This window comes from bacterium, assembly GCA_019637795.1.
Lineage (GTDB): Bacteria > Desulfobacterota > Binatia > HRBIN30 > CADEER01 > JAHBUY01.
Window position 1 is genome coordinate 229,015 of sequence record JAHBUY010000002.1, and the last position, 57,671, is coordinate 286,685.

General features: G+C 71.6%; 43 protein-coding genes and 1 pseudogene (1 of these 44 running past the window's edge). 24 read left to right on the forward strand and 20 right to left on the reverse strand.

Annotated features, from left to right (window positions below; all coding sequences use genetic code 11):
* Positions 1 to 140 precede the first annotated feature (140 nt).
* On the forward strand, positions 141 to 509 hold the full coding sequence (locus KF840_06370; protein MBX3024518.1) for a hypothetical protein: 369 nt from the start codon (positions 141 to 143) through the stop codon (positions 507 to 509).
* A gap of 15 nt (positions 510 to 524) precedes the next feature.
* Here KF840_06370 and KF840_06375 read toward each other — a convergent pair whose 3' ends face one another.
* Complete coding sequence (locus tag KF840_06375) at positions 525 to 2,444, reverse strand: PQQ-dependent sugar dehydrogenase (protein MBX3024519.1); 1,920 nt, start codon at positions 2,442 to 2,444, stop codon at positions 525 to 527.
* 121 nt (positions 2,445 to 2,565) lie between these two features.
* On the opposite strand from KF840_06375, the gene KF840_06380 reads away from it, so the two are divergent.
* The 3 genes from KF840_06380 (at position 2,566) to KF840_06390 (ending at position 11,997) form a co-directional block, all read left to right on the forward strand.
* Positions 2,566 to 2,847 carry a hypothetical protein gene (locus tag KF840_06380; GenBank protein ID MBX3024520.1) on the forward strand — a complete coding sequence of 94 codons (282 nt, stop codon included), beginning with the start codon at positions 2,566 to 2,568 and terminating at the stop codon, positions 2,845 to 2,847.
* Positions 2,848 to 3,048: 201 nt separating this feature from the next.
* The gene (locus tag KF840_06385) at positions 3,049 to 11,784 is read left to right on the forward strand and encodes a PASTA domain-containing protein (GenBank protein ID MBX3024521.1); all 8,736 of its coding nucleotides are present in this window, start codon (positions 3,049 to 3,051) and stop codon (positions 11,782 to 11,784) included.
* A 51-nt stretch (positions 11,785 to 11,835) separates the two neighbouring features.
* Complete coding sequence (locus tag KF840_06390; GenBank protein ID MBX3024522.1) at positions 11,836 to 11,997, forward strand: hypothetical protein; 162 nt, start codon at positions 11,836 to 11,838, stop codon at positions 11,995 to 11,997.
* Positions 11,998 to 12,024: 27 nt separating this feature from the next.
* Here KF840_06390 and map read toward each other — a convergent pair whose 3' ends face one another.
* Positions 12,025 to 12,894: a type I methionyl aminopeptidase gene (map, locus tag KF840_06395; GenBank protein MBX3024523.1), complete on the reverse strand. Its 870-nt coding sequence runs from the start codon at positions 12,892 to 12,894 to the stop codon at positions 12,025 to 12,027.
* A 163-nt stretch (positions 12,895 to 13,057) separates the two neighbouring features.
* On the opposite strand from map, the gene KF840_06400 reads away from it, so the two are divergent.
* Entirely contained in the window at positions 13,058 to 13,465 is a 408-nt protein-coding gene (locus KF840_06400) for an EVE domain-containing protein (GenBank protein MBX3024524.1), read from the forward strand.
* A 40-nt stretch (positions 13,466 to 13,505) separates the two neighbouring features.
* Here the strand turns inward: KF840_06400 and KF840_06405 are convergent, their stop codons facing one another.
* The 3 genes from KF840_06405 to KF840_06415 form a co-directional block, all read right to left on the reverse strand.
* Positions 13,506 to 13,871: an EthD domain-containing protein gene (locus tag KF840_06405; protein MBX3024525.1), complete on the reverse strand. Its 366-nt coding sequence runs from the start codon at positions 13,869 to 13,871 to the stop codon at positions 13,506 to 13,508.
* A gap of 38 nt (positions 13,872 to 13,909) precedes the next feature.
* Positions 13,910 to 15,460, reverse strand: coding sequence for an acyl-CoA synthetase (locus KF840_06410; protein ID MBX3024526.1), 1,551 nt, complete (start codon positions 15,458 to 15,460; stop codon positions 13,910 to 13,912).
* A 63-nt stretch (positions 15,461 to 15,523) separates the two neighbouring features.
* Complete coding sequence (locus KF840_06415; protein MBX3024527.1) at positions 15,524 to 16,270, reverse strand: FKBP-type peptidyl-prolyl cis-trans isomerase; 747 nt, start codon at positions 16,268 to 16,270, stop codon at positions 15,524 to 15,526.
* A 181-nt stretch (positions 16,271 to 16,451) separates the two neighbouring features.
* Here KF840_06415 and KF840_06420 point away from each other — a divergent pair, with 181 nt between their 5' ends.
* A complete protein-coding gene (locus KF840_06420; GenBank protein MBX3024528.1) occupies positions 16,452 to 18,263 on the forward strand; it encodes a hypothetical protein in 1,812 nt (603 codons plus the stop codon).
* 40 nt (positions 18,264 to 18,303) lie between these two features.
* On the opposite strand, the gene KF840_06425 is transcribed toward KF840_06420, so the two are convergent.
* Together KF840_06425 and KF840_06430 are read right to left on the reverse strand one after the other, a co-directional pair.
* Positions 18,304 to 18,723: a hypothetical protein gene (locus KF840_06425; protein ID MBX3024529.1), complete on the reverse strand. Its 420-nt coding sequence runs from the start codon at positions 18,721 to 18,723 to the stop codon at positions 18,304 to 18,306.
* Positions 18,724 to 18,735: 12 nt separating this feature from the next.
* On the reverse strand, positions 18,736 to 19,227 hold the full coding sequence (locus KF840_06430) for a MaoC family dehydratase N-terminal domain-containing protein (GenBank protein MBX3024530.1): 492 nt from the start codon (positions 19,225 to 19,227) through the stop codon (positions 18,736 to 18,738).
* 129 nt (positions 19,228 to 19,356) lie between these two features.
* Here KF840_06430 and KF840_06435 point away from each other — a divergent pair, with 129 nt between their 5' ends.
* Positions 19,357 to 20,772 (forward strand): di-heme enzyme, encoded by a 1,416-nt coding sequence (locus tag KF840_06435; protein ID MBX3024531.1) that lies wholly within the window; start codon positions 19,357 to 19,359, stop codon positions 20,770 to 20,772.
* On the forward strand, positions 20,760 to 22,160 hold the full coding sequence (gene dacB, locus KF840_06440) for a D-alanyl-D-alanine carboxypeptidase/D-alanyl-D-alanine-endopeptidase (GenBank protein ID MBX3024532.1): 1,401 nt from the start codon (positions 20,760 to 20,762) through the stop codon (positions 22,158 to 22,160). Before KF840_06435 ends, dacB begins: the two co-directional genes overlap by 13 nt.
* 30 nt (positions 22,161 to 22,190) lie before the next feature.
* Here dacB and KF840_06445 read toward each other — a convergent pair whose 3' ends face one another.
* Positions 22,191 to 23,513 (reverse strand): TldE/PmbA family protein, encoded by a 1,323-nt coding sequence (locus KF840_06445; protein ID MBX3024533.1) that lies wholly within the window; start codon positions 23,511 to 23,513, stop codon positions 22,191 to 22,193.
* Between the two features lie 13 nt (positions 23,514 to 23,526).
* Complete coding sequence (locus tag KF840_06450; GenBank protein ID MBX3024534.1) at positions 23,527 to 24,978, reverse strand: TldD/PmbA family protein; 1,452 nt, start codon at positions 24,976 to 24,978, stop codon at positions 23,527 to 23,529.
* A gap of 122 nt (positions 24,979 to 25,100) precedes the next feature.
* Here KF840_06450 and tal point away from each other — a divergent pair, with 122 nt between their 5' ends.
* The 5 genes from tal (at position 25,101) to KF840_06475 (ending at position 31,511) form a co-directional block, all read left to right on the forward strand.
* A complete protein-coding gene (gene tal / locus KF840_06455; GenBank protein ID MBX3024535.1) occupies positions 25,101 to 26,186 on the forward strand; it encodes a transaldolase in 1,086 nt (361 codons plus the stop codon).
* A gap of 22 nt (positions 26,187 to 26,208) precedes the next feature.
* Positions 26,209 to 27,858, forward strand: coding sequence for a phosphoglucomutase (alpha-D-glucose-1,6-bisphosphate-dependent) (gene pgm / locus KF840_06460; protein ID MBX3024536.1), 1,650 nt, complete (start codon positions 26,209 to 26,211; stop codon positions 27,856 to 27,858).
* A 31-nt stretch (positions 27,859 to 27,889) separates the two neighbouring features.
* The gene (locus KF840_06465; protein ID MBX3024537.1) at positions 27,890 to 28,336 is read left to right on the forward strand and encodes a PKD domain-containing protein; all 447 of its coding nucleotides are present in this window, start codon (positions 27,890 to 27,892) and stop codon (positions 28,334 to 28,336) included.
* A gap of 214 nt (positions 28,337 to 28,550) precedes the next feature.
* Positions 28,551 to 30,359, forward strand: a complete 1,809-nt coding sequence (gene typA / locus KF840_06470; protein ID MBX3024538.1) for a translational GTPase TypA — start codon at positions 28,551 to 28,553, stop codon at positions 30,357 to 30,359.
* 135 nt (positions 30,360 to 30,494) lie between these two features.
* Positions 30,495 to 31,511 carry an aspartate-semialdehyde dehydrogenase gene (locus KF840_06475; GenBank protein MBX3024539.1) on the forward strand — a complete coding sequence of 339 codons (1,017 nt, stop codon included), beginning with the start codon at positions 30,495 to 30,497 and terminating at the stop codon, positions 31,509 to 31,511.
* Between the two features lie 10 nt (positions 31,512 to 31,521).
* Here KF840_06475 and KF840_06480 read toward each other — a convergent pair whose 3' ends face one another.
* Both KF840_06480 and KF840_06485 read right to left on the reverse strand, forming a co-directional pair.
* Complete coding sequence (locus KF840_06480) at positions 31,522 to 33,351, reverse strand: GAF domain-containing sensor histidine kinase (protein MBX3024540.1); 1,830 nt, start codon at positions 33,349 to 33,351, stop codon at positions 31,522 to 31,524.
* A 161-nt stretch (positions 33,352 to 33,512) separates the two neighbouring features.
* Positions 33,513 to 38,165, reverse strand: a complete 4,653-nt coding sequence (locus KF840_06485) for a response regulator (GenBank protein MBX3024541.1) — start codon at positions 38,163 to 38,165, stop codon at positions 33,513 to 33,515.
* Positions 38,166 to 38,626: 461 nt separating this feature from the next.
* Between KF840_06485 and KF840_06490 the strand changes: the two genes are divergently transcribed.
* Together KF840_06490 and KF840_06495 are read left to right on the forward strand one after the other, a co-directional pair.
* Positions 38,627 to 40,540 carry an acyl-CoA dehydrogenase family protein gene (locus KF840_06490; protein ID MBX3024542.1) on the forward strand — a complete coding sequence of 638 codons (1,914 nt, stop codon included), beginning with the start codon at positions 38,627 to 38,629 and terminating at the stop codon, positions 40,538 to 40,540.
* A gap of 69 nt (positions 40,541 to 40,609) precedes the next feature.
* Positions 40,610 to 41,875, forward strand: a complete 1,266-nt coding sequence (locus KF840_06495) for an aminotransferase class I/II-fold pyridoxal phosphate-dependent enzyme (protein MBX3024543.1) — start codon at positions 40,610 to 40,612, stop codon at positions 41,873 to 41,875.
* Between the two features lie 79 nt (positions 41,876 to 41,954).
* Here the strand turns inward: KF840_06495 and KF840_06500 are convergent, their stop codons facing one another.
* Together KF840_06500 and lpdA are read right to left on the reverse strand one after the other, a co-directional pair.
* On the reverse strand, positions 41,955 to 42,476 hold the full coding sequence (locus tag KF840_06500; GenBank protein ID MBX3024544.1) for a gamma-glutamylcyclotransferase: 522 nt from the start codon (positions 42,474 to 42,476) through the stop codon (positions 41,955 to 41,957).
* A 53-nt stretch (positions 42,477 to 42,529) separates the two neighbouring features.
* Positions 42,530 to 43,933 carry a dihydrolipoyl dehydrogenase gene (lpdA, locus tag KF840_06505; GenBank protein ID MBX3024545.1) on the reverse strand — a complete coding sequence of 468 codons (1,404 nt, stop codon included), beginning with the start codon at positions 43,931 to 43,933 and terminating at the stop codon, positions 42,530 to 42,532.
* Between the two features lie 71 nt (positions 43,934 to 44,004).
* Between lpdA and KF840_06510 the strand changes: the two genes are divergently transcribed.
* Positions 44,005 to 44,634 (forward strand): TetR/AcrR family transcriptional regulator, encoded by a 630-nt coding sequence (locus KF840_06510; protein ID MBX3024546.1) that lies wholly within the window; start codon positions 44,005 to 44,007, stop codon positions 44,632 to 44,634.
* A gap of 11 nt (positions 44,635 to 44,645) precedes the next feature.
* Here KF840_06510 and KF840_06515 read toward each other — a convergent pair whose 3' ends face one another.
* Positions 44,646 to 45,731 (reverse strand): c-type cytochrome, encoded by a 1,086-nt coding sequence (locus KF840_06515; GenBank protein MBX3024547.1) that lies wholly within the window; start codon positions 45,729 to 45,731, stop codon positions 44,646 to 44,648.
* A 321-nt stretch (positions 45,732 to 46,052) separates the two neighbouring features.
* On the opposite strand from KF840_06515, the gene KF840_06520 reads away from it, so the two are divergent.
* From KF840_06520 to KF840_06530, 3 genes are read left to right on the forward strand one after another with little or no spacing between them, the layout of a single operon-like run.
* Complete coding sequence (locus tag KF840_06520) at positions 46,053 to 46,889, forward strand: succinate dehydrogenase (GenBank protein MBX3024548.1); 837 nt, start codon at positions 46,053 to 46,055, stop codon at positions 46,887 to 46,889.
* A gap of 3 nt (positions 46,890 to 46,892) precedes the next feature.
* On the forward strand, positions 46,893 to 48,758 hold the full coding sequence (locus KF840_06525) for a fumarate reductase/succinate dehydrogenase flavoprotein subunit (GenBank protein ID MBX3024549.1): 1,866 nt from the start codon (positions 46,893 to 46,895) through the stop codon (positions 48,756 to 48,758).
* Positions 48,755 to 49,531 carry a succinate dehydrogenase/fumarate reductase iron-sulfur subunit gene (locus KF840_06530; GenBank protein ID MBX3024550.1) on the forward strand — a complete coding sequence of 259 codons (777 nt, stop codon included), beginning with the start codon at positions 48,755 to 48,757 and terminating at the stop codon, positions 49,529 to 49,531. Before KF840_06525 ends, KF840_06530 begins: the two co-directional genes overlap by 4 nt.
* 50 nt (positions 49,532 to 49,581) lie before the next feature.
* Here KF840_06530 and KF840_06535 read toward each other — a convergent pair whose 3' ends face one another.
* Entirely contained in the window at positions 49,582 to 50,922 is a 1,341-nt protein-coding gene (locus KF840_06535) for an NAD(P)/FAD-dependent oxidoreductase (protein ID MBX3024551.1), read from the reverse strand.
* Positions 50,923 to 50,939: 17 nt separating this feature from the next.
* Between KF840_06535 and KF840_06540 the strand changes: the two genes are divergently transcribed.
* Entirely contained in the window at positions 50,940 to 52,349 is a 1,410-nt protein-coding gene (locus KF840_06540) for a TIGR01777 family oxidoreductase (protein MBX3024552.1), read from the forward strand.
* Positions 52,350 to 52,524: 175 nt separating this feature from the next.
* Here the strand turns inward: KF840_06540 and KF840_06545 are convergent, their stop codons facing one another.
* The 3 genes from KF840_06545 to KF840_06555 all read right to left on the reverse strand — a co-directional run bounded on the left by KF840_06545 (position 52,525) and on the right by KF840_06555 (position 53,505).
* Positions 52,525 to 52,740 carry a type II toxin-antitoxin system HicB family antitoxin gene (locus KF840_06545; GenBank protein MBX3024553.1) on the reverse strand — a complete coding sequence of 72 codons (216 nt, stop codon included), beginning with the start codon at positions 52,738 to 52,740 and terminating at the stop codon, positions 52,525 to 52,527.
* A gap of 10 nt (positions 52,741 to 52,750) precedes the next feature.
* On the reverse strand, positions 52,751 to 52,939 hold the full coding sequence (locus tag KF840_06550; protein ID MBX3024554.1) for a type II toxin-antitoxin system HicA family toxin: 189 nt from the start codon (positions 52,937 to 52,939) through the stop codon (positions 52,751 to 52,753).
* A 365-nt stretch (positions 52,940 to 53,304) separates the two neighbouring features.
* The gene (locus tag KF840_06555; protein ID MBX3024555.1) at positions 53,305 to 53,505 is read right to left on the reverse strand and encodes a hypothetical protein; all 201 of its coding nucleotides are present in this window, start codon (positions 53,503 to 53,505) and stop codon (positions 53,305 to 53,307) included.
* Positions 53,506 to 53,701: 196 nt separating this feature from the next.
* On the opposite strand from KF840_06555, the gene KF840_06560 reads away from it, so the two are divergent.
* From KF840_06560 to KF840_06575, 4 genes are all read left to right on the forward strand, one after another.
* Complete coding sequence (locus KF840_06560) at positions 53,702 to 53,995, forward strand: hypothetical protein (protein ID MBX3024556.1); 294 nt, start codon at positions 53,702 to 53,704, stop codon at positions 53,993 to 53,995.
* 447 nt (positions 53,996 to 54,442) lie between these two features.
* On the forward strand, positions 54,443 to 54,760 hold the full coding sequence (locus tag KF840_06565) for a helix-turn-helix domain-containing protein (protein MBX3024557.1): 318 nt from the start codon (positions 54,443 to 54,445) through the stop codon (positions 54,758 to 54,760).
* Positions 54,761 to 54,787: 27 nt separating this feature from the next.
* A complete protein-coding gene (locus tag KF840_06570; protein MBX3024558.1) occupies positions 54,788 to 55,213 on the forward strand; it encodes a transposase in 426 nt (141 codons plus the stop codon).
* Complete coding sequence (locus tag KF840_06575; GenBank protein MBX3024559.1) at positions 55,210 to 55,446, forward strand: transposase; 237 nt, start codon at positions 55,210 to 55,212, stop codon at positions 55,444 to 55,446. Before KF840_06570 ends, KF840_06575 begins: the two co-directional genes overlap by 4 nt.
* An 881-nt stretch (positions 55,447 to 56,327) precedes the next feature.
* Here KF840_06575 and KF840_06580 read toward each other — a convergent pair.
* Both KF840_06580 and KF840_06585 read right to left on the reverse strand, forming a co-directional pair.
* Positions 56,328 to 56,744, reverse strand: coding sequence for a hypothetical protein (locus KF840_06580; GenBank protein ID MBX3024560.1), 417 nt, complete (start codon positions 56,742 to 56,744; stop codon positions 56,328 to 56,330).
* A 644-nt stretch (positions 56,745 to 57,388) separates the two neighbouring features.
* Positions 57,389 to 57,671 (reverse strand): annotated as a pseudogene (locus KF840_06585) (tyrosine-type recombinase/integrase); it runs 86 nt beyond the window's last position.

Consider the following 57,671-nt stretch of genomic DNA (forward strand, 5'->3'; position numbering starts at 1 on the left):
CGCACGGCGGCGGATCATGGCAGCGGCACCCGCCAGCGGCAAACTGGCCACCGACGGGAGACTTTTTGCTGCCGCCCCCGCGTGCGCGTTGACAACCCCGCTGCGGCCATGCTCTGTCCCGCAAGCGCTTCAGGGGGGCTATGCGAGACCACGCACTCGGCAACGACGTGGCGGACCTGTCGTCGGTTCTCGGCAGCAGTGCGCCGCAGGCGAGCAGTTTCAACGGCACCAAAGGGCTTCTCCTCGCCGTCCTCGAGGACGGCATCCGCAGCTATCTGAGCCCGGTCGACGAGATCCGCAGCGAGGCGGAGTACTGGGTGAACAGCGGTCGCGCCCGCTCGCCCTTCTGCTTCGTCGTCATCTGCGAGACGCTCGGCCTCGAGCCGGCGGCGGTGCGCCGCGCGCTCGAGCGGATGCGCGCCCAGGCGGTCGATCCCGCGCGCGCCATCGGCCGGACGCGGCCGAACGTGCGCCGCGTCCACCGCGTCTCGCAGCGCGGCCTCGGCTGAACCGCGGCGGCGCGGCTACGGCGCCGTCCAGTTGCCGGTGACGTCGCCGATCAGGACGCCGACGAAGGTCTGACTGCCGGCGCTGTCGACCAGCGGCTGGTAGGTGATCGCACCCATCCGGCACTGGCCGTTGCCGAGCTGCGGCTGCACCAGCGACTGGAATGGCGCCGGTCCGGGGAGCGGCTGGAACAGCCAGTCGGAGCCGCAGGTCTCGGCGGCCGGCAGCCGCGCTCGCGTGCCGACCTTGAGCTCGAGCACGCGCACCGCGTCGAGCGTGCTGCACGTGCCGTCCCCGGTGGTGTCGCAGGCGAGCATCTGGATCGGCCCGAAGGGACGCATGCCGGCGACGTGCTGGAGAATGTGGGCGGCATCGAGCGCCGAGAGCCCGTTGTTGATGTCGCCGGTCTTGCGCGGCGTCAGCGTCCAGTTGCCGCCGGGGAGCGGCGCGGCCGTGTAGTTGCCGGCGCTGTCCGTGGCGGCCATCACGGCGCCTGGTCCGGCGGCGGAGACGACGACGCCGGGAACGACCTTGCTGCCGAAGTAGTACGGCACCGAACCGCTGACGGTGAACGGGGTCGGCGTCGCGCCGGCAGTCGGCGTCGGGGTCGGTGGATTCAGCGCCCGCAGGCGATAGATGGCGCCGGCGCCGATCGAGGCGATGTAGATGGAGCCGTCGGGCGCGCGCTCGAGATCGCTGATGCCGCCGAACCCGGAGCCGAGGCGCACCAGGTCGCGCTCGCTGCTGCTGTCGGCCACCAGATCCGCGAGGCCGGCCACGCCGCCGAGATCGAAGGCGGTGCGCGCCTGGTTGAGCGGCAGGCGGTAGAGCTGACCGTTGTTGAAGTCGGCGACCAGCGCCACGTGATCGTACGCCGGGCCCAGCGCGCCGCCGCTCGGAAAGACGATGCCGGTCACCGCCACGGGAGCCACCCAGGAGAAGGCGGGATCCGCGTAGGCGCTGGCGCCCCCCGGCATGGCGAACAGGCTGGCGATGCTGTTCGCGCTGCGCGCGGCGGGCCCCATGATCGGCCGCCAGCCGCTGTTGAAGCCCGGCACGACGCGATTGATCTCGTCGTACGACGTCGGCCCGTTCTCCGTGTCCCACAGGTCGCCGGTGAACGGATCGATGGCGAGGCCGAAGCCGTTGCGCACCCCGTAGGCGTAGTAGCGGGCGACCGCCGTGCGGCAGGTCTCGCCGCCCGGGCAGCCACTGCCGCTTGGACAGGTCTGCGCGGTGGTGAGGCTGCAATACGGAACGAACGGATTGCCGGGCGCCGGGCTGCCGTCCTGCTGCACGCGCAGGATCACCGCCGTGTCGTCGGGCGGCGCGCCGCCGGGATTGTTCTCGAGCTGGCCGTTGCGGTTCAGGTCGCCGATGACGACGAACAGCGGCCGCCCGTCGCCGATCAGCGGCGTCGGCGGCGGGCTCGCCAGGGGGCCGAGCAGCAGCGCGCCGCCATTGTGGTTCGGCCCGCTCAGCACCGGCAGATCGAGAATGAGCTGGCGGTTCTCCAGCCGACCGGCGGCGGCGTTCCAGGTGTAGCGGTAGACGCGATTGCCGAGCGGGGTGCCGCTGTCCGGCGAGCCGTCGCCGTCCGGGTCGGCCACCTCGGTGTAGTAGAGGAAGACGCGGGGTGGGTCCTCGCCGTTGATGGCGATGCCGAGCAGGCCGCGCTCGCTGTCGCTGTTGACGGCGACGTCGAGCACTGGCGTGCTCTGCAGCACGCCGCCGACGACCCGGCGCACGCGACCGGTGCTCTTCTCGAGGAAGAGGAAATCGTCCGGCCCGAGGAAGGCGAGGTTGGTGGGCGTGTTGAGCTGGGTCAGCACCGTGTCGACGGTGAGCGAGAGATCGTTCACCGTCGGCGCCGCCGCGGCGGCCCCGGCCCACCACAGCGCGACCACCGCGCCCGCCACGCGCCCCCATGTGCCCATGACGCGGAGCATACCCACGCCTCGGAGCACCGGGAAGCGGGATTGCGCGCTCGCCGCGATTCTCCGGTCGACGCCCCGCGGCGAAGCTGCTACTTGCTGCGCCGTGGAGGAGGAGGCGCGGATGACTCGACGCATCGCCGTGGTCATGCTGGCGGCGCTGGTGTTCGTCGCGACGCTGGCGGCGCCGCGGCGCGCCGCCGCCACCGACAACCTGGTGTACATCATCCCGGCCGCGATCGGCGGCGCGGTGGCGCTGGTCGCCATCATCGCCATCCTGGTGGTCGATCGCAGCGAGCCGGAGTACGAGCTGGTGCCGAACGCGCCGCGCCGGGCGCAGCGCGGCCTGCAGTTCGCCCCGTCCTGCGCGTTGACCGACCACGGACTGCCCCTGGCCTGCTGGTAGGGGCGCCGGCCGGTCCGACCGGGGCCCGGGGCCCGCGGTCGCGCGCCGTATCACCGCCGGGCATCACGCCTTTGTCGGGCGCGGCGACGAGTCTCGGCGCGCAGACGAGCCGGTCGCGTGGCATGGGCGAGGCCGATGCCGCCGCGCCGTTTTGTCCTTGCCAATGCGACCTGCAGCATGGGACGCTATGTCGTGGCGATCATGCGAGGCTCCCGCCCTGCGGGCTCCATCCACGGTCTCCGCGCCCTGATCCTCGCCGTCGCCCTGGCCGCGGCGCCGGGCACCCGTTTCGCGGCCGCGCAGAGCGCCTGCACGGGCGATTGCAACGGCAACGCTCAGGTGACGATCGACGAGCTCGTCCGCTCGGTCAACATCGCCCTCGGTCTCCTTCCGCTCGACGCCTGCCTGGCCGTCGACCGCAACCTGGACGACCAGGCGACCATCAACGAGCTGATCACCGCCGTCAACTTCGCCCTTTTCGGCTGCCCCGCCGCGTTCACGCCCACCCCCACGCCGATGCCGCCCACCGCGACGCCGCTCGGCACGACGCTGCAGGTCGACGCCGGACCGGACGTGCTCATTCCGCTCGACGGCGCGGCAACGCTGACCGGGCGCGTGACCGGCGGCGGCGTCGCGAGCACGCCCGCGACGCCGCAGGCGCACTGGAGCGTGGTGGACGGCCCCGGCACCGTCACCTTCGGCTCGCCAAACGCCCTCACCACCACGGCCCGCGCCTCGGCCGTCGGCTCGTACCGGGTGCGGCTCAGCGCCACGCTCGGCAGCGCGTCGGCGAGTGACGAGATGCTGCTGCACGTCGACCTCGCCGCCGCCAACCTGGCGCCGGTGCTCGATCCGATCGCCGACCAGACCATCGCCGCCGGCTCGGCACTCCGCCTCGCGCTGATCGGGCACGATCCCAATCCGTTCGACACGCTGGCGTACGGCCTCGTCTCCGGTCCCGACGGCGCGACAGTGGACCCGCAGGGCATTTTCGGCTTCGCGCCCCTCGCCGATCAGTTCGGCGCGCACGCGGTGACCGTCGCGGTCACCGATCCCGGCGGGCTCAGCGCTCGGCGCTCGTTCACCGTGCGCGTCGTACCGGGCAATCGCCCGCCGGCGTTCGGGCCGCTCCCCGATGCCGTCACGCGGTCGATGACACCGTTCGCGCGCCTGCTCACCGCGACCGATCCCGACGGCGACGCGCTCCGGTTCGCGCTGCTGTCCGGCCCGGAGGGCATGACGCTCGACGGCGCGCAGCTGGCGTGGACGCCCGGCGCCGGTCAGGTCGGCGCCTTCGTCGTCCGCGTGCAGGTCGTGGACGCCGCCGGCGCGTCGGCGCTGGGCGAGTTCCGCGCCGTCGTTCCGCCGCCGGCGGCTCCGCAGGCGAGCAACGACCGCTACGAGGTGCAACTCGGCCGCACGCTCACCGTGCCCGCGGCCGGCGTGCTCGCCAACGACGTCAGCATCGACGCAGGCCCCCTCACCGCGCGGCGGCTCACCCCGGCCGACAAGGGCGCGGTCACGGCGTTCGCGGCGGACGGATCCTTCACCTATCAGGCGCCGCCGGCGCTGCCGCCACCGCCGCCGCTCGACGCCACCGTCAAGTACCAGCTGTACTACGGCAACTCGGTCATCATCGGCTGGTACCCGCCGCTGGTTGCCGATGTCGACGGCGACGGCAAGCCGGAGATCATCTTCTGGCGCGGCGACACCATCACCGTGGTGCACGGCGACACCGGCGAGGAGCTGTTCAGCGCCAACAGCCTGCCGGCGCCCTATGACGGCTGCGCCATGTACGGACGCGGCGCCGATACCTTCGCGGCCGCCGACATCGACGACGACGGCGCCGTCGAGATCGTCATGAGCGCCCAGTGCGCGGCCGACAACGCGAATTACATCTACGTTGCCGGCAATGCGGCGCGGCTCGTCGCGCTCGCCTACGATCCGGCGGCGCCGCAGCGCGTCCGCGTGAAGTGGCTCTCCGATCCCCTCTCCCCGCGCATCCCGTACACCGAGGGCGACGGCCATCTCTTCGTGCCCTTCGGCGGCCAAGCGGCATCCGCAGCGATCACCGTCGCCCGCCTGCGGCCCACCGAGCCACCCACCGTGCTGCTCGGCAAGAGCTACAGCAGCGGGCCCGGCCCGCGCAGCTACTGTGGCCAGGTACTGCCCGGAAAACTCGATCCCCACTGCCGCATCGTCTTCGCCGTCGACGGCGCCACCGGTGCGCTCAAGACGCCGTACTACGCCGCGCCCGAGGACCCGAACAGCGTCGGACCGTACGGCGATCAGGTGTACGGCGGTCCGAGCGCAGCCAGCGTCGCGGACGTCAACGACGACGGGCAACTCGACGTCCTCTTCCAGGGCACGTTGTGGAACGCCGACGGCACCGTCCAGCGCCAGTTCGACGGCACGCCGTCCACCTCCTCGGGCACCGCGGATTCCCTGCTGGTCGATCTCGACGGCGACGCCGCGATGGAGATCGTCACCCTCGACGCCGCCAACTACCGCCGCAACGGCATCCTGCGCGCCTGGAAGGCCGACGGCCGCCTGCTGTGGAAGCTGACCCTGCCCACGGACGGGGTGTACACGCGCCTGAGTGCCGCCGACGTGGACCGCAGTGGCCGGCCGACGATCCTGTTCGCCATCCGCACCACCATGTACGCGGTCGACCAGGACGGCCAGTTCAAGTGGGTGCGCACGTTCCCCTACGACGGGAGCGGCTTCCACTCCCTGGTGAGCGGCAACGGCACCGGCTTCCCGGTCTACGATCTCAACGGCGACGGCATCGTCGACATCGTCGTGCAGTTCACCAAGAGCACCATCCTCTTCCTGCGCGGCGACACCGCCGAGACCCAGGCGTCGTGGACCTATCCGGGTGGCGACGAGCGGGGAACGCAGAACGCACAGGCGCCGGTGATCGCCGATCTCGACGGCACCGGCGAGGCCAGCCTGATCTGGTACCACGACGTCAATTTGAACGATCACTCCTTTCTGCAGGTGCTGAAGGGCGCCAGCGCCCCGTGGCGCGCCGCGCCGACCCATCTCAACCAGCGCGCCTACTGGGGCACGAACTTCAACCCCGACGGCAGCGTGCCGCGCACCTACCCGCGCCACACCGCCGCCCCGAGCACCAACGTGTACCTGCAGCAGCCGCCGGCGCCCTACGCGCTGGAGCCGCGGCTGCGCACGCAGGCGCAGTTCACGTACGCGGCGCGCAGCGGCGAACGCGAGTCGGCGCCGGCGCGTGTGACCATCGACATCCTACCCGAGAACCGGCCGCCGACGCTCACCGCGCTGCCGCCGGATACGCTGCCGATCGGCGACTACCGCAACCAGCTCTACACGTTCCAGCTCGCCGGCACCGATCCCGATCCCGGTGACGTGCTCACCTTCGGTCCCACCGACGAGCAGGGCTGCGGTTTCGAGGGGCGCGTGAACATCTCGCCGCAGGGTCTGTTCACCTACTGGGGCCGCTCCGGGGGCGAGGAGTACTGCTTCTTCCGCGCCACGCTGTCCGACGACAAGGGTGCCACGGTGACGGCGCCCATCGTCATCTTCTTCACCGACCAGCAGCGGCTCGTGCCGGATGTGGTCGGCCTGGAGCGCAGCGCCGCCCTGGACGAAATCCTGCGGCTCGACCTCGCCGTCGGGCCGCCGATCGCCGTCGCCTCACGCGTTCCGGCGGGCCAGGTGCTGACGCAGCATCCCGCCGCCGGCAGCGAGGTGCGCCGCGGCACGCGGGTACAGCTCACCGTCTCGCTCGGTCCGGGCCCCGCCGACACCGATGCCGACGGCGACGGCTTCACGCCCAATCAGGGCGACTGCGACGACGCCGATCCAGCCATCAACCCGGGCGCCGCCGAGATCCCGAACAACGGTATCGACGAGAACTGCGACGGCTCCGAGCGCGTCGTCCGCGAGGTGCGCGTCTCGCCCGGGCGCGCCCTGCGCGTCACCGGCGAAACCATCCCCTTCGTCGCCACCGCGCGGTACGACGACGGCGCCAGCGCCGTCGTCGCCGCCCACTGGAGCTCGACGGCCGCCACCGTCGCCAGCATCGACGGCGCCGGGGTGGCCCGGGCGCTGAACGTCGGCACGACCGACATCCGCGCCGTCTTCGGCGGCGCGGAAGGTCACGCCGAGGTCCGTGTCGCCGCCCGCAACGCCGGCGACCAGGACCTGCCGACGGCGGCGATCACGACGCCTCCCGACGGCGCCACGATCACGGGCCTGACGCAGGTCACCGGCACCGCCACCGACCGCAGCTTCCTGCGCTACGAGCTGGCGCTGGCGCGCGCCGGCGAGTCGGAGTTCACGCTGGTCGGCGAGGGCTCCGCGCCGGTGGTCGATGGCGTGCTCGGCACCCTCGATCCGACGCTGCTGCCGAACGAACACTACACGCTGCGGCTCACCGTGTTCGACCGCAACGGCAACAGCGAGGCCGTCGAGTCCGCATTCCTCGTCGAGGGCGGCGCCAAGGTCGGCAACTTCACCCTGCGCTACGAGGATCTCACCGTGCCGGTCTCCGGCATCCCCGTGCAGGTGGTGCGCACCTACGACAGCCGCGACAAGCGCGGGGGCGACTTCGGCATCGGCTGGCATCTCGACGTCCAGACCGTGCGCGCCACCGCCGCGCGGGTGCTCGGTCGCGGCTGGAGCGTGCAGCGCCCGGGGTTGGGCTTCGTGCTCGTGCCCGGGGGCGATCACGTTGTCAGCGTCACGCTGCCCGGCGGCAGGATCGAGAGCTTCGAGATGCAGCTCTCGCCGAGCTCGTCGCTGTTCGTGCCGCTCACCCGGCTGCAGGCGACCTTCACGCCGCGGCCGGGCAGCCGGGGCGCGCTGGAAAGCCTGGACAACAACAGCCTGCTGATCGCCGATCCGCAGCCCGGCCCGGTGACGCTGCTCGACGACGAGACGCTCAACGAGTACCACCCGGACCGCTTCCGCTACACCGCGCCGGACGGCACGCAGTACGTCGTGAGCCGCAGCCGCGGCGGTGAGCGCGTACGCGATCCGCAGGGCAACGAGGTCACCGTCGGACCGAACGGCATCAGTCATTCGGCGGGCCCGAGCGTCCAGTTCACGCGCGACGCGCAGGGGCGCATCACCGCGGTGACCGATCCCAGGGGCATGGTGCAGCGGTACGCGTACTCGCCCGCGGGCGACCTGATCTCGCATACCGACGCGAACGGTCACATCACCGAGTTCGTCTACAACGCCACCCATGACGTCGTGCGCATCGTCGACCCGCTGGGGCGGGCGACGGCGCGCGCCGAGTACGACGACGACGGACGGCTGATCGCGCTGACCGATGCCGCGGGGCAGCGCACGACCTATGAGCACGACGTCGTCGGCCGCCAGGAGGTGGTGCGCGATGCCCTCGGCCGCGTCACCGTCAGCGAGTACGACGAGCGCGGCAACGTGCTGGCGGTGACCGATCCGCTCGGCGCCCGCACGACCTTCACCTACGACGGGCGCGGCAACCAACTGACCAGCACCGACCCGCTGGGCGCCGTCACCACCTTCACCTACGACGGCGACGATCACCTGCTGACGGTCGTCGATCCGCTCGGGCACATGACGGCGTTCACCCGCGACGGCGCCGGCCGGCCGCTGACGGTCACGGATCCGCGCGGCGGCATCACCACCAATCGCTACGACGGTTCCGGCAATCTGGTCGAGGTCGTGAACGCGGCAGGCCAGACACTGTCGCTCGGCCGCGACGGCGCCGGCAACGTCACCTCCCTGACGGACGCCGCTGGGACCACCACCAACACGTACGATGGCGCCGGGCGGCGCACGCAACTCGTCGATCAGCTCGGCCTCGTCACCAGTATGCAGTACGACGCCAACGGCAATCTGATCGGGCAGCAACAGAGCCGGCCGGGCGCCGACTGGACGCTGACGTACGACGCCGCCAACCGTCCCGTCCGCCGCACCTTCGCGGGCAGGACGCGCGAGCTGGGTTACGACGCCGCCGGACAGCTCGCGACCGCCGTCACCGCAACGGGCGAGGAGGTCGCGCTGAGGTCCGACCCCGCCGGACGACTGGCGGCGATCGAGAGCCCGGCCCGCGGCACGCTGCTGCGCCAGACCTACGACGCCGTCGGCAACCGCATCGGCGTCGTCGACGGGCTCGGCAACGAGACCCGCCATACCTACGACGCGGCCGATCGCCTCGTGCAGACGCGCCGTCCGGACGGCACCATTCAGCGGCGCGAGTACGACGCCGCGGGACGGGTGACGCGGGTGGTGGACGCGCGCGGCAACGCGACGACGTACGCCTACGATCTCGCCGGCCAGCTCGTCACCCAGACCGACGCCCTCGGCGGGCAGCGGCATTTCGAGTACGACGCCAACGGCAATCAGATCGCCGAGACCGATCCCCTGGGGCGTACCACGCGCTTCGCCTACGACGCGCTCGATCGGCTGGTGGAGACGACCTACGCCGACGGCACGACGGCGACGCGCGCCTACGACGCGGCCGGCAACGTCACGACCGTCACCGACGCCGCCGGCAGGCAGACCCGCTACACCTACGACGCCGCCGGCCATCTGCTCACCACCACCGACCCGCTCGGCAACCTGATCCGCTACGAGTACGCCGCGGGCGGCCAGCGGACCGCGATCGTCGACGCGAAAGGCCATCGGACGCAGCTCGCCTACGACGACGCCGGCCGGCTGAACCGGGTCACGTATCCCGACGGCGACATGACGACCACCGCGTATGACGACGTCGGCAACGTCCGCTCGCGCACCAATGGTGCCGGGCAGACGGTGCAGTACCAGTACGACGACGCGGGATGGCTGCGCGGCGCCGTCCTGCCCGGCGGCGCGACCGAGAGCTACGACTACACGCCGGACCAACGCCTGCGCACCGTGACCGACGGGCGCGGCACCACGCGCTACGACTACGAGCCGCTGACCCGCCGGCTGGCGCGCGTCACCGAGCCCGACGGCCGCTACGTGCGCTACGCCTACGACGCCGTGGGCAACCGCACGCTGGTGGCGCACGGCGGCCCGACCATCAGCGAGGCCATCACCCGCTACGCCTACGATGCGCTGAACCGGATCGCCGAGATCACCGATCCCGCCGGCGGCAAGACGGTGCACGCCTACGACGCCGTCGGCAACCTGATCCGTGTCACCCGGCCGAACAACGTCGTCACCGACCTCGCGTACGACGAGCTCAACCGCATCACCGCCATCACCGACCGCAGGGGCGGCGCCGTCGTGGCGAGCGAGCGCTACGTCCTCGACGAGCTCGGCAACCGCATCGGCGTCGAGCGCGAGGACGGGAGCCGGATCGAGTACACCTACGACGCGCTCTCGCGCGTCACCCGCGAGCGTCGTCTCGCTCCCGGGGCGGTGCTGACGGTCGATCTCGTCTACGGCTACGACGCCGCCGGCAATCTCGTCACCGCCGGGCCGGCGGGAGCACCGGCCAGCTTGGCGTACAACGCCAACGATCAACTCACCTCGGGCGGCGGCGTGACCTACACGTACGACGGCGCCGGGCGGCGCGTACGCGAGGCCTGGACGGACATGGGGATGCCGCGCGTCGTCACCTACGAGTGGGACGCGCGCGACCGACTCACCGCGTTCCGCGCCACCACCGGCGCCACCACGACCTACGCCTACGACGGCGACGGCACGCGCGTCGCCAAGGGCGGGGCGGGCGGCGCGATCGAGTATCTGGTCGACCGCCACAACGCCACCGGCTACTCGCAGATCGTGCGCCAGCGCGGCGGGTCGGTCGATCGCAGCTTCGTCTACGGCACGCGCCTGCTGGAGACCTTCGACGGCGGTACGCCGCGCTACCGGCTCTTCAACCACATCGGTTCGACGCGCTTCGACACCGCGCCCGACGGCACGATCGCGGACGCCTTCGACTACGATGCGTACGGCAATGCGTTGGGCGGCGCCGACCCGACCGGCGGGCCGCACCGATTCGCCGGCGAGGAGCTCGATGCCGAGTCCGGCCTCACCTATCTGCGAGCGCGCTACTACGATGCGGCGACGGGCGCCTTCCTCTCGCGGGATCCTCAGCCGGGCGGCGACGGCGACGCGCTGTCGCAGCACCGCTATCTGTATGCCGCCGGCAACCCGGTGAACCGCACCGATCCCTCCGGCCGCTTCACGCTGCCCGAGGCGTTGGTGTCGTCGTATCAGCGCCTGCAGGCGGCCGGACAGAACGTGCTACGGGCCCGACGCGGTCTCAGCCAGGCAAAGGACGTCACGGCGACGACGATGCGCACGCTCGGCGGCGTGCTGGCCATCGACGCCATCCTCGAGGCGATGACCAACAACCGCCGCGTCGAGCGCTGGTTTGGCGGCGGCGCCGCGGCGAATGTGTATCAGCTCGATGAACTCGGCAGCGCCGCGACCGGCGCCGTCGAGATCATCGCCGCCGTCGCACTGGGGCGTGCCGCCATCGACATGCTCAACGGCCGCGAGATCGTCTTCACCATTCAGGGCTTCGGCCTGGTCGCCAGCGGCAGCCCCGGCGACCTCGCGCAGGTGACGCGCAACGAAGGCTATTCGGCGCACTGCGAGAACCGGGTCACGGCCCGCGCCTTCGCGGTGCGGCCGGTGCGGCCCGGGGGGTCGTGGGGCATCCATCTCTGCGCCTCGTTCTTCGGACAGACCCCCATGCCCACGGCCGAGAACCTGACGGCGCAGGGGCGTGCCTCCATGCCCGGCCTGCTGGTGCACGAGTTCATGCACGTCATCTCCAACGAGCGGATCGGCGACCGCACCTACCAGTGCGCGCTGACCTACCAGGACGCGGCGGGCAGATCGCGGGCCGGGGTGGAAGCGAGCGCGCTCGTGCCGGGTGCCAATCTGTTCGTCGCCGACGCCTACCGGTGCTGGGTCGAGGACGCGGCGGTCGGCGCGCCGAACCCCAACACGCCGAACCCCTGGGCTCCCTGAGGCGGCGCACGGGCCGCAGCGGCTCGCCAGCCGGCCGCGTCCGGCGGCGTGGTGGCGCTGGTCGCCATCATCGCCATCCTGGTGGTCGATCGCAGCGAGCCGGAGTACGAGTTGGTGCAGACCCGCCTGCCCAACACCGTGCCGCCGGGCGGCATCCACTGCGCGCCGGCGTGCGCGCCGGATCCCCAGGGGCTGCCGCTGCTCTGCTGGTGAGCGCCGCGCCGGCGGGGCGCGGCCCGCTCAGACGACCGCGCCGACGCGCAGCGGCGGCTCGACGTTGGCCGCCAGCGGGCTGGGCTCGATCCGCGCCTGCTCGTGGCTGCCGAGGGTGAGCACCTCGACGCCGCGCTCGGTGACCAGCAGCGTGTGCTCGAACTGCGCCGAGAGCGAGCCGTCGACGGTCACCGCCGTCCAGCCGTCCCGCAGCACCTGGCAGCGCCAGTCGCCGAGGTTGATCATCGGCTCGATGGTGAACGTCATCCCCGGCAGCAGGCGTTCGCCGCTCCCCGGCTTGCCGTAGTGCAGGATCGCCGGCGCGGTGTGGAACAGACGCCCGATGCCGTGCCCCGAGAACTGGCGCACCACCGAGTAGCCGCGCGGCTCGACGAAGCTCTGGATGGCGTGTCCGATGTCGCCGGTGGTGGCGCCCGGCCGCACCGCCGAGATGCCGCGCCACAGCGCGCGGTAGGTATCCTGCACGAGCTGGCGCGCTTTCGGCGACACCTCGCCGATCAGGAAGGTGCGCGACGCGTCGCCGTGGAAGCCATCGAGGATCGGGGTGACGTCGACGTTGACGATGTCGCCCTCGCGCAGCACCCGTTCGGGATCGGGGATGCCGTGGCAGACGACGTCGTTGACCGAGGTGCAGCAGTGCGCCGGGAAGCCGTGGTAGCGATACGGGGCGCTGACCGCGCCGCGGGCCCGGGTCGCCTCGTCGACCAGGCGGTCGATGTCGGCGGTGCTCATGCCCGCCCGGATCTGCCCCTCGACGAGGTCGAGCAGCTCGCCCGCGAAGCGGCCGGCGGCGCGCATCTTCTCGATCTCGAACGGCCCGAGGGTCGACGCGCCCGGGCGTCGGTCGTCCTTCCGCTTGCGCTTCTTGCGCGTCATAGGAGTCGGCAGGATAGCCGACGCCCGCGAGTTGGCCAACCGGGTCCGTGCACCGGGTCCGTGCCGGGGGGCCGAGGCGTCCGCGTCGGCCCCCCGAGGGACGACACCGCGCCGCGTTGCCGGGGGACGGCCGCTCCGCTAGGCCTGCCCGCCGGGAGGCGCGATGAACTACTGGCTGATGAAATCGGAGCCCGGCACCTACAGTTGGGCCGATCTGCAGCGCGACCGCCGCACGGTCTGGGACGGCGTCCGCAACTTCCAGGCGCGCAACAACCTGCGCGCCATGCGGCCCGGCGACCTGGCCCTGTTCTACCACTCGGTCAACGAGCGCAGCATCCCCGGCGTGGCGCGCATCGCCTCCGCTCCCTATGCCGACCCCAAGGCGCCGGACTGGACGGTGGTGGACGTCGAGCCCGTCCACGCCCTGAAAACGCCGGTGACGCTCGAGCGCATCAAGGCGGAACCGGCGCTGCGCGAGATGGTGCTGCTGCGGCAGTCGCGGCTGTCGGTGCAGCCGGTGCGCAAGGCGGAGTTCGACGCCATCGTGAAGATCGGCGGCCGGCAGCGTTGACGGCCGCCGGCGCGCGGCGGACGCGGGCTGCCAGCCCGCGCTAGACGATCTCGCGCTCGGTGGCGACGAAGAGCGTCGAGCGGCCGAGGTCGATGAAGCGCCGCTCGTCCTCGAGCAGCGCGAGGCTGGCGGCGCGGCCCTGCGGGCTCGCGGTCGCCGCCGCCAGCTCCTCCGCCGAATCCCACCAGAGCTCGGCGACCCCGTCGTAGCCGGGGAGCGCGCCGCGGTTCGCCTGCAGCGCCGCGTCGAGCGCCCCGTCCCCGGCGTGCGACTGCACGTAGCGACGGATCCGCAGCGCCGCCGCGTGCCGCCGCACCAGCGGCCCGTGCGTCTCCAGCCAGTAGCGCTGGAACTCCCCGCGGCTCAGGCGCGGCAGGCGGTGCAGGCAGAAGAGGAGCTTGAGCATGGGAGTGCGCGGGGCGCCATCGCGCCGGCGGCGCCGGCTCAGATCGCCCGTTCCCTGCCCGCCCAGTACGGGTCGCGCAGCTTGCGCTTGTACAGCTTGCCGTTGGGATCGCGCGGCATGCTGTCGACGAAGTCGATCGAGCGCGGCGCCTTGTAGCGGGCGATGTGTTCGCCGCACCAGGCGAGGATCTCCTCGGCGAGCGCCGGGCCCGGCGTGACACCGGGCGCCGGTTCGACCACCGCCTTCACTTCCTCGCCCCAGTCCTCGTGCGGGATGCCGAAGACGGCCGCGTCGGCGATCTTCGGATGCTGGAGAAGCTGCGCCTCGACCTCGGTCGGATAGATGTTCACGCCGCCGGAGATGATCATGTCGATCTTGCGATCGCAGAGGAACAGGTAGCCGTCGGCGTTCAGGTAGCCGATGTCGCCGACGGTGAAGAAGCCGTCGCGCCGGTTGGCCGCCGTCTTGCCATCGTCCTTGTGGTATTTGAAGTCGGCGGCGCCGAGCGCCATGTACACGGTGCCCGGCGCGTCGACCGGACAGGGATTGCCGGCGTCGTCGTAGATGCGGATCTCCGAGCTCGGCCAGGCGCGGCCGACGGTGCCGGGGTAGCGCAGCCACTCCTCGGGCGTCACCAGCGTGCCGCCGCCCTCGCTGGCGGCGTAGTACTCGTAGATCACCGGTCCCCACCACTCGAGCATGCGGCGCTTGACGTCCACCGGACACGGCGCGGCGGCGTGCACCATGTGGCGCAGCGACGACACGTCGTAGCGGCGCTTCACCTCCTCGGGCAGCGCCAGCAGGCGGTGGAACTGGGTCGGCACCATGTGGCTGGTGGTGACCCGATGGCGCTGGATCGCCTCCAGGCACAGCTCCGGCGTCCACTTGTCCATCAGCACCACGGTGTGGCCGTAGTGCAGCGACGAGGCGGCGAACACCAGCACCGCGGTGTGGTAGAGCGGCGAGCCGCAGAGGTGGACGTTGTCGGCGTGCGGCTGGATGCCGAACATGCCGAGGAACATCGCGAACATCGAGCAGACGGCGTCGGGATCGTAGGGCGCCAGCGGCCGCCGCACCCCTTTCGGACGCCCGGTGGTGCCCGAGGTGTAGTTCATCACCTGCCCGGCCACGCGGTCGCCCGGCAGCTCGGCCGACTGCCCCTCGACGAGGCTGGCGAAGGACCGGAAGCCCGGCACCGTGCCGACCGCGTAGCAGGCGCTCTCCGGCAGCCCGGCCTCGCGCGCCGCGCCGGCGCAGATGGCGGCGAAACGCTCGGCGCCGATGAACGCCTTCGCCTCGCAGTCGCCGACGATGTAGCCCACCTCGCCGGCGGTGAGGTGGTTGTTGATCGGCGTCAGGTACCACCCCGACTGCATGGCGGCGAGGTAGGTGACGATCATCGCCGCGCCGTTCGGCAGGCAGGTGGCGACGCAGTCGCCCTGCTGCAGGCCGAGCGCCCGCAACCCGTGCACCAGGCGGTTGGCCTCGGCCAGCAGCTCGCCGGCGCGCCACGCGCGCCCGTCGGGCTCGACCAGCGCCAGGTGCTGGGGGTCGCGCTGGGCGAGATTCCAGAATCCGTACTCTGACATGGGCGGCTCTCCGCGATGCGGCGCGACCGCATCGGTCGCGCCGCACCCTGGGTTGAGACGTGACTACTTGCTGGCCGGCTTCTCAGCCGGCTTCTCGGCCGGGTTCGGGGCCGCGCCCGGGGCGCCCGACGCGCCGGCCGCCGGCTTCTCGATCTCCAGCAGCTCCACCTCGAAGACCAGCGGCGCGCCCGGCTTGATCTTCGGCGGCGCCCCGCGGTCGCCGTAGGCGATGCTCGACGGGCAGATGATCTTCGCCTTGCCGCCGACCTTCATCTTCTGCACCGCCTCGGTCCAGCACGGGATGACGCGGTTCAGCGGGAAGGTCGCCGGCGTGCCGCGCTCCTTCGAGCTGTCGAACACGGTGCCGTCGCGCAGCGTGCCGTGGTAGTGCACCTTCACCGTGTCGGTGGCCTTCGGGCTCTCGCCGTTGCCCGGCGCCAGCTCGAAGAAGATGAGGCCGCTCTCGCTCTTCTGCGCGCCCTTCTCCTTCGCCATCTTGTCGAGGAAGCCCTGGGCGTCCTTCTTCTCCGCCTCGGCCGCCGTCTTGGCCCGATCCTGGGCGAGCTGCTGCAGCTTGGCGCGGTAGTCCTTGAGGTCGATCTGCTCCTTGTTCGCCAGCCCGTCCACCAGTCCCTGCTGGACCAGCTTCACCTCGTCCGGCGTCAGGTAGTAGGGCTGTAGGCTCTGCGACAGCGCGACACCGAGCGCGTAGATCGTCTTCTGTTCGTCGGTGTCCAGTTTCGCCTGGCTGAATGCCGGCGCGGCCAGGCCCAAGACCAGGGCCAGCACGGTGGTGGTGCGGGTGAACATGCATTCTCCTTTCGAGAGTGGGTGGGCGAAGACCAGCCGCCCACGTCTAGCCGAATCCCCCGAGAGCTGCCAAGCGGCGGCGGCGTCCGCGGCGCCTCCAGGTGAGAAGACGAGGAATCCCATCCCGCCGTGCAGCAAAAGGGGCGCTTCGGCCGTGCCTTAGAGAATGGGCGCTGGTAGCGTGAGCGCCACGAAGGAGCCGCCCCTGCCGCCGACCGCCGCCATCCGCCGCCTGCTCGTGTTCGCCGCCACCGTCATCGCCACCCCCGCCCTGGCGACGACCGCCGACGACCTCTGCGCCCCGTCCGCCAATCCCTGCACCATCACCGGCACCAAGACGGTCACCCCCGGCTCGGTCATCGACGTCGGCAGTCGGCGTCTGTCGATCCTCGGCACGCTCAACCTGACCAGCGGCGCCATGACGCTGCGCGCCGGGGAATTCCGCATCGAGAGCGGCGGCAAGCTGCAAGGCAAGGGGACCACCAGCATCGCCGGCGCGACCATCACCGTCGTCGCGGACAGCGTGCTCGCCGCCGGCCGCGCCGACCTCTCCGGCGCTCCCGGCGGCACGCTGATCATCACCAGCAGCGGCCCGCTGATCGTCACCGGCAGCATCGACGCGTTCAGCAACGCCCAGAGCGGCGGCGCGGTCAGCCTCACCGGCACCGACGTCACCATCTCCGGCAGCGTCGACGTGCACGGCGGACCGGACAGTTTCGGCGGCGACGTGAAGGTGATCGCCAGCGGCAGCCTCTCCCTCGGCGGCAGCCTGACGGCAACCGGCGGCGACGGCGGCAGCGTCACGCTGACCAGCGCGGGCGCCGCCACCGTCAGCGCCAGCGCCGTCGTCACCACCAGCGCCAGCCGCACCGCCGGCAGCGGCGGCGAGATCACCGCCACCGCCGGCGGCGACCTGGTGATCGAGGGCGATCTCACCGCCAACGGCCGCAGCGGCAATGCCGACGACGGCGGCGGCGACGGCGGCTCGATCTCGCTCACCGGCGCCAGCATCCGCGCCGAGCGCGCCGCCAATCGCATCGCCGCGGTGGCGGGCAGCCCGGACGGCGTCGGGGGCGAGATCGAGCTCATCGCCGACATCGGCGACCTCAGCCTGCGCGGCCGCATCGATGCCTCGTCGCCCGGCAGCGACGGCAGCGGCGGCACCATCAGCCTCGACGCCGGCGGCGCCATCGCCCTCGGCGGCTCGATCCAGATCGGCGGCGGCGCGGATGGCGGCGGCGACGTCGACATCAGCAGCGAGACCACCATCACCGTCGCCGCCGGCGCCACCGTCAACGCCGCCGCCAGCGGCACGGGCGGGGGCGGCACCATCGACCTCGATGGCGCCGAGGTCGTCGTCGCCGGCAGCCTGATCGCCGACGGCGGCAACACCGCCGGCAGCACCGGCGGCAGCATCCGGCTCACCGCCTGCGAGCTGCGGATCGCCACCGGCGGCCGTCTCTCCAGCCTGCGCCCCTCCGGCGACAACACCCTGGTCGGCCGCGACCACAGCAGCATCGCCGGCACCCTGCGCGCCGACGTCGCCACGGGACTGAACCGCGCCCGCTACGCCGGCCCGGGCCACGCGCCGCAGATCCTCGCCGGCGCCTCGATCCAGCCGGCGCTGACGCTGGTGCAGGACGCCGCCATCATCCCCTGCGCCGGGGTCGACACGCCGACGCCGACGCCGACCGTCACCGTCACCGTGCCGCCGGGTTCCACCGACACGGCGACGCCGCCCCCCACGCCGACCGGCGACGCCCCGAACGGCTCGCCCAGCGAGACGCCGACCCCCACGCCGACGCCGCCGTTCTGCGTCGGCGACTGCACCGGCGACGGCAGCGTCTCGGTCGCCGACCTGATCGTCGGCGTCAACATCGCCCTCGGCAATCAGCCGGTCGACAACTGCCCCGCCTTCGACGTCAACGGCGACGGCATGGTGTCGATCAGCGAGCTGATCCAGGCGGTCGGCAACGCGCTCGACGGGTGCTGAACGCCGCGCCGACCGCGCGCGGCGCGCCAGCGCCCGACACTCACGTCGTCAGCACGACGACCGCGCTGCCCGGCGTCGTCTTCTTGCCCTCCGGGTTCTCGGTCCAGACCTCGAGCTCGACCAGCTTCTCGCCGTTCTCCTCCCACTTCCGCTTCACCCGGCCGCGGCAGACGATGTCCTGATGGGGGAAATCCATGCCGCGATACTGGCAGGCGATGCGGCGCACGCGGCCGTGATGACCGAGCCAGTTGGAGACCAGCTCGCCGAGCGCCGCGTACTTGAAGCGGCCGTGGACGATGATCGAGCCGATCTCCTTGGCCTGCGGAAAGTTGAAATCGTAGTGCAGCGGATTGAAGTCGCCCGAGCCGGCGGCGTACTTCACCAGTTGTTCGACGTCCGGCTTCTTGCGCAGCTCGGGCAGCGCGTCGCCTTCGTTGACCGATTCCCAGGTGATCGCCACGACGGCCTCCGCTCAATAGAAGATGGCCTGGCCGCGCTGCACCGCGACGCGCTGGCCGAGCTGGTTGGTGTACACGGTCTCGGTGGTCATCAGCAGCATCTTGCCGAGCGAGGGACTGACGCGAACGTCGAGGCCGGCGATGCGCGACACCACGGTCAGCGTGTCGCCGGCGCAGATGTCGCCGAAGTATTCGGTGTCGGTGCCGCCGTCGAGCAGCCCCTTGAGACCGTGGTTGACGCCGACCCGCGCCGCCCGCGGCGCGCTGAAGGTGTTGTCCGACTCGCCGGGAATGAACACCGGCGTGCCGAGATAGGTCGGCGGCGCCGGCAGGTTGCGGTAGCCGGCCGCCTGCGCCGCCGCGACGTCGAAGTAGACGCGGTCGGTGTAGCCGACGCCGCGCGCGAAGGCGCGCACGCTGGTCGTCGTCACCTCGGCCGTCCACGGCGGCGACTCGCGCCCGATCTGGGCCCGCATCTCGTCGCTGAGCTCGAATGCCTTCGCCATCGCCTGCCTCCCTCGCGGCCGGCCGTATAACGGGCAGCGGTCGCGGTGGCAACGGACCGGCGGCGTGCGGCATCCGGTCGCACGCCTTGACCTTGCCGAACCGGGCGCGCACTGTTTTGCACGGTGTTCATGCGGCGCATTCTTCTGCTCGCTGCCCTCGCGACCCTCGCGGCCGGACCGGCGGTCGCCGAGACCCCGTACGCGCTGCAGTTGCCGCGCGGCTTCCCGGCCCCGAACATCCCGGCCGACAATCCGCTCACCTGGGAGAAGATCGAGCTCGGGCGCTTCCTCTTCTACGACACCCGCCTGTCCGGAAATCAGACCTTCGCCTGCGCCACCTGCCATCAGCAGGCGTTGGCGTTCACCGACGGCCGCCCGCGCGCCGTCGGCTCGACCGGGGAGAGCCACCCGCGCGGCTCGATGTCGCTGGCCAACGTCGCCTACGCCGGCACCCTCGCCTGGAACAACCCCGGGCTCTTCGCGCTCGAGACGCAGGCGTTGATCCCGATGTTCGGCGAGCACCCGATCGAGCTCGGCCTCACCGGCAGGGAGGAGGAGCTGTTCGCCCGCCTGAAGGCCGACGCCCGCTACCGGCGCCTGTTCGCCGAAGCGTTCCCGGGCGAGGCGGATCCGGTGTCGCTCGACGCCATCACCAAGGCCATCGCCTCCTTCGAGCGGACCCTGATCTCCGGCAACTCGCCGTACGACCGCTACGCCCTCGGCCTCGACGACAACGCCATCTCCGCCTCCGCCAAGCGCGGCGAGGTGCTGTTCTTCGATGCCGACTTCGGCGCCGGCGTCTTCCGCGAATGCTCGCACTGCCACGGCGGCTTCAACTTCACCGCCTCGGTCGACCACTCGGGCACCATCGCCGAGCGGCCGATGCACAACAACGCGCTCTACAACCTGCGCTGCGCCGACTTCGGCCTGCCCGACATCGACCTGCCGCAGTGCGACACGACGCCGCCCGCGACCCAGTGCAGCGGCACCGGTCCACAGGCGATGGGCTGCTACCCGCCCGACAATACCGGCGCCTACAGCATCACCGGCAAGAGCGGCGACATGGGCAAGTTCAAGGCGCCGACCCTGCGCAACATCGCCGTCACCGGCCCGTACATGCACGACGGCAGCATCGCCACCCTCAGCGAGGTGCTCGACCACTACGCCGCCGGCGGCCGCACGATCAGCGACGGCCCCTACGCCGGCGTCGGCGCGGCGAGCCCGGCGCGCGGCCAGTTCATCGTCCGCTTCAACCTCACCGACAAGCAGCGCGCCGACCTGCTCGCCTTTTTCGACGCGCTCACCGACCAGGACTTCCTCACCAATCCGCGCTTCGCCGACCCGTTCCAGCCCGTCGCCTGCCCCGGCGACTGCTCGCTCGACGGCACCGTGACGGTGAACGATCTGGTCGCCGCGGTCGGCGTCAGCCTCGGCGATACCTCGCTGGCGCTGTGCGTGGCGGCCGACGAGGACGCCGACGGCGCGGTCAGCGTCGGCGAGCTGATCCGCGCCGTGCGCTCGCTGCTCGACGGATGCGCCGCCTGAGCGCGGCGGCGGCGGTCGCCGCCGTCGTCCTCGCGGCGACCGCGGCGCGCGCGACCGAGATCGACCAGCGCCTCGCGACGGTGCTGCGCCAGCCCGGCTGTCGCGGCGCCAAGGTCGCGGCCCTGGTGGTCGACGCCGCCTCCGGCGCCGAGCTGTTCGCCCACGATGCCGAGACGCCGCTGGCCCCGGCCTCGAACATGAAGGTCCTGACCGCGGTCGCCGCGTTGGCGGCCTTCGGTCCGGCGCACCAGTTCACCACCACCGTCGCCAGCGATCGCCCGCTCGACGCCGACGGGAGCGTCGGCGTGCTGGCGCTGCGCGGCGGCGGCGATCCGGCGCTCACCTCCGAAGAGTTGTGGCGGCTGGCCGCCGACCTGCAGCGGCGCGGCCTGCGCCGGGTGCGCGACGGCCTCCTGCTCGACGACTCGTACTTCGACGGCGAGCGCTGGAACCCGGCCTGGGGCGCCCCCTCGGCCCGCGCCTACCACGCGCCGGTGTCGGCGCTCACCGCCAACTACGGCGCCTTCTCGGTCGAGATCGCGCCGCCGGCGCGCGCCGGGCTGCCGGCGCGGGTCAGCATCGACCCGCCGCTGCCGTTCTTCGCCCTCAGCGATGCCGTGCGGGTCGGCGGCGACGCGCCGATCAGCGTCGAGCGCGACAGCGACGGCGGACGCGAGCGGGTCCGCGTCGGCGGCAGCGTCCGCGCCGGCGCCGCCGCCACCACCGTGCAGCGCAGCGTCACCGATCCGGTGCGCTACACCGCCGCCCTGCTCCGCCTGCAGCTCGCCGCGCTCGGCATCGCGGTCGAGGGTCCCGATCGGCTCGGCCCCCTGCCGCCGGACTATCGCGAGCTGCTCGCCTACCGCGGCCAGCCGCTGCGCGACATCGCCGCGTTGCTGATGAAGTGGAGCAACAACAACATCGCCGAGATGCTGGTGAAGAACCTCGGGGCGCGCGCCAGCGGCGCGCCGGGGAGCTGGGCGAGCGGCATCGCCGCCGTGCGCGCGCAACTGGCGGCCCTCGGCATCGAGCAGAACGGGCTGTCCATGCTCGACGGCTCCGGCCTCGCCGCCGCCGATCGGGTGACGCCGCGCACCCTGGTGAGCGCGCTGCGCGTCGCCCGCGCCTCGTTCGCCTTCGGCGCCGAGCTCGCCGCCGCCCTGCCGATCGCGGGCCGCGACGGCACGTTGGCGCACCGCGCCGGCGGGGCGCTCGACCGCGCCCGCGCCAAGACCGGCATGATCAACGGCGTCGCCTCGCTGTCCGGCTACGCCCGCGCCGGCGACGGCCGCGAGCTCGTCTTCTCCATCCTCAACAACGAATCCCCCGCCGGCGACCTGGCCGCCGTCGCCTGCAACGACGCCTTCGTCGAAGCCCTGGTGCAATAGCCGGAGGCCGCGCGGGAGCGCGGCCCAGGCTCACAGGGTGAGCGTGAAGTCGTCGATCAGCGCCCCGGGCAGGCGGGCGCTGTCGCGCGAGCGCTGGAAGTAGGTTCCCGGGTCGAGGATCAGCTCGCGCTCGGCGGTGAGACCGATCAGGCGCTCGCCGAGCATGCGGTACACGGTCTCGTCGAAGCGCATGACGTCGATCGGCGACTGGATCACCCCGCCCTCGACCCAGAAGGTCGCGAAGCGGGTCATCCCGGTGGTCCGGCACGCGGCGCGGTCGGAGAAGTTCAGGTACCAGAGGTTGCCGACGTAGATGCCGGTGCCGAGCTCGCCGAGCACGCGGTCGAGCGGCAGGGTCCCCGCCGCCATCTCGAGCGACGACGGCGTCTCCCCCGCCGAGGCGCCGTTGGTTGCCACCCCGTACTCGATCGCCGAGCGCGGCGACACCAGGCAGTCCCGATACGACCCGCCCTCGATCAACGACACCCGCGGCGGACGGATGAACCCCGCGTCCTGGAAGCCCGGCGCGATCCCTTCGGCGGTGTGCTCGGCCAGCGACACGTCCGGGTGCAGGCGGACCCCTTCCTCGATCATCTTGAGCAGCGGCGTCGTCTTCGTCCGGTGGGCGCGCAGACCGAAGCCGCCCCAACCGAGAACGCTCATCAACTCCCACAGCGCCGCCGGCGCCAGGTACACCCGATAGCGGCCCGGCGGGATCCTCCGCGACGGCTGCCGGAGCACCGTCATCTGTTCCGCCGACGCTTCAGCTTTGCGCGCCAACTCCCCGTCATCCCATGTAATCCCCGCGTAGGCGCCCTTCACCGCCTTGTCGGCGGCGTGGAAGAAGCTCCAGTCGAGGTTGAAGTTCTCGCTGCTGTCCCAGTTGCGTTGCCCGAAGGAGTTGGCGAAGCCGGCGTGCATGGCGCCGGCGGCGTAGATGCCGACCAGATCGCCATGCCGCGCCAGGGAACGGATCGCGGCCGTGGCGTCGGCCGCGGCGGGCAGCGCGGCGGCGACCCGTCGCGCGCTCGAACGCACCTCGGTGGCGTAGTGCAGGTACGGGTCCTCGGCGAGCTGCGCGCGCATGGCGCGCAGCTCGCCGATCAGGTGGGCGAGCCGGTCGCGGTCGCCCGCGGGATCGCCGCTCAGGGTCAGCGAACCGGCGGCGTGGCGCCGCCCCTCGATCAGGTCGACGCTGAGCGTCCGCTGCGTCACCGCGCCCGCCTGGCGGACCGCGCCGGCGTTGAAGCGCACGAACTCCGACTCCTCCCCGGCGAAGTAACAGGTGTAGATCTCCTCGCCGCGCAACAGCGGCGGGATGGCCTCGACGATGGTGGCGAACTCGGTCTGCATGGTGACGCGCGGGCTATGCGGCGGCGCCGCCGAAGACCTCGACGGCGCGGAACAGGCACGCCGGCGCGGCATGGCCGACGCGGATCACCTGGTTGGGTTCGCCCTTGCCGCACCACGGCGTCCCCAGCACCTGCAGGGTGTCCTCGCCGCCGACGCCCGCCAGGCTGCGCCAGAAGGTCGCGGAGATGCCGCGGTAGTTGGGATTCTTCACCACCTCGCCGAGCGCGCCGTCGACGATGCGCCGGCCCCACTCGCAGCCGAACTGGAACTTGTTGCGCGAGTCGTCGATCGACCACGAGCAGTTGGTCTCGACGTAGACGCCGCGCTCGACCGCGCCGACCAGCGCCGCCAGCGACTGATCGCCCGGCTCGAGGTTGAGATTCGCCATGCGATCGATCGGCGGCCGGTTCCAACTCGCGGCGCGGGCGTTGGCGACGCCAGCGAGCCCGGCGCGGAGCTGCGAGGTGCGCGAGCCGAGCGGGCGCAACAGGATGCCGTCGCGGATCAGTGGCACCCGGCTCGCCGGCTGCCCCTCGTCGTCGAAGCCATAGCTGGCGAGCTCGCCGGCGCGGCTCGGATCGAAGGTGACGTTGAGCAGCGGCGAGCCGTACTGGTAGCGGCCGAACATGTCGGCGGTGACGAAGCTGCGGCCGGCGTAGTTGCGCTCGTCGCCGAGGATGCGGTCGAGCTCGAGCGGATGGCCGATCGACTCGTGGAGCTGCAGGATCATCTGGTCGGGCGCGATCACCAGGTCGGCGACCCCGGTCGGGCACTCGGGCGCCGCCAGCAGCGCCAGCGCCTCCGCCGCGATGCACGGCGCGGCCTCGAGGAAGCCGGTGTCGCGCAGCACCTCGAGCCCGCCCTGGCGGCAGAAGGCGTGCCCGCCGAAGGTGCGGGTCTGCGTGTCGGATCCGGCGTTGGCGGTGGCGCTGAGGGTCGGGACGACGAACGAGAAACGCTGCGCCACCCGCCCGCCGTCGGCGTCGACCAGCAGGGTGTCGAGCGCGGTGTGCCAGAGGCCGGCCTCGCGGTCGACCAGGCGCGGATCGCCGCCCAGCCGCTCCTCCTCGCGACGCAGCAGGTCGACCTTGTCGGCCAACGGCAGCGCCTCCCAGGGCTCGGCCACCCGCGACACGTAGACCCCGTCGCGCGGCAGGATCGGCGGCGGCAGCCCCCGCAGCACGTGGATCGCCGCCGTGGCGCGCGCCCAGTCGCGCGCCCGCGCCGCGGCGGCCGCCAGCCCGCCGGCGCTGAGGTCCGAGGTCGCGGCGTAGCCGACGCCGCCGCCGTCCCAGACGGTGAGCATCGCCCCGCGGTCGTAGCCGACGCGCGGCGGCTGCACGACGCCGCGGCGCACCGCCAGATGCTCGTCGCGCTCCGCCACCAGGCGCAGCGTGCAGGCATCGGCGGCCGGCGCGATGCCGCGGAAGCGCGCCGCCACCGCCTCGAGATCGTCGCCGGACATGGCGCGCAGGCTAGCAGAAAGGCGATCGCGGAGGACCCCACGGCCCGCCGTTCCACCGGGGTATCGCTTGCGCCCCCAGCGCCTTGCTGCGACGATGGCGGCGCTCAGAACGCGGAGGAGCGATGACGCCGACCCAACAACTGCACGCGCTCGGTCAGAGCCTGTGGCTCGACAACATCACCCGCGGCCTGCTCACCAGCGGGACGCTGAAGCGCTACATCGACGAGCTGTCGGTGACCGGGCTGACCTCCAACCCGACGATCTTCGACCAGGCGATCAAGAAATCGTCGTTCTACGACGACGCCATCCGCGCCAGGGCGGCCGCCCCCCTCAGCGACGAAGCGTTGTTCTTCGAGCTCGCCATCGAGGACCTGACCCAGGCGGCGGATCTCTTCCGCCCCGAGCACGAGCGCACCGACGGCGTCGACGGCTTCGTCTCGCTGGAGGTCTCGCCGACCCTCGCCTACGACACCGCCAACACCATCGCCGCCGCGGTCGACCTGCACGCCCGCGCCAAACGCCCCAACCTCTACATCAAGATCCCCGGCACCCCCGAGGGCCTGCCGGCGATCGAGGAAGCCATCTTCCAGGGCGTGCCGATCAACGTCACCCTGCTGTTCTCGCGCGAGCACTACCAGGCCGCCGCCGATGCCTACCTGAAGGGCATCGAGCGCCGCCTGGCCGCCGGCAAGAGCCCGCGCGTCCAGTCGGTGGCGTCGGTGTTCATCAGCCGCTGGGACAAAGCGGTGTTGGGCAAGACGCCGGAGTCGCTGCGCGCCCGCCTCGGCATCGCCATCGCGCAGCGGACCTACAAGGCGTACCGCGATCTGCTCGCCTCGCCGCGCTGGCGGACGCTGGCCGCCGCCGGCGCGCGCCCGCAGCGGTTGCTGCTCGCCAGCACCGGCACCAAGGACCCGCAGGCGCCGGACACGCTGTACATCGGCGCCCTCGCCGCCCCCGACACGGTCAACACCATGCCGGAGGAGACGCTGCACGCCTTCGCCGACCACGGCAGGGTCGAGGGCGTGATGCCGGTCGACGGCGGGACCTGCGAGCAGACGCTGGCCGAGTTCACCCGCGCCGGGGTCGACCTCGACGCGCTCGCCGCGCGGCTGCAGAAGGAGGGCGCCGAGGCGTTCGTCACCTCCTGGCACGAGCTGATCGCCTGCATCGCCGGCAAGCGCGCGGCGCTGCGCCAGGCGAGCTGACCGCCCCGCCTCCGCCGCCGACATGCCGAACCACCCACGGGCCGGGACGCCCGCCCTCGCGGGCGACCTGGTCGACGTCCCCAAGCTGATCACCGCCTACTACGCCGATCGCCCCGATCCGGCCGTCGCCACGCAGCGCGTCGCCTTCGGCACCTCGGGGCATCGCGGCTCGTCGTTCGACCGCTCCTTCAACGAATGGCACATCGCCGCCATCACGCAGGCGATCTGCCAGTACCGCGCCGCGCAGCGGATCACCGGCCCCCTCTTCCTCGGCCTCGACACGCATGCGCTGTCGGTGCCGGCGGCGGCCACCGCGCTCGAGGTGCTGGCCGCCAACGAGGTCGAGGTCCGCATCGCCCGGGACGACGAGTACACGCCGACCCCGGTGATCTCGCACGCGGTGTTGACCCACAACCGCGGCCGCAGCAGCGGGCTCGCCGACGGCATCGTCGTCACCCCGTCGCACAATCCGCCCGACGGCGGCGGCTTCAAGTACGATCCGCCGAACGGCGGCCCCGCCGACACGACCCTGACGCGCTGGATCGAGGAGACCGCCAACCAGCTCCTCGCCAACGGGCTCAGCGGCGTCCGCCGCGTTCCGCTCGAGCGCGCCCGCCGCGCCGCGACGACGCGCGAACACGACTACGTCGACGCCTACGTGAGCGACCTCGGCGCCGTGCTCGACCTCGACGCGGTGCGGCGCTCCGGCATCCGCCTCGGCGTCGACCCGCTGGGCGGCGCCGGCACCCACTACTGGGCGCGCATCGCCGACCGCTACCGACTCGACCTGACGGTCACCAACGACGCCATCGATCCGACCTTCCGCTTCATGACCCTCGACTGGGACGAGAAGATCCGCATGGATCCGTCGTCGCCCTACGTCATGGCGCGGCTGATCGATCTCAAGGACCGCTTCGACATCGCCTTCGCCTGCGACACCGACCACGATCGCCACGGCATCGTCACCCGGGGCGTCGGCCTGCTGCCGCCGAACAACTACCTGGCGGTGTGCATCGACTACCTCATGCGCCACCGCGCGGCGTGGCGCCCGGATGCCGGCATCGGCAAGACGATCGTCAGCAGCAGCATGATCGACCGCGTCGCGGCGGCGCTCGGCCGCCGCCTGTTCGAGGTCCCGGTCGGCTTCAAGTGGTTCGTCGACGGGCTGATGGACGGCAGCCTCGGCTTCGTCGGCGAGGAGAGCGCCGGCGCCTCGTTCCTGCGCCGCGACGGCTCGGTATGGACCACCGACAAGGATGGCATCATTCCCGCCCTGCTGTCGGCGGAGATCACCGCCGTCACCGGCCGCGATCCCAGCCAGCACTACCAGGAGCTCACCCGCGCCCACGGCGAGCCGATCTACGCCCGCATGGACGCCCCGGCGACGCCGGCGCAGAAGGCGGCGCTGCAGCGGCTGTCGCCCAGCCAGGTGTCGGCCACCGAGCTCGCCGGCGAGCCGATCCGCGAGATGCGCACCACCGCGCCCGGCAACGACGCCGCCTTCGGCGGCCTGAAGGTCCAGACCGAGGGCGGCTGGTTCGCCGCCCGGCCCTCGGGCACCGAGAACATCTACAAGATCTACGCCGAGAGCTTCCGCAGCGAGCAGCACCTGCGCCGCATTCAGGAAGAGGCGCAGGCCATCGTCGCGGCCGCGCTCGCCGACGCGCGCTGAGTCGGCCGCCCAACCAGGAGAAGGAGGAGGGATGCGATTCCGGATCACGCGCTGGATGCCGGCGGCAGCGGTGCTGATGCTGCTGGCGGGGGGGAACACCGCCCTGTGGGCCGAGGACAGCCCGCAGGAGCTCAAGCAGCTCGACAAGCTCGAGGGCTACGATTCGCTGCCGAAGGAGGGCTCGGTCAAGAAGGACCTGGAGGCGATGCCCAAGCAGCCGGTGGAGACGATCATCGTCTGGTCCGAGGCATCGCCGACGCGCGGCAAGGCGCCGCTGGCGGTCACCTTCACCGCCGATCCGCCGGAAGGCGTCGCCGATCCGACCTACACCTGGACCTTCAGCGACGGCGGCACCGCCAGCGGCGCGAAGGTCTCGCACACGTTCGACACCGCCGGCATCCACAAGGTGATGCTGAAGGTGACCTCGCCGAAGGGCGACCTCGGCATGGACGAGCTGCGGGTGAAGGTCACGAACTGACGAACCCAGGGGGGCGGGTCGCATGACCCGCCCCTCGCGGCGCGGCGCCGCCGGCGGTGCCGCGACGGCGCCGAGGAGGCGTGGTGAGCCCCTCGTCGTTGCACGCGAACGCCTCCCGGAGGATGCGAGATGAGGGGGCGGCGCGCCAGGCGCCGGCGGTTTCGTCTCCCCCACTTCTCCGGCCCTCGCGGTGCTGGTACGGTCGCGGATTCGCATGACCGACCAGAGCCGCCGCACCGACATCCGCAACGTCGCCATCATCGCCCACGTCGATCACGGCAAGACGACGCTGGTCGACGCGCTGCTGCACCAGAGCGGCATCTTCCGCTCCAACCAACAGGTGGCGGAGCGGGTGATGGACTCGAACGAGCTCGAGCGCGAGCGCGGCATCACCATTCTCGCCAAGAACACCGCCATCGACTATCACGGCGTCACCATCAACATCGTCGACACCCCGGGCCACGCCGACTTCGGCGGCGAGGTGGAGCGCACGCTGGCGATGGTGGACGGCGTCATGCTGCTGGTCGACGCCTCCGAGGGCCCCTTGCCGCAGACGCGCTTCGTGCTGCAGAAGGCGCTCGGCCTCGGGCTCACCCCGCTGGTCTGCATCAACAAGATCGACCGTCCCGATGCCCGCATCGCCGAGGTGGTCGACGAGGTGTACGGGCTCTTCATCGACCTCGACGCCACCGAGGAGCAGCTCGAGTTCCCGATCGTCTACACCAACGCCCGCGCCGGCACGGCCACCCGCGACCTGGCGCAGGAGTCCGCCGACCTGCGGCCGCTCTTCGATCTCATCCTCGACGCCCTCCCCGGCCCGCTCGTCGATCCGGCGCAGCCGACGCAGTTCCAGTGCAACAACCTCGACTACAACGAGTACGTCGGCCGCCTGGCGATCGGCCGCCTCAAGCACGGCGCCCTCGACAGCGGCGGCCAGTACGTGCTGTGCACGCCGGCCGGCGGCCAGCGGCCGGTGAAGATCACCCAGCTCTACGGCTGGCGGGGTCTCAAGCGGGTCGAGACGGCGCGCGTCACGGCCGGCGACATCGTCGCGGTCGCCGGCATCGAGGAGATCAACATCGGCGACACCATCGCCGACAAGGACCACCCGCGCGCCCTGCCCGGCATCCGCATCGACGAGCCGACGATCGCCATGATCTTCGGCGCCAACACCTCGCCGTGGTCGGGACGCGAGGGCGAGTACGTCACCTCGCGCAAGCTGCGCGAACGCCTGGTGTTCGAGAAGCGGCGCAACGTCAGCATCCGGGTCGAGGACACCGACTCGCCCGACCAGCTCACGGTCACCGGCCGCGGCGAGCTGCAACTGGCGATCCTCATCGAGACCATGCGCCGCGAGGGCTACGAGATGCAGGTCTCGAAGCCGCAGGTGGTGACGCGCCAGAACGAGGGCGTCCTGCACGAACCGGTCGAGCTGCTGCACGTCGACGTGCCGGAGGACTACATCGGCGTCGTCTCGCAGCTCCTGGCGGTGCGCAAGGGCAAGATGACCAAGATGACGCACGCCGGCTCGGGGCGCGTGCGCCTGGAGTTCGCGGTGCCGTCGCGCGGCCTGATCGGCTTCCGCTCCCGCTTCCTCACCGAGACCCGCGGCACCGGCATCATGAACGCGCTCTTCAACGGCTGGGCGCCGTGGCACGGCGACATCCAGGCGCGCACCAACGGCGCCATGGTGGCCGACCGCGAGGGCGTCGCGACGCCCTACGCCGTCTTCCACATGCAGGAGCGCGGCACCCTGTTCATCCCGCCCGGCACGCGCGTCTACGAGGGCATGGTGATCGGCGAGTACTCGCGCGACGTCGACCTCAACGTGAACATCGTCCGGGAGAAGAAACTCACCAACATCCGCGCCGCCGGCCGCGACGAGAACGTGGTCATCACCCCGCACCGCCAGATGGGCCTCGAGGCCGCGATCGAATGGATCGGGGACGACGAGCTCGTCGAGGTGACCCCGCAGTCGATCCGCATTCGCAAGCGCATCCTCGCCCAGTCGTTTCGCAAATGAGGCGCGGGACGCGATGCGCGCTCGCCGTCCGCGGCGTGCAGGACGCGGATCGAGCCGCGCGCCACGATCGTTGGACCACCTTGACTCCGATGCACCCGCCCCCGAAGATCGCGGCGCGAAAGCGAGGCTGACTGGATGAGCGGCAACGGCAAGAAGATCGCGATCGTCGGTGCGACCGGCGCCGTCGGCGAAGTGCTCCTGCAGGTGCTGGAGGAGCGGCGCTTCCCGGTGGCCGAGCTGCGGCCGCTGGCGAGCGAGCGCTCCGCCGGCACCACCGTCCAGTTCAACGGCCGCGATCTTCCGGTCGACCTGGCGCGCCCGGAGGCCTTCGACGGCGCCGACTTCGTGTTCTTCGCCGCCACCGGCACCCTCTCCAAGGAGCTGGCGCCGGAAGCGGCGCGGCGCGGCGCGGTGGCGATCGACAAGTCCGGCACCTGGCGGATGGAGCCGAGCGTGCCGCTGGTGGTGCCCGAGATCAATCCGCATGCGCTCGCGGCCCACCAGGGCATCGTCGCCTGCCCCAACTGCACCACCATCGGCTTCGTGATGGCGCTCGAACCGATCCGCCGCGCCGCCGGCCTCACCTCGGTCGTGGTGACGACCCTGCAGGCCGTCAGCGGCGCCGGCAAGCCCGGCGTCGACGAGCTCGACGCCCAGATCGCCGCCGCGGCGCGCGGCGAGTCGCCGGTCGCCACCACCTTCGCGGCGCCGATCGCCTTCAACGTCGTGCCGTTGTGCGAGACCTTCCGCGACGACGGCTACTCGACCGAGGAGGTCAAGCTGCTGCACGAGACGCGCAAGATCCTGGAGATGCCGACCCTCGACGTCACCATGACGTGCGTGCGGGTGCCGGTGCCGGTCGGCCACTCGGCGACCTGCCTGATCGCGACCGAGCGCCCGCTGACGCCCGAGGCGGCGCGCGCCGCGCTCGCCGCCTTCCCCGGCGTGCGGGTGATCGACGACCCCGCCCACAACGCCTTTCCCACCCCGGCCGACGTCGCCGGCCGCGACGAGGTGCTGGTCGGCCGCATCCGCCGCGACCTCGGCTCCGACCGCCTGTGGCTGTGGGAGGTCTCCGACAACCTGCGCAAGGGCGCCGCCACCAACGCCGTGCAGATCGCCGAGGAGATGATCCGCCAGGGACTGAAGTAGTCCCGTGGCGCTACGGGGCCGCCGCCGCGGCGGTCCCGGCCATCGGCGCCGCCGCCTCGAGCGGCAGCCACACCCGGAACACCGATCCTCTGCCGACCTCGCTCTCGAGCGAGATGGTCCCGCCGAGGGCGTCGAGCAGGCGCTTGACGATGTAGAGTCCGAGCCCGGCGCCGCCGCGCAGGCGGGTGCGGGTCACCTCGAGCTGGCGGAACGGCTCGAAGATCATCCCCTGCGCGTCGCGCGGGATGCCGACCCCGGTGTCGACGATCGCGAATTCGATGCCGCCGTCGCGCGCCGACGCCGACAGCGACACCTCGCCGGTGTCGGTGAACTTCACCGCGTTGCCGACCAGGTTCTTGAGCACCATCTTCAGCTTCACCCGATCGGTGCGCAGAACCGGCAGGCCGTGCCCGGTGAACCAGCGCAGCGCCAGGCCGGGACGGTCGAGCCCCGTCGCGTACTCGCGCCCCACCTCGTCCACCAGCTCGGCGATCGCGACGTCGCTGACGTCGACCGCGATCCGCTTCGCCTCGAGGCGGCTGAGGTCCAGGGTGGCGCTGATCAGGTCGAGCAACTCGCGAGCGCTGCGGTCGGCGCGCCGCAGCGGGTCGCGCTGCCGATCGGTGAGCGACCCGAAGGCGCCGTCGAGCAGCAGCTCGTGGTAGCCGATGATGATGTTGAGCGGCGACCGCAGCTCGTGGGACATCGTGGCGACGAACTCCGACTTCAGTCGATTGGCCCCGTCCAGCTCCTCGACCAGCCGCGCGGTCTCCAGCGCCAGCGAGGCGAGGTGCGCGATCCCCTGCGCGATGCGCAACGCGCGCGGTGCGAAGAGGTCGGACCGGCCGCGGTACTCCGCCGCCTGCACGCCGATCAGGCCGTCGCCGCGCCGCAGCGCCATGCACAGCAGGACGGTGGTGCCGAGATCGCGCCACAGCGCCGACGGCGGCCCCGAGAGATCCTCGACGCGGTACTGGATCACGCCCTCGCGGGCGATCCGGCGCTCGAAGTCCCGCACCATGTTCTCCGGATACGCCACGACGCGCAGCGTCTCCCACTGCTCCGCCGTGTCGCCGTACCCGGCGGCGGCGCGCAGCTCGCGGTGGTCGGCGTCCCACAGGTAGGTGTGGCTGGCGTCGCACTGCAGCGCCTCGCTGGTGAGGTGGCAGAGGCGGTCGAGGATGCGCTTGGTGTCGGGCAACGCGATCAGCTCGCGCGCCACCCGCGCCAGCGCCTCGTCGACCGCGGCGCGGTCCTGCAGGTCGGCGGTCGAGGCGGCCAGCGCCCGCTCGCGATCGAAGACCGCCCGGCGCACGCGGTCGGCGGCGGCGGCCCCGGCGATCGACAGCAGCCCCGCGATGCACGGCCCGAGCAGCACGTGCGTCGCCGCGCCGCGCGCCGCCTCGTCCGGCCGCAGCAGCGCCATCGCCCCGATCAGCATCGCCATGGTGAGGGCGACGGAGATCGACTGCACCCGCACCCCCCACGGCACCAGCAGCGCGGTGGCGAGCATCTTCACCGCGACGTACAGCGAGGTGCCGGAGGTCGAGGTGGTCGCCAGCTCCAGGCGGCCGATCAGCGACGCCGTGTAGACGATCTCGGCGCACTGCATCACGCCGACCGGGTGGGCGCGCCAGGGCCCGAGAAATGCCAGCCACGCCAGCAGCGGCACGGCGAGCTGGATGAGGTTCGGCACCCACTCGGCGCGGAAGCGGTCGGGCGCCGCCACGGCGACGCTCAACTGGAACAGCAGGGTGACGCCGGTCACGGCGACGGCGGTCCACGGCACGCTCGCGCTCAGGAGCTCGCGGCGGTACGACGCGTAGGCTCTATCGGCCACTTCGTTCTCCGGCGGCAGCGCGGGAACTCTAGGAGGCGGTGCGCCGAGGAACAAGCCGCGCCGGCTTCGCCGGGGCAGGGAGGCGCGACCGATGGACGGCCGCCTTGCGCTCGCGGACGCGCACCACGTCGCGGCGACCGCGCCCCCCGCGGGGCCGCCGTTCATCCCGTCGCCCGCAGGCCGTCCGGGTCGCTCTGCAGATCGACGAGCACGCGCGCCATCTCGGCGCTGAGATCGTCGGCGGAGAAGCGGCAGTCGGCGAGGACGCGCAGCGCGTCGGCGCGGAATCGCGCCAGGTCGAGCGGCTCGCCGAGCGCGAAGATGATGGGCAGGCTCGCGGTCTTGGCGTCGGCGCGCAGGCGATTCACCAGCCGGATCCCCTCGGCGCGCGGCAGCGTGAGGTCGATCAGGATGGCGTCCGGCTTCACCATCGACACCAGGTCGTAGGCCTGACGGCCGTCGAGCGCGACCGAGGTCGAGCACTTCACCCGGTTCAACACCGCCCGGATCTCGTTCATCACCTCGATCTTGTCGCTCACCATCAGCAGGCGCTGCGTCCCGCCGGGGCGCTCGAGCAGCCGGGTGGCGCAGTCGTCGGGCGAGAAGGGATGCGGGATGATGTCGGTGATGCCCACGATGACGCCGCGCGAGCCATGCGCCAGGTAGGTGAAGGCGCGCGGCTCGTGCATGCCCCAGCGTGCGTCGCAGATCGCCTCCAGCGGATCGCAGTCCTTGGCCAGCAGGTTCACCGCCAGCAGTGGATCGAGGCCGGGGACGTCGGTCGTGCACTCGGCGTGCGCCGTGTAGCGCAGGGCGGCGCAGCGCTCCACCTGGGCGCGCACCGCCTCGCGCAGCGCCGCGTGATCCTCGATGTGGATCACCAGTCGCGGCTCGTCGCTCGACGGCAGCGCGCGCGCCGGCGGCGCCGGCGCCGGTCGGCTGTCCACCAGGCGCATCTCGGTGGCCGGCGCGGGGCTCGAGGGGACCAGCACCGCGGCGGCGTCCTCGACCGCGACGCGCAGGTCGTCTTCCGGCGCCGGCGGCGGCTCCGCCAGCGGTCGCAGCCGCGGCCGGTGGCTCTCCAGCTCCCGCACCTGCAGCTCGTACAGGTCGCGCTCGCGTCGCAGATCCGCGAGCTGCGCGGCGCCGTCCTCGACCGCCGCCTCGACCACCTGGAGCTGCTCCTGCAGGCGCTGCACCTCGATGTCGCGCTGCTGCAGCGCATCCGTGCGCTGGTTCAGCTCCAGCATGTAGAGACTGACGGCCTGCGAGTGGCGCTGGGCGGCGTCGGCCTGCTGTCGCTCGACGTCCTCCAGGCGCGCCCGCAGGCGCAGCAGCTCGCTCTTCAGGCGTTCCGCATCGTCGGCGTCGGCGAGCCGGCGCCGCAGCGCCTCCCGCTCGTCCTGCAGCGCATCGCGCAGCGCGCCGAGCGATGCGACCTGCGTCCGCAGATCCTCGGCATCGCGCTCGGCGCCGGCCAACTCCTCGCGCAGGCCCGCCAGCTCCAGGTCGCGATCGCGCTGCCGCTCGCCGCGTTCGGCCGCGAGCTGCGCCGCCAGGGCGTCGCGACCGCGCCCCGCCTCGTCGCGCTCGGCGGCGAGCGTGGCCAACCGCTCCTCGGCGTCGAACCGCTGCTGCTGCAGCGCCAGGATCTCGGCCTCCAGGTCGCGCTGGCGCAGGCGTGCCGCCTCGGCGACCTGTTCACTCGCCGCCGCCCGGTCCTCGAGCTGCGCGCCGGTGGAACGGCTCGCCTCGAGCTGCTGCTGGGAGAAGGCCAGCTCCTCGATCAGGCGATCGCGCGCCGCGGCCAACCGCTGCAGCTCCGACTCGGCGCTGCCCAGCCGGTCGCCGCGCCCGCTCAGCTCGCCGCGCAGCCGCGCCTCGGTCTCGCGCGCCGCCAGCATCCCCTCCTCGAGGCGGGCCACGCGGCCCCGCCACTCCTCGTGCTCTCCGGCGGCGCGCAGCAGATCGTCCTGCAACTGCGCCACGGCGATCAGCAGGCGGTCGCGTTCCGCCTCCGCCGCCGCGCAGCGCGGGGCCAGCGACGCGACGTCCTCGCCCAGCGCCGCGAGTTGGCCCTGCACCTCGTCGCGGGCGGCGAGCGCGGCGTCGCGCGCCTCGCGCAGCGCCGCCAGCTCGGCGACGGCATCCGCCTGCGCCGCCAGCTCGCGCCGCAACGCCCCGACCTCGGCGAACGCCTCGTCGAGCGCCGCGCTCGCGTCGGCGCGTTCCCGGGCGACGGTCGCTTCCAACTCCGCGAGCTGCTGGCGCAACGTCGCGACGGCGGCGGCGGCGGCGGCTTCCTCCGCCCGCGCCTCGGCCCGCTCGGCCTCGAGGGCGGCCGCCCGTGCCACGGCCTCCTCCAGCGCGGCCGCCGTTGCCCGCGCCCCGTCGGCTTCCGCCGCCCGCGCCGCCTCGATACGGGCGAGCCGATCCGCGAGCGCCTCCTGCTCCGCGGCGGCGGCGCGCTGCCGCGCCGCCGCGGTCTCGCCCGCATCCAGGGCCTCGGCCAACGCCGCCTCGCGCGCCGCCAGCGTCTGCCGCAACTCCTGCAGCGCCGCCCGGCTGGCGTGCTCGCGCTCGCTCAGCGCCTCGCTGGCGCGCTGGGTGGCGTCCTCCGCGCTCCGCGCCCGCGCCTCGGCCGCGGCGAGCTCGCGCTCGAACCCGTGGCCGCGCTGCTCGCTCTGGCTCAGTCGCGTCCCCAGCGCCGTGCAGCGTTCGGTGAGCGTCTGCACCGCGGCGGCGAGCTCCTCCTGCCCGGCGGTCGCCGCGGCCGCCGCCGCCTCGGCCGCGGCCAGGCGCTCGCGCGCCGCGGCCAGCTCCGCCGCCGCATCGTCGGTCAGCGCCAGCGCCGCCGCGCGCTGCGCCGTCAGCTCCGCCTCCAACCGCTGCCGCTCGGCGGCCGCGGCGCGCTCCGCCGCCGCGAGGCGCGATTCGCACGCCCGCAAGGCCGCCGTTGCCGCGGCGACGTCGGCGCCCAGGCGTTGCGCCTCGGCCTGCCCGGCGGCCAGTCGGGTCGCCATCTCGTCGCGCGCCGCGCTCGCCGCCGCGAGCGCCTCGGCGCCCCCGGCGAGGTCGCGCTCGAGCTGCGACCGCGCCGCGACCTGCGTCGCGAGGTCCGCCTCGAGGCGCTGTCGCGCCTCCGCCTGCTCCGCCGCCTGCGCCGCGAGATGCCGCCGCTCCGCCTCCCACGACTCGGCCGCCTGCGCCTGCGCGCCCTCCAGCTCGCGCAGCGCCTGCCGGGCCGCCTCCGCCTCGCCCTGCGCCGCGCCGCGCGCGGCCTGTTCGCCGCGCAGCGCCTCCCGCAGCTCGCCGCGCTCGCCGGCCAGCGCCGCCAGAGCGCTCGCCTGTTCCGCCCGGTCCGCCTCGAGCCGCTGTCGCGCCTCCGCCTGCTCCGCCACCTGCGCCGCGAGATGCCGCCGCTCCTCCTCCCACGACTCGGCCGCCTGCGCCTGCGCGTCCTCCAGCTCGCGCAGCGCCTGCCGGGCCGCCTCCGCCTCGCCCTGCGCCGCCCCGCGCGCGGCCTGTTCGCCGCGCAGCGCCTGCGCGGTGGCGTCGGCCTCGGCGCGCAGGGCCGCCAGCGCCGCCAGCGTCCCGTCGCGTTCCGCCGTCGCCGAGGCCACGGTCCGCCGCAGCGCCGCCGCGGTTGCCTCGCGCTCCTCCAGGGCGGCGCGCAGCCGCTCGCATTGCTCGCGAAGGGTGTCGATCTCGCCGCCGCGGCTCGAGAGCTCGGCCGCCTGGGCGGCGCTGCACTCGGCGATGTCATCGCGCTCGCGCGCCACCTGCTCGCAGCGGTCGGCGAGGGAGGAGGCGGTCGCCTGCGCGTCCGCGAGCTGCCGCTCCAGCTCCGCCAACGCTCGCGTCCGCTCGTCCTTGTCCGCCGCCTGCGTCGCCTCGAGCGCTGCCAGGCGCTCGTTCAGCGCCTGGTTGTCGGCGCCGACCTTGGCCGCCGCGGCGGCGTGGCGATCGCGCTCCGCCTCGAGCGCGGCGGCCGCGGCGCGCAGGGCGACGAGCTCGCCGCGCGCCTCCTCCGCGGCGGCGCGCGCCCCGGCATCGGCGGCGGCGAGCGCCGCCTCGAGCTCGCGCACGCACGCGGCGAGCGCCTGCAGCCCCTCCTCCCGCTCGCCGAGGAGGGCGTCGAGGGCGCTGACGCGGTTGGCCAGCGCGGCGACCTGGGCGGCATCGGCCTCGCGCGCCAGGCGCAGGGACTCGACCTCGGCGGCGGCGGAGGCGAGCCGCCCGGCCAGCTCGTCGGCGCGCGCCCGCTCGGCGGACATCGCCGCCTGCTGCCGTTGCAGCTCGCCGCTGAGGGTATCGCGGGCAGCCGCGTCCGCCGCCAGCGCCTGTTCCAGGTCCGTGAACGCCGCGGCGCGCCGCGCCAGCTCCTCTTCCAGCGTGCGGACGCGGAACTCGGTGGCGCCGAGAATGGTCTGCGCCTCGGCGGCGGCAGCGACCGCCTCGTCGCGCGCCCGTTCGTGCTCGGTCGCCAGCTCCAGGGCGGCCCGCTGGTCGTCAGCCATCCCGGCCAGGGCGCGTTCGTAATCGGCGAGCAGGCGGGCCCGTTCCTCGCGCTGCTCGGCAAGAGCGCGCTCCAGCCGGGCCCGCACCTCGGCGCTGCGCGTGGCCTCGCGGAGCTGGACCTCCATGGCCGAGCGCGCCGCCTGGGCGTCGGCGCGCTCGGCCTCGAGGGCCTCGCGCAGCGCGGCCAGCTCGCGATCGCGCAGGACCAGCTCGCACGACGGGTCGGGGGCCGACGGGGCCGCGCCCTCGCGGCCCGCGGCGGGTGCTCCGGAATTGAGCCGATCCTCGCTCACGCCATTCCTGGTGCGGGCGCTGCGGGCGACGCGAATCGACCGGCCGCCCCCTGGCGGGGGGTCGCGCGTGGCGGTGACGCGCAGCGGAGGGGTGCGGAAACACAGGGCGCCATCGGGTCTCCAGGCTGCACATGGCCAAGCAACGGTTGTGCCGTGTCGGTCGACGCTCGCCATCGAAATGCCTGAACACTCGCCAAGTCATCAGCTTTGAGATGTCGACCGTCGTGGCGATTGGCGGTCGTTCAAATCTCGACGAATCGGCCGCGACGTGGCGGCGGCGAGGCGTTGCCGATGGCCTGTCAACCCGCACATCACCTCGCGGCCGGCGCCGACCGCATACCGTTGTTGACCCGGAAAACGTTGCTAGGGTAGTGAATGCGAATTCCGTTACGCACGAGGTCCACGAAGGTTCCGCTGGCCGCGTCGGCGGTGCGTGGGCGTGTGAAGAGAGGGAGAGGCCGATGAGCTCGACGCAGCCGCGCATGACGACCGAGCAGGAGTCGCGACAACTCGCCGAGGAGTCGCGCGAGCAGGAATGGGCCGGACGCGGATTTCTCCGCGAGCTCTTCCTCGGTCAGTTCAATCCCGATCTCGTCTTCCCCTTCCCCTCGGCGCAACAGGAACGGCCGGAATTCACGAAGTTTTACAATGAGTTGAAGGAATTCCTCGCAACCAGGGTGGATTCGGTCGCGATCGACGAGACGGGCGAGTACCCGGAGCACGTGGTCGACGGGCTGCGCAAGCTCGGCGCCTTCGGAATCAAGATCCCGACCGAGTACGGCGGCCTCGGCTTCACGGTGTCGGAGTACTGCAAGGTCATGGAAATGGTCGGCAGCTACGACGGCAACGTCACCGCGCTGCTGTCGGCGCACCAGTCGATCGGCGTGCCGCAGCCGTTGAAGCTGTTCGGCACTCCGGAGCAGAAGAAGAAGTACCTGCCGCGCTGCGCCGCCGGCGCCATCTCGGCATTCGCGCTCACCGAGCCGCACGTCGGCTCCGACCCGGCGAGCCTCTCCACCACCGTCGAGGCCGATGGCGACTTCTACGTCCTCAACGGCGAGAAGCTCTGGTGCACCAACAGCACCCTCGCCGAGCTGCTGGTGGTGATGGCGCGCGACCCGAAGACCAAGAGGATCAGCGCCTTCATCGTCGAGACCTCGTGGCCGGGGGTGAAGATCGAGTATCGTTGCCGCTTCATGGGACTGAAGGCGCTGGCCAACGGCGTCGTCAGCTTCAAGGACGTGCGCATCCCGAAGGAGAATCTGGTCGGCGAGGAGGGCAAGGGCCTGAAGATCGCCCTCATCACCCTCAACACCGGACGCCTCACCCTGCCCGCGGCGTGCGCCGGCATCGGCAAGCAGTGCCTGGAGATCGTCCGCGGCTGGTCGAACGCGCGCAACCAGTGGGGCCTACCGATCTGGAAGCACGAGGCGGTGGGACACCGCATCGCCGACATGGCGGCGACCGTCTTCGCGATGGACTCGATCGCCAAGATCGCCAGCGCCATGGCGGATCGCGGCGGCTACGACATCCGGCTGGAGGCTGCCGCGGCCAAGGAGTGGAACACGGTTCGCGCCTGGGAGATCGTCGACCGCACGCTGCAGATCCGCGGCGGACGCGGCTACGAGACCGAGAAGTCGCTCAAGGGCCGAGGCGAGGCGCCGATCCCGGTCGAGCGGGTGATGCGCGACTGTCGCATCAACCTCATCTTCGAGGGCTCGAGCGAGGTCATGCACCTGTTCATGGCGCGTGAGGCGGTCGACAAGCACCTGCAGGTCGCCGGCGCGATGATCGACCCCAGGGCGACGGTCGCCACCAAGCTGGCGGCGATGCCGAAGATCCTCGGCTACTACGCATTCTGGTACCCGCCGCTGTGGTTGCGCGGGTTGACGACGTGGTCGAAATTCAGCGACTTCGGCCCGCTCGCCGGCCACATGCGCTTCATCGAGCGCAGCGCCCGCAAGCTGGCGCGCTCCAGCTTCCACGGCATGGCCCTCTACCAGGCGAAGATGGAGCGCAAGCAGGGCTTCCTGTTCCGCTGCGTCGACATCGTCATGGAGCTGTTCGCCATGGCGGCGACCATCTCGCACGCGCGCAGCATCCGCGACGCCGGCGGGGTCGAGGGCAAGCAGGCGCTCGAGCTCGCCGACCTGTTCTGCCGCCAGTCCCGGCGGCGGGTGCGGCAGTCCTTCAAGTCGCTGTGGAGCAACGACGACGCGAAGCTCAACAGCATCGCCGCGCAGGTCATGAAAGGCGAGGACGAGTGGCTGCTCGAGGGCCGGATGCCGCTCGGCTGGAAGCCGGAGGATTTCCGCACCCACGCCATCACCGCGCGCCAGGAGACGGACGCGCCACAGGTGGCCGCCGCCTCCTGACGACGAGCGTCCGATCGCCTGCCTTCGACGGGCGCGCGATCCGTGCTCCAATATCCCGCTGGAGGACCGATGACGCTCGCCCAGATGACCAGCGCCCAGCGGCAGCAGCGGCTCGCCGAGCTCCGCGCCACCTACGACGCCTTCCGCGGCCGCGGCCTGGCGCTCGACATGACGCGCGGCAAGCCGTGCGCGGAGCAGCTCGACCTCTCGCTCGGGCTGCTCGACTGCCTCGGCCGCGACTACAAGGCCGCCGACGGCACCGACTGCCGCAACTACGGCGTGCTCGAAGGGCTGCCCGAGGCGCGCGCCCTGTTCGCGGAGCTGCTCGAGGTCGAGCCGGCGGAGGTGATCGTCGGCGGCAACTCGAGCCTGGCGTTGATGCACGACACCATCGCCCAGTACCTGCTCAAGGGCACGCCCGACGCGCCGCCGTGGCGCGGCAAGCACGAGGTGAAGTTCCTCTGCCCGAGCCCGGGCTACGACCGGCATTTCGCGATCTGCGAGCGCTACGATATCAAGATGCTGCCGATCCCGATGGCGGCGGACGGGCCGGACATCGACTGGGTCGAGCGCCTGGTGCACGCCGACGAGCACATCAAGGGCATGTGGATCGTGCCCCGCTACAGCAACCCCGGCGGCGTCGTCTGCTCGCCGCGCGTCGTGGAACGGCTGGCGGCGATGGAGACCGCGGCGCCCGACTTCCGCATCTTCTGGGACAACGCCTACGCGGTGCACCATCTGGTCGACGACCCGCCGCCGCTCGCCAACCTCCTCGCCGCCTGCCGCGCCGCCGGCCATCCCGAGCGCCCGGTCATCTTCACCTCGACGTCGAAGATCAGCTTCGCCGGCGCCGGCGTCGGCGTCGTCGCCGGCAGCCCCACCAACATCCGCCATCTGCTGGCCGGCATGTCGATCCAGACCATCGGCCACGACAAGCTCAACCAGCTCCGCCACGTCCGCTTCTTCCGCGACGCCGCGGGGATCGCCGCGCACATGCGCAAGCACGCCGCGATCCTGAAGCCGAAGTTCGACGCGGTCACCGCCATCCTGAGCGAGCGCCTCGGCGGCAAGGGCATCGCCACCTGGAGCGAGCCGGCGGGGGGCTATTTCATCAGCCTCGACACCCCGGACCGCTGCGCCACCAGGGTGGTGCAAATGGCCGATGCCGCCGGCGTGAAGCTGACCAAGGCCGGCGCGACGTTTCCGTACGGCAAGGACGCGCACGATCGCAACATCCGCCTGGCGCCGAGCTTCCCGTCGCTGGAGCAGATCCGCCAGGCGATGGAGCTGGTGGCCACCTGCGTCGAGCTCGTCGCCCTCGAACAGGCCGGATAGCAGGGGCCGCGCGCCCCGCGGCCGCACGCGGCGCGAAGGTGACGGGCGTGCGTCGGTCGCCGCGTGCCACCTCCGGGACTCAGGGCGAGCGTTTCATCATGGCATCGATGAGCGGGCGCAGCGCAGCGGCTTCCGCGCTCTCCTCGACCGCCGGCACGGCGCGCAGCGCCTCGACGTAGGCATCCGGCAGACCGTGCTCGATGGCGCCCTCGATGAGCAACGCCATGTAGCGCCGCGACGGCCGCAGCGCCGGGTCGCGGCGGGCGCTCGAGAGCGAGCGCGCTCGCACCGGCGCCGCCGGCGCGAGCGGGAACGCCTCGACCTCGACCGCGTCGTAGTTGCCGATGCGTACCCCCTCGCTGAGCTCGACGTGCGCGAGCGCCTCCACCGCCAGCTCGAACAGCACGCCGAGGACCTCGGCGGCGGGATCGGGCACGATGGTCGCGAAGCCATGGCCGACCGCCAGCAGCGGCGGCTTGTCGAACACCAGCCGCCAGCCCGGCACGCGGGCGGCGACGGCGCGTGAATACGCCACCCCTCGGCGGCCGCGCAGCGTCGCGCTCTGCATGTGTGCGCCGTAGGCGAAATACCACACCGACATCGCCAGCCGCGTAGCCGAGCGGGCCGCCCGACACAATCGCCCGTCGGCGGGCGTCAGGTGTGCAGGACGCGGCCGAACGCGTCGAGGGTCGCCTCGCCGAGCATCTCGGAGAGCGTCGGATGCGGGAAGACGACGCGCATCATCTCGCGCTCGGTGCTCTCCAGCACCTTGGCGATGACGAAGCCCTGGACGAGATCGGTCGCCTCGGCGCCGAACAGATGGGCGCCGAGCAACTCGCCGGTCTCGGCGTCGAAGACCGTCTTCACCACGCCCTCGGGCTCGCCGATCGCGATCGCCTTGCCGTTCGCCTGGTAGGGGAAGCGGCCGACCCGCACCGCGTGCCCGGCGGCGCGCGCCGCCGCCTCGCTGAGGCCGACGCTGGCGATCTGCGGCCGGCAATAGGTGCAGGCGGGAATCGCCTGCGGATCGAGCGGCCGCGCGTCGGCGACGCCGGCGATGCGCTCGACGCAGATGACGCCCTCGTGGCTCGCCTTGTGCGCCAGCCACGGCGGACCGACGACGTCGCCGATCGCGTAGAGGCCCGGCTCGTCGGTCGCCAGCCACTGGTCGACGACGATGTGCCCCCGCTCCACCCGCGCCCGCGTCGTCTCCAGGCCGATGCCCTCGACGTTGCCGACGATGCCGGCGGCGAGGATGACGGCGTCGACGGTGATCGGTGAGGTCGAGCCGCCGCCCAGGTCCATCACCGCCGTGATGCCGTCGCGCTCGCGATGCACCGACTGGACGGTGGCCCCGGTGTGGATGGCGATGCCGCGTTGGCTGAAGCTCTTGTGCGCCGCGGCGGCGATCTCCTCGTCCTCGGCCGGCAGGATGCGCGGCAGCGCCTCGACGACCGTCACCGCCACCCCCATGTCGTGGTAGAAGCTCGCGAACTCGATGCCGATGGCGCCGGCGCCGACGATCAGCAGCGCCCCCGGCAACGCCTTCGGCACCATCGCCTCGCGGTAGGTCCAGACGCGCTCGCCGTCCGGTTCGATGCCGGGCAGCGCGCGTGGTCGCGCGCCGGTGGCGAGGATCACGTGCGCCGCCTCGAGACCGACCGCCTCGGCGCCGTCCCGCTCCACCACCAGTCGGCCCGCTCCCTCCAGCCGCGCCCTGCCCGCGACGACGGTGACGCCGTTCTTCTTCATCAGGTAGCGCACCCCGTTCGAGAGCCGCTGCGCCACGGCGCGCGAGCGGGCCACCACCTTGTCGAGGTCGAAGCGCACCGCCTCGGCGCTGAAGCCGTGCGCGTCGAGGTGGCGCAGCAGGTGGTTGATCTCGGCGGTGCGGAGCAGCGCCTTGGTCGGGATGCAGCCCCAGTTCAGGCAGATGCCGCCGAGCTGGTCGCGCTCCACCAGCGCGGTCGTCAATCCGAGCTGGCGGGCCCGAATCGCGGCCACGTAGCCGCCCGGGCCGCCGCCCACGATCACCACATCGAACCGACTCTCCGCCATGCGCGCCAGGCTAGCAGAAACCGCGCCTGGACTCCTTGGCGGGGCCGCGCCGCGGCTGGTAGCCTGCCGCCGTGCAGAAACGGACGCGGGCGCAGCGGCTGCCGCCGGCCGACCGCCACCAGCAACTGCTCGACGCCGCCATCCGCGCCTTCGCGCAGCGCGGCCTCAGCCGCACCGGGCACGCCGACGTCGCCAAGCTGGCGCAGGTATCCGCCGCCACCGTGTTCAGCTACTTCCGCACCCGCGCGCGCCTCGTCGAATCGGTGCTCACCGCCGTCGCCCACTATTACGAGGCGATGGCGGACCGATTCCATCAGCCGCAGCGCGACGCGGCGCGCGCCCTGCTCGAGCACGCCGTCGCCTTCGCGACCTCGGTGGAGAGCGACCCCGACCACGCCCGCGTCGTCCTCGAATGGAGCACCGCCATCCGCGACGACTCCTGGCCGCTCTTCCTGCGTTTCCAGGAGGGGGTGCTGCGGCGCTGCATCGAGACCATCCGCCGCGGCCAGGCCGAGGGCAGCATCGACAGCGAGATCGACGCCGAGACCGGGGCGCTGATGATCATCGGCTCGAGCTGGATGGTGATCCAGATGCGCTTCACGCACTGGCCGGCCGAGCGGGTCCACCGCTTCGTGCTCGGCCAGTTGCGCGGCGCCATCGGCGCCGCCGCGTTGGCGAAGGCGCTGACCGCCGAGAGCTGAGCGCCGTCAGCTCACCGCGGCAACGCCTTCGGCGGCGTGGCGTTGGCGATCGGTCCGGTCAGGGCCTCCATGAACGCCACCAGGTCGCGCTTCTCCTGGGCCGAGAGGCCGAGTGGCTGCATGTCCTTCGACAGCCACGGGTTGCGGTTGCCGCCGCGGTCGTAGAATTCCACCACCTCGACCAGCGTCCCCTCGCTGCCGTCGTGCATGTAGGGCGCCGTGAGCTCGATGTTGCGCAGCGTCGGCGTCTTGAACGCGCCCTTGTCCTCGTCGACCTTGGTCACCACGTAGCGCCCGAGATCGGGCTTCTCGGCGTCCATGCCGACGCCGAGGTTGTGGAACTTCTCGTCGGTGAAATTGAATCCGAGATGGCAGGTGACGCAGCGGGCGCGGCCGAAGAAGGCGCCCATGCCGCGCAGTTGCGCCTCGCTCATCGCGCCCTTGTCGCCGGCGAGGTAGCGGTCGTAGGGACTGTCCCCGGTCACCACCGTGCGCTCGTAGGCGGCGATCGCGGCCGCGATGCGCGGCATGTCGATCGTCGAATCGCCGAAGGCCTTGGCGAACAGCGGGGCATAGCCCGGGACGTCCTTGACGCGGGCGACCACGTCGTCGTGCGACCCCATCGCCATCTCCACCGGGTTGACCAGCGGCCCGTGCGCCTGCTCCTCGAGGTCCTTCGCCCGCCCGTCCCAGAACTGCGCCTTGGAGAACAGCCGGTTCATCACCGTCGGACTGTTGCGCGCCCCGAACTGATGGCCGACGCCGGGCGAGGTGCGGTTGGGATCGGCGAAACCGTGGAACGGCATGTGGCAACTGGCGCAGGACACGGTGCGGTCCTTCGACAGGCGCTCGTCGAAGTACAGGAGCTTGCCGAGCGCGATCTTGTCGTCGCTCATCGGGTTGTTGTCGGGGATATAGGCCCCCTCCGCCTGCAGGCCGAGTGGCAGGGTCATCGACCAGGTGCCCGAGCGCACCACCTGCGCCGCCGGCTGGGTCGCCTCGGGGGTCGCGGCGTTCTGCTGCGCCGCCACCGCCTCTCCCAGTGCCGCGAGCATCACCATCGCCGTCGCCATCCGCATCGCTGTCGCAATCCGCATCCGCGCCTCCAGAACCGGAATCGTGGGATTCCCTAACAGTGCGCGTCGGCGATGCAACCCGGTTGACCCCGCGCATCATGGTCGATATTACGGATCGCGATTCAGAGCCTCGGCGGAAGATTAGAATCATGAATGAACGCGAGGAGCGTTTCTCACCCGGCGGGGGCACGGCCGGCGTTGCCTTCCGCGTCGCATCGTGGTGCATGCGACGGCGGAGCGCGCGGCGGCGGGCGAAGCGGACACGGGCGATCCAATCGCGGACGGCATGCCCGCTTCACGACGCGCGGCGGCGCGACTGATGGAGCGAGTGGAGGCGCGGAGATGACGACCTCAACGCTGAGCGGTGGCTATCGCGAGGGGCTGGGCGCCACGCAGCGAACCGACCGCTGGTGGATCGAACCACTGTGGACGGGAGTCGGGTTCCTGCTCTTCGTCCTCTATGCCAACTGGGCTGCGTTCCAGGGCAATCACTATTTCTACGGCGGGTATCTGTCGCCGTTCTTCTCGCCGGTCCTGTTCACCGATCCCACGGTGGCCGGCGCCGCCCCGGTCGAGCACGCCTGGTTCGGCGTCTGGCCCGACTGGCTGCGCGCCATCTGGCCGTCGTTCATGCCGACCTCGCCCGCCTGGCTGATCCTCGCCGGCCCGCTGTCGTTCCGCCTCACCTGCTACTACTACCGCAAGTTCTACTACCGGGCGTATTTCCTGACCCCGCCCGCCTGCGCGGTCGGGGCGCGCTCGCAGCAGAGCTACCGCGGCGAGACGCTCCTCTTCCTCTTCCAGAACCTGCACCGCTACGCGCTCTACATCGCCATCGCGTACATCTTCGTCCTCTCCTACGACGCCTATCTGGCGTTCTGGCGCGACGGCCGCTTCGGCATCGGCCTCGGCACGATCATCCTGCTGCTCAACCCGATCCTGCTCGGCAGCTACACCTTCGGCTGCCACTCGTTCCGCCACCTGGTCGGCGGCCGTCTCAACTGCTTCAGTTGCGACGGCGCCTCGCAGGCCCGCCACGGCGCCTGGCAGCGCGTCTCGTGGCTCAACCAGCGCCACATGCTGTTCGCCTGGATGAGCCTGGTGTGGGTCGGGTTCTGCGACTTCTACGTCCGCATGGTGTCGATGGGCTACATCCACGACCCGAGCACCTGGGGCTGAGCGATGGCTGACCTCTCCGACATCCAATCCGTCGAGCACGACGTCGTCGTGATCGGCGCCGGCGGCGCCGGGCTGCGCGCCGCCATCGAGTGCGGCCTGCAGGGCCTCAACACCGGCCTGGTCTGCAAGTCGCTGCTCGGCAAGGCGCACACCGTCATGGCCGAGGGCGGCTGCGCCGCCGCGCTCGGCAACGTGGCGCCGCAGGACAACTGGAAGGTCCACTTCCGCGACACCATGCGCGGCGGCAAGTTCCTCAACGACTGGCGCATGGCCGAGCTGCACGCCAAGCAGGCCCCGGACCGGGTGCGCGAGCTCGAGGAGTGGGGCGCCGTCTTCGACCGCACGCCCAGCGGGCTGATCAGCCAGCGCAACTTCGGCGGGCACCGCTATCCCCGCCTGGCGCACGTCGGCGACCGCACCGGCCTGGAGATGATCCGAACCCTCCAGGACAAACTGGTCTACCTCCAGCACGTCGCCGTCCACATGGAGTGCACGGCGCTCGAGCTGCTGCTCGACGACGGCGCCATCGCCGGCGTCCTCGCCTACTGGCGCGAGACCGGCCGCCTCTTCCTGCTCAAGACCAAGGCGGTGATCCTCGCCACCGGTGGCGGCGGGCGCGCCTGGCGCTTCACCTCGAACTCCTGGGAGTACACCGGCGACGGCTTCGCCCTGGCCTACGAAGCCGGCGCCGAGCTCATCAACATGGAGTTCACCCAGTTCCACCCGACCGGCATGGTGTGGCCGCCCTCGGTGCGCGGCATCCTGGTGACCGAGGGCGTCCGCGGCGACGGCGGCGTGCTCAAGAACAGCGCCGGCGACCGCTTCATGTTCTCCTACATTCCGGAGAAGTTCGCCGCCGAGACCGCCGACACGGTGGAGGAGGCCGACCGCTGGCTGGCCGACTCGAGCAAGAACCGCCGGCCGCCCGAGCTCCTCACCCGCGACGTCGTCGCCCGCGCCATCACCCGCGAGGTGGTCGAGGGCCGCGGCTCGCCGCACGGCGGCGTCTTCCTCGACATCGCCTCGCGCCGCGACCCCGAGTTCATCAAGCGCAAGCTGCCGTCGATGTACCACCAGTTCAAGGAGCTGGCGGGCGTCGACATCACCAAGGAGCCGATGGAGGTCGGTCCCACCCTGCACTACTTCATGGGCGGCATCCGCGTCGACGCCGACACCCAGATGTCGCGCGTGCCCGGGCTGTTCGCCGCCGGCGAGTGCTCTGGCGGCATGCACGGCGCCAACCGCCTCGGCGGCAATTCGCTCTCCGACCTGCTGGTGTTCGGGCAGCTCGCCGGCGTCGGCGCCCGGCAGTACATCAGCGGCCTCGGCAAGCAGCCACGCATCGACATGGCGCAGGTCGAACGCGCCGTGCAGCGCGCCACCGCGCCGCTCAACCGCGCCGAGGGCATCAACCCGTACGTCGTCACCGAGCACCTCCAGCACGTCATGGACCGCTACGTGAACATCGTCCGCCAGCGGGACGAGTTGGAAACCGCGCTCGTCGAGCTGGAGAAGCTCAAGCAGGAGGTCGCGCAGGTGAAGGCGCCCGGCGCGTCGCAGTACAACCCGGGCTGGCACGAGGCGATCGCGCTCGGCTCGCTGCTGATCACCGCCGAGTCGGTCACCCGCGCGGCGCTGATCCGCGAGGAGAGCCGCGGCGGTCACAGCCGCGTCGACTTCCCCGGCGAGAGCGACGAGTGGGTGAAGGTCAGCGTGGTGGCGCGCAAGGGCGTCGACGGCCAGATGGAGGTCCGCACGGAACCCCGTCCCCAGCCGCCCGCCGATCTGGCGCAGATCGCCCACGCCACGCTCGAGGAGCTCGAGGGATCCGGCGCCACCGCGGCGCGGGAGAAGGGAGCGTCGGCATGACCACCCGCACCTTCCGCGTCTGGCGCGGCGACAAGAGCGGCGGCGAGTTCCGCGACTACGAGGTCCCGATCGACGAGGGCATGGTGGTGCTCGACGTCGTGCACCGCATCCAGGCGACCCAGGCGCCCGACTTGGCGGTGCGCTGGAACTGCAAGGCCGGCAAGTGCGGCTCGTGCAGTTGCGAGATCAACGGCAAGCCGCGGCTGTCGTGCATGACGCGCATGGACACGCTGCCCGCCGAGGGCCCGATCACCGTGCAGCCGATCAAGACCTTCCCGGTGATCCGCGACCTGGTCACCGACGTCGCCTGGAACTACCGGCAGAAGCGGCGCATCCCGGGCTTCCGCCCGCGGCCGCGCAATCCCGACGGCACCTACCGGATGCAGCAGGAGGACGTCGACCGCATCCAGGAGTTCCGCAAGTGCATCGAGTGCTACCTGTGCCAGGACGTCTGCCACGTGCTGCGCGACCAGGGGAAGCTCGACAAGTTCGTCGGCCCGCGCTTCATGATCTACCTGGCGAACCAGGAGATGCACCCGCTCGACAACGCCGACCGCATCCCGGCGGTGCGCCGCGACTTCGGATCCGGCTACTGCAACATCACCAAGTGCTGCACCGAAGTCTGCCCGGAGGGCATCCACATCACCGACAACGCGATCATCCCGCTCAAGGAACGCGTCGTCGACCGCTTCTACGACCCGATCGCCGCCATCGTGCGCTTGGTGCGCGACAAGCCGACGAAGGAACCGGCGCCGGCGCTCGATCCGGACTGAGGGGACGCGACCGAGGTCACGCGCAGGCGGACCGAGCACGCCGGGACCACTCAGGCGACCTCGTGTCCGGCATCCGCCCCCGCGTCCTTCGTGGCCGGCGTCGACAGCGGCAGCGGCAGCGGGTCGGCGCCGGTGATCAGCCGCGCGCCGCGGTTGCGGGTGAAGTACATCCACGCCCACTGCACGAGGACGAGCAACCGGTTCTCGAACTCCACCAGATAGAGGAGGTGGATGAACAGCCAGGCGAGCCAGGCGGGGAGCCCCGACATGTGGACCAGGCGCAGATTGGCGACGGCGCTGGAGCGCCCGATCGTCGCCATCGTCCCCTTGTCGAAGTAGCGGAACGGCCGCACCGCTCGGCCGGTGGCGCGCGCGACCACGCGGCGTGCCGCATGGCGGCCCTGCGCCATGGCCACCGGCGCGATCCCGGGCAGCAGGGCGCCGTCCTGCTCGCAGTGCGCCATGTCGCCGATGACCGCGATCTCGGGGTGGCCGGGCAGGCTGAGATCCGGCAGCACGTGCACTCGGCCGGCGCGGTCGAGCGCCGCGCCGGTCGCCGCCGCCAACTGGCGCGCCAGGGGCGAGGCGGCGACACCGGCGGCCCACAGCACCGTGCGGCTCCGGATCACCTCGCTCCGCTCCCCGTGCGTCACCGTCACGGACGCCGCGTCGATCGCGGAGACGCTGCTCCGCAGGCGCACCGTCACCCCCAGATGCTCGAGCGATCGGCAGGCCTTCTCGGAGAGATCGCGTGGATACGCCGGCAACACGCGGTCCGTCGCCTCGACGAGGAGGATGCGCGAATCGCGCGGGTGGATGGCGCGGAAGTCGTTCTTCAGGGTGTCGTTGGCGATCTCGCTCAGCGCCCCGGCGAGCTCCACGCCGGTCGGACCGGCGCCGACGACCACGAACGTCAGCCAGGCCTCGCGCCGCGCGGGGTCGGGCTCGCGCTCGGCGGTCTCGAAGGCGAGCAGGATCCGCCGCCGCATCTCCGTCGCGTCCTCGATCGTCTTCAGCCCCGGCGCGAACGGCTCCCACTGATCGTTGCCGAAGTAGTGGTGGGTGGCGCCGGTGGCGACGATCAGCTCGTCGTAGTCCACCGCGCCGTCGCTGAGCTGGACCCGGCGCTGCTCGACGTCGATGCGCTCCACCTCGCCGAGGAGCACTCGCGTGTTGCCATGCCGGCTCAGCACGGCGCGCAGCGGCGAGGCGATCTCCCCCGGCGACAGTCCGCCGGTCGCCACCTGGTAGAGCAGCGGCTGGAAGAGATGGAAGTTGCGTCGGTCGACCAGCGTCACCTGCACGGGCGCGCGCTTCAGCGAGCGCGCCGCGTAGAGGCCGCCGAAGCCGCCGCCGACGATGACCACCCGGGTTGCCGCGTTCGCCACGATCGGTACCCTACCATCCGATGTGCGGCGCGACAGATGGCCTCGCGGTCGATCGCGACAGCGTCGAGCTCTTCGTCCGGCGCACGCACCTGCCGGCGCCCGCCGCCACCGTGTTCCAGTGGCACGAGCGGCCCGGGGCCTTCGAGCGCCTGACGCCGCCCTGGGAGGCGGTGCGGGTGATCGAGCGCCGCGGCGGCGTCGAGGACGGCTCCCGGGCGGTGCTGCGCATGGGCCGCGGCCCGCTCGCCGTCCGCTGGGTCGCCGAGCACCGCGACTACATCGCCGGCGAGCAATTCCGCGATGTCCAGACGGCGGGCCCGTTCGCCCGCTGGGTGCACACCCACCGCGTCGAGCCGGACGGCGCCGCCGCCTGCTGGCTCGAGGATCGCATCGAGTACGCCCTGCCCCTCGGCGGCCTGGGCGCCCTCGTCGGCGGCGGCTACACCCGACGCAAGCTGGCGCGCCTGTTCCGCTACCGCCACCAGGTCACGGCCGGCGACGTGGCGGCGCACGCGCGCCTGTCAGGAGTGGAGACGATGAAGATTCTGGTCACCGGAGCGAGCGGCCTGATCGGCGGCACCCTGGCTCCGTTTCTCACCACCGGCGGGCACCAGGTGCTCCGCCTCACTCGCGGCCGCCCGCGACCTGGCGCCGCGACCTGGGATCCCGATCAGGGCAGGATCGACCGCGGCGCCCTCGAGGGCCTCGATGCGGTCGTCCACCTCGCCGGCGAGAACATCTCGACCGGCCGCTGGACGGCGACGAAAAAGGCGCGCATCCACGACAGCCGGGTCAACGGCACCCGCCTCCTGTGCGAGACGCTGGCCTCGCTGCGGCAGCCACCGGCGGTGCTGATCGCCGCCTCCGCGATCGGCTACTACGGCGATCGCGGTCGCGACGTCGTCGACGAGGACAGCGCCCCCGGCGCCGGCTTCCTGGCCGACGTGTGCAAGGAGTGGGAAGCCGCCACCGCCCCCGCCGCGGCGCGCGGCATCCGGGTCGTGAACATGCGCTTCGGCGTCGTCCTCTCCGGCGGCGGCGGCGCGCTCGCCAGCATGCTGACGCCGTTCCGGCTCGGCGCCGGCGGCCCGATCGGCGGCGGCGAACAATTCGTGAGCTGGATCGCGATCGACGACACCGTCGACGCGATCCTCTTCGCCCTCACCAACCAGGCGCTGTCGGGGCCGGTGAACGCCGTGGCGCCCGCGCCGGTGACCAACGCCGAGCTCGCCCGCACCCTCGGCGCCGTGCTGTCGCGCCCCGCGGTGCTCCCCCTGCCCGCCTTCGCGGTCCGCCTGCTGTTCGGCGAGATGGGCGAGGAGCTGCTGCTCGCCAGCACCCGCGTCGAACCGCATCGCCTGCAGGCGGCTGGCTTCGCCTTCCGCTTTCCGACCCTCGAGCCGGCGCTGCGCTACCTGCTCGGTCGCTGAGACCATCCCGGCGGACGGCGCATCGCCTCGCGCCCGCGGCTGCGCAGGTCCTGCCTCCACGCCTTGCGAGGCGGCGGCACTCGCCGAACTCAAATCCGAAAGCGTCCACCTGTCCACGGAACCGGGGCAACTCCAGCCGAGCGGGCCGCAGGCCCGCGTCGGCTGCAGCGCGTAGTTAGGCGGCGGCAACGTCGATGACTGCGCTGGTAGACGACGGCGCTGGTACAGACTGCCCATCCTGTCGCAATCCCTCGATGTGGAACTCGATCGCCTCGCGGATCAACTCCAACGCTTCCTCTCGAGTTTCGCCGGCCGCGACACAGCCCGGAAGGTCCGGCACATACGCGCCGAAAGAGGTGGGACCCTGCTCAACCACTACGAGATACCGCATGCGCCCTCTCCTACTTCTTGAGGCCGGCCTGCTTCAGCACGCTGGTGAGTGTTCCGGGAGGAACGTCGACGCCGGGCTTGCCAGCCACCGTCACGGTACCAGGCTTGTTCGGGTGTCGGAACTGTCGATGACTGCCTCTCGTCCGGACTTCCTGCCATCCGTCTGCTTCGATCAAGGCGATCAGATCCCGAACCTTCACGCGCGGAATCTACCAGGCAGCACTTGAGCCGCATAACGCCTGGCGCCTGAGCCGCCGGCGCAGAAGCGTTCGCGAGAAGCAGTGACGGTTGAGCCGGTCGGCTCCAGGCGCGGGTTAGCCGACGAGTTTGCCATATTCTGCGTGCGTCCCGATCCACACCCAGTAGATCCCCTCCTTCACCTCCGTGCCCAGGGCGCGGTAGTGTTCCCCGACACGAACCGACCACAGCTCACCGATGCGCTTGAAGTGAAGCGAGGGGTGGCGCGGGTCTGACTTGAGGAGGGCATAGTTCTTGTCCGCCAACTCTCGGACATCCGCGGGCAACGCATGGTACAGCGCCCAGAACCGCGGCGACGCGAGGTGGCTCAAAGCTCGCGGGCCTTCCCAGCCTTGTAGTCGGCGAGTGCTTCAGCGACGAGACCGTCGAGTTTGCCCGCCTTTGCGTCCGCCTCGATCTGCTCGTCCCAGACACGAGCGTCGAACTCGACGAACCATGCCCGAAATTCCGCAAGGTCCCGCGGTGACAGCCTCGCGATTCGCTCCTCGAGTTGCTCGACTTCGCTCATTGGTTCAGCTCCGTTCGCCGCGGCATGCTACACGACGCGTCGACGATCGGCTAACGCCAGCGCTCAGCCGCGCGGGCCGCAGGCCCGCGTCGGCTGCACCGCATAGTTAGACGTCGCCGTTTCGCGCCGATTCTCAGATAATCCATTGGCCATCGATCCAGATCTCCATGCTCTCGTGCTCTGTGCTCTCTTCGACATGCATTACCAGATCACTTTCGAACTCGAACACGATCGCCCGATCGCCCACCTCGCAGCGCCGCACCTCGGTGTTCATGATGTCGAAGAAGGCGGCATCGGGCCACCGACCTGGCTCCCAAAAACCGACCTGTCGGCCAGCGCGGAAGAGCTTCACGGCGGACCACACAGCGAATCGAACACGGCCGAAATCGAACTGCAGGTCAAACTGCCCGACCCTGATCTGTGTCGTGAACTTCCCGACGACCGGGGAAAGGTCAAGATCATCGGGGATTCCGTCCATAAAGGAGTCTAACGCTGCCGTTCAGCCGCGCGGGCCACGCCGCGCCGTGTCCCGTCCGATCGGCCTCGCGGCCCGCGTCGGCTGCAATGGCTTGTTAGGGCGGCGGCGCGAGTAAGGAGCCGTTCGCGACGGCTCGCGCGCGGCACTCGACGACGAGACGCAGCGCCATCCGTGCTGGCGCGAGCAGCGCGGTGCCTCCGGAGCGACGAGCCCACCGCGCCCGCCGGCGACCAGAGGGCCCGCGACGAGCTGGATCGTCGCTGTGGTCGCAACCCGTTCAACCTGCCCCTCGTCTCCGGAGTTCCTGCCGGCCTAACGCTGCGGTTCAGCCGCGCGGGCCACGCCGCGCGGACTCCCGTTATTCGTTCGGCCCCGCGGCCCGCGTCGGCTGCAACCGCTTGTTATTGAGTATCGTAAAATATAGTGACATTGAGCGGCGGATGTGATACACGACGATCCATGGGAAATCCGGCGGGGGTGAAGCGGGATTTTGATGAGTTGGAACGGCGGCGACTGGAGGCCGCGCGGTTACTGAAGGCCGGGGTGAAACCGGCCGAGGTGGCGCGGCGGGTGGGCGTCCATCGCCAGTCGGTGAGTCGCTGGGTGCAGCAGTTGGCGACCCACGGGCGGGCCGGGCTGAAGAAGGCGGGGCGCGCGGGGCGCCCACCGCGCCTGACCGCCTCGCAACGCCGCCAGCTCGAACGCGCCCTGCAGCGCGGCCCGGAAGCGCTCGGATACCCCACCGGGCCGTGGACCACCGGCGCGTCGCGGAGCTGATCGAGCAGGAGTTCGCGGAGCGCTTCCATCCCGGCCACGTCTGGCGCTTGCCCCGGCAGCCTGGGTGGAGCTGCCAGCGGCCGACCGGGCGCGCCCTGGAGCGCGACGAAGCCCGTATCCGCTGGTGGAAACGCGAGCACTGGCCCGCCCCAAAAAGCCCGCCGCGAGCGGCGCACCATCGTCTTCATCGATGAAAGCGGACTCAGTGAGCGCCCGCACCGCTGTCGGACATGGGCGCCGCGGGGGCAGACCCCGGTCCTCCAGTATCACTTCCACTGGAAGACGCTCTCGGCGATCGCGGGCGTAAATGTGGTGGCAGTTCTACTTCCGGCTGTACCCCGGCACGATCAAGAGTCCGAGATCGTCGACTTCTGGCCGTCTCCAACGGGCCCTCCCCGCAAAGCGCTCATCATCTGGAGCCGGCGCTGCGGCAGCACCGCAGTCGACTGGTGAAGGACTTCATCGCTCGCCAGCGCGGCGCGATTCACCTGGAGTACCTGCCCGCCTACGCGCCGGAGCTGAACCCCGTGGAATACATCTGGGGGTACTGGAAGAAGCATGAGCTGCCCAACTTCTGTCCGAAGGACTTCTCGCAGCTCACCACCGTGGCGCGCCGCGCCTTGCGCCGAATGCAGCGCCGCCCCACGCTGGTGACCGCCTTCTGGCAGCAAGCGGAGCTGTTCTAGATCCCGTCACTATATTCTGCGAGACTCAATAGGGCGGCGTCGCGAGTGAGAAGCCGCTCGCGACGGTTCGCGCGCTGCACGCGACGACGCGACGCAGCGACATCCGTGCTCGCACGAGCAGCGCGGTGGCTCCGGAGCGACGCGCCAACCGCGCCCGCCGGCGACGACAGGGCCAGCGACGACGTGGATGATTGCTGTGGTTGCGACCCGTTCAACATGCCCCTCGTCTCCGGAGTTCCTGCCGGCCTAACGCCAGCGGTCAGCCGCGCGGGCCGCAGGCCCGCGTCGGCTGCACCGGGAAGTTAGAATGCTCTAGGACTCGAAGCCACTGTCGATCATGGACGAAGCTTCTTGGTTGGTAGGTGGCCAGGAGGAGAGGGCGTGGGCAATACGGGCAACGAGATGCGTTCCCAGTTGCCGCTGGACCTCCTCAACTCCGCAGAGAGGATCCGGGCGACAATCAATTCCCGCCGATACATGCCCATATGGCCAAAGCAGCCTGGCTGGCTGACGGTTCCTTCGACACGCACACGGACCTCGGATGTCTCGTCTTCTCCCGGTGCTTTCGCGGCTACCCAGACGGGTTCTGTGTCGCCTGCCAGCCACCATCTACAGGCGGTTCCCTCCGGCACAAACTCGCTCATTTCAAAACCGATCGTGTAGATCCCACGAAACGCTTTCGCTTGAGCAACAGCTGAATCGTCGCATTCCACTCTCGGGCAATCCTGGCGCTGTGCAAGAGCGCGTTCGACCGACCCAGTGATGGATAGGGCCAACAGGACCGGCAGAACCAGCGCGCGAGTTGCCGGCATTCTAACGCGAGCGGTCAGCCGCGCGGGCCGCAGGCCCGCGTCGGCTGCACCGCATAGTTAGCCTACCCTTCACCATGGAAGCAGCGCCCCGAGCGCCGAGAGAGCGAAGGTGGGGGGAACGGACCATGCGCTCAACTTGAGCAACGCGCGCTGCGACGGCGCAAAGGAGGTTCCAGGATGCGCTGTGGCCTCCGCATCGAGGACACGACGCGCGGGCGGAACGAACCAGACAAGAACGTTGCCCACGAACAACGCGACGGGAATGGTGCCCAGCACCACTGGAAGCGTGGCGAGCAGCACGGCAACACCGCCTGGTTGTGCGGGGAGGGATTGCTCAGGGTACAGCAGTCGGTGAATGCGATCGATGCCGACGAGGGTAAGAAGTAACGTTGGGATCCAGACGGCGAGCACCGCGACCGGCAGCAGGAGATTCCACGGGCTCTTTCGCCGCTTCGCTCGTTCACGTGCCGCGTCGAGATACGTCATCATTCGTCGTCGGGCTAACGCTGCCGTTCAGCCGCGCGGGCCACGCCGCGCCGTGTCCCGTCCGATCGGCCTCGCGGCCCGCGTCGGCTGCAATGGCTTGTTAGGGCGGCGGCGCGAGTAAGGAGCCGTTCGCGACGGCTCGCGCGCGGCACTCGACGACGAGACGCAGCGCCATCCGTGCTGGCGCGAGCAGCGCGGTGCCTCCGGAGCGACGAGCCCACCGCGCCCGCCGGCGACCAGAGGGCCCGCGACGAGCTGGATCGTCGCTGTGGTCGCAACCCGTTCAACCTGCCCCTCGTCTCCGGAGTTCCTGCCGGCCTAACGCTGCGGTTCAGCCGCGCGGGCCACGCCGCGCCGACTCCCGTTATTCGTTCGGCCCCGCGGCCCGCGTCGGCTGCAACCGCTTGTTAGGGCGGCGTCGCGAGTGAGAAGCCGCTCGCGACGGCTCGCGCGCTGCAGGCGACGACTCGACGCAGCGACATCCATGCTTGCACAAGCGGCGCGGTCGCTCCGGAGCGACGCGCCAACCGCGCCCGCCGACGACGACACGGCCAGCGAGGGACTGGATGGTTGCTGTGGTCGCGACCCGTTCAACATGCCCCTCGTCTCCGGAGTTCCTGCCGGCCTAACTACATTTATCCAGACTAACGGTTCTCATGACCCCCGCCTGTGCGGGGCGGGATAACGGGATCGGACTGTGTGGGAGAATAGCGCCGAGTTCGACGCTGGTCCAACAACTTCCGTGGCGCGGGTGCAGGTGGCGCAGGAGATGGCATAGCCGCCTGGCCAGGCGGCATAACGGGCGAAGCGCAGAGTCGATCGGCCGGGCTGGAGACGCCGCGACCGCCGCGGTTGAGAACGTGCGCGTAGATCATCGTGGTCTTCACATCGCGGTGGCCGAGCAGCTCCTGCACGGTGCGGATGTCG

Coding starts and splice junctions, on each gene's coding strand:
- KF840_06375 (MBX3024519.1), bottom strand. CDS start 2,444: ATGGGCACATGGGGGCGCGTGGCGGGCGCGGTGGTCGCGCTGTGGTGG.
- lpdA (MBX3024545.1), bottom strand. CDS start 43,933: ATGGCGGAGAGTCGGTTCGATGTGGTGATCGTGGGCGGCGGCCCGGGC.
- KF840_06465 (MBX3024537.1), top strand. CDS start 27,890: ATGCGATTCCGGATCACGCGCTGGATGCCGGCGGCAGCGGTGCTGATG.
- KF840_06475 (MBX3024539.1), top strand. CDS start 30,495: ATGAGCGGCAACGGCAAGAAGATCGCGATCGTCGGTGCGACCGGCGCC.
- KF840_06565 (MBX3024557.1), top strand. CDS start 54,443: ATGGGAAATCCGGCGGGGGTGAAGCGGGATTTTGATGAGTTGGAACGG.
- KF840_06540 (MBX3024552.1), top strand. CDS start 50,940: ATGTGCGGCGCGACAGATGGCCTCGCGGTCGATCGCGACAGCGTCGAG.
- KF840_06580 (MBX3024560.1), bottom strand. CDS start 56,744: ATGACGTATCTCGACGCGGCACGTGAACGAGCGAAGCGGCGAAAGAGC.
- KF840_06435 (MBX3024531.1), top strand. CDS start 19,357: ATGCGGCGCATTCTTCTGCTCGCTGCCCTCGCGACCCTCGCGGCCGGA.
- KF840_06490 (MBX3024542.1), top strand. CDS start 38,627: ATGAGCTCGACGCAGCCGCGCATGACGACCGAGCAGGAGTCGCGACAA.
- KF840_06415 (MBX3024527.1), bottom strand. CDS start 16,270: ATGTTCACCCGCACCACCACCGTGCTGGCCCTGGTCTTGGGCCTGGCC.
- KF840_06560 (MBX3024556.1), top strand. CDS start 53,702: ATGCATTACCAGATCACTTTCGAACTCGAACACGATCGCCCGATCGCC.
- KF840_06515 (MBX3024547.1), bottom strand. CDS start 45,731: ATGCGGATTGCGACAGCGATGCGGATGGCGACGGCGATGGTGATGCTC.
- KF840_06545 (MBX3024553.1), bottom strand. CDS start 52,740: ATGCGGTATCTCGTAGTGGTTGAGCAGGGTCCCACCTCTTTCGGCGCG.
- KF840_06500 (MBX3024544.1), bottom strand. CDS start 42,476: ATGTCGGTGTGGTATTTCGCCTACGGCGCACACATGCAGAGCGCGACG.
- KF840_06430 (MBX3024530.1), bottom strand. CDS start 19,227: ATGGCGAAGGCATTCGAGCTCAGCGACGAGATGCGGGCCCAGATCGGG.
- KF840_06525 (MBX3024549.1), top strand. CDS start 46,893: ATGGCTGACCTCTCCGACATCCAATCCGTCGAGCACGACGTCGTCGTG.
- map (MBX3024523.1), bottom strand. CDS start 12,894: ATGACGCGCAAGAAGCGCAAGCGGAAGGACGACCGACGCCCGGGCGCG.
- KF840_06380 (MBX3024520.1), top strand. CDS start 2,566: ATGACTCGACGCATCGCCGTGGTCATGCTGGCGGCGCTGGTGTTCGTC.
- KF840_06450 (MBX3024534.1), bottom strand. CDS start 24,978: ATGTCCGGCGACGATCTCGAGGCGGTGGCGGCGCGCTTCCGCGGCATC.
- dacB (MBX3024532.1), top strand. CDS start 20,760: ATGCGCCGCCTGAGCGCGGCGGCGGCGGTCGCCGCCGTCGTCCTCGCG.
- pgm (MBX3024536.1), top strand. CDS start 26,209: ATGCCGAACCACCCACGGGCCGGGACGCCCGCCCTCGCGGGCGACCTG.
- KF840_06495 (MBX3024543.1), top strand. CDS start 40,610: ATGACGCTCGCCCAGATGACCAGCGCCCAGCGGCAGCAGCGGCTCGCC.
- KF840_06385 (MBX3024521.1), top strand. CDS start 3,049: ATGCGAGGCTCCCGCCCTGCGGGCTCCATCCACGGTCTCCGCGCCCTG.
- KF840_06520 (MBX3024548.1), top strand. CDS start 46,053: ATGACGACCTCAACGCTGAGCGGTGGCTATCGCGAGGGGCTGGGCGCC.
- KF840_06410 (MBX3024526.1), bottom strand. CDS start 15,460: ATGTCAGAGTACGGATTCTGGAATCTCGCCCAGCGCGACCCCCAGCAC.
- typA (MBX3024538.1), top strand. CDS start 28,551: ATGACCGACCAGAGCCGCCGCACCGACATCCGCAACGTCGCCATCATC.
- KF840_06530 (MBX3024550.1), top strand. CDS start 48,755: ATGACCACCCGCACCTTCCGCGTCTGGCGCGGCGACAAGAGCGGCGGC.
- KF840_06405 (MBX3024525.1), bottom strand. CDS start 13,871: ATGCTCAAGCTCCTCTTCTGCCTGCACCGCCTGCCGCGCCTGAGCCGC.
- tal (MBX3024535.1), top strand. CDS start 25,101: ATGACGCCGACCCAACAACTGCACGCGCTCGGTCAGAGCCTGTGGCTC.
- KF840_06555 (MBX3024555.1), bottom strand. CDS start 53,505: ATGAGCGAAGTCGAGCAACTCGAGGAGCGAATCGCGAGGCTGTCACCG.
- KF840_06400 (MBX3024524.1), top strand. CDS start 13,058: ATGAACTACTGGCTGATGAAATCGGAGCCCGGCACCTACAGTTGGGCC.
- KF840_06370 (MBX3024518.1), top strand. CDS start 141: ATGCGAGACCACGCACTCGGCAACGACGTGGCGGACCTGTCGTCGGTT.
- KF840_06445 (MBX3024533.1), bottom strand. CDS start 23,513: ATGCAGACCGAGTTCGCCACCATCGTCGAGGCCATCCCGCCGCTGTTG.